48 protein-coding genes and 1 pseudogene (1 of these 49 cut by a window edge) are annotated in these 55,603 nt (G+C 58.4%); 22 read left to right on the top strand and 27 right to left on the bottom strand.

The window, feature by feature from the left end; translation table 11 throughout:
• Positions 1 to 152: 152 nt before the first annotated feature.
• Positions 153 to 398: a DUF1127 domain-containing protein gene (locus H8F23_RS22320; RefSeq protein ID WP_194935792.1), complete on the bottom strand. Its 246-nt coding sequence runs from the start codon at positions 396 to 398 to the stop codon at positions 153 to 155.
• 178 nt (positions 399 to 576) lie between these two features.
• Here H8F23_RS22320 and H8F23_RS22315 point away from each other — a divergent pair, with 178 nt between their 5' ends.
• Together H8F23_RS22315 and H8F23_RS22310 are read left to right on the top strand one after the other, a co-directional pair.
• Complete coding sequence (locus H8F23_RS22315) at positions 577 to 1,998, top strand: aminotransferase-like domain-containing protein (protein ID WP_194935791.1); 1,422 nt, start codon at positions 577 to 579, stop codon at positions 1,996 to 1,998.
• Between the two features lie 60 nt (positions 1,999 to 2,058).
• Positions 2,059 to 3,627: a phospholipase D family protein gene (locus H8F23_RS22310; RefSeq protein ID WP_194935790.1), complete on the top strand. Its 1,569-nt coding sequence runs from the start codon at positions 2,059 to 2,061 to the stop codon at positions 3,625 to 3,627.
• A gap of 88 nt (positions 3,628 to 3,715) precedes the next feature.
• Here the strand turns inward: H8F23_RS22310 and H8F23_RS22305 are convergent, their stop codons facing one another.
• Together H8F23_RS22305 and H8F23_RS22300 are read right to left on the bottom strand one after the other, a co-directional pair.
• A complete protein-coding gene (locus tag H8F23_RS22305; RefSeq protein WP_194935789.1) occupies positions 3,716 to 4,861 on the bottom strand; it encodes an MFS transporter in 1,146 nt (381 codons plus the stop codon).
• A 189-nt stretch (positions 4,862 to 5,050) separates the two neighbouring features.
• On the bottom strand, positions 5,051 to 6,544 hold the full coding sequence (locus H8F23_RS22300; RefSeq protein WP_016985821.1) for an aldehyde dehydrogenase: 1,494 nt from the start codon (positions 6,542 to 6,544) through the stop codon (positions 5,051 to 5,053).
• 239 nt (positions 6,545 to 6,783) lie between these two features.
• Here H8F23_RS22300 and H8F23_RS22295 point away from each other — a divergent pair, with 239 nt between their 5' ends.
• A complete protein-coding gene (locus tag H8F23_RS22295) occupies positions 6,784 to 7,146 on the top strand; it encodes a cupin domain-containing protein (protein ID WP_194935788.1) in 363 nt (120 codons plus the stop codon).
• A gap of 180 nt (positions 7,147 to 7,326) precedes the next feature.
• Here H8F23_RS22295 and rpmG read toward each other — a convergent pair whose 3' ends face one another.
• Both rpmG and rpmB read right to left on the bottom strand, forming a co-directional pair.
• The gene (gene rpmG / locus H8F23_RS22290; protein ID WP_003177274.1) at positions 7,327 to 7,482 is read right to left on the bottom strand and encodes a 50S ribosomal protein L33; all 156 of its coding nucleotides are present in this window, start codon (positions 7,480 to 7,482) and stop codon (positions 7,327 to 7,329) included.
• 11 nt (positions 7,483 to 7,493) lie between these two features.
• Positions 7,494 to 7,727 carry a 50S ribosomal protein L28 gene (gene rpmB, locus H8F23_RS22285; RefSeq protein ID WP_007920377.1) on the bottom strand — a complete coding sequence of 78 codons (234 nt, stop codon included), beginning with the start codon at positions 7,725 to 7,727 and terminating at the stop codon, positions 7,494 to 7,496.
• A 448-nt stretch (positions 7,728 to 8,175) separates the two neighbouring features.
• On the opposite strand from rpmB, the gene H8F23_RS22280 reads away from it, so the two are divergent.
• Positions 8,176 to 9,762 (top strand): ABC transporter substrate-binding protein, encoded by a 1,587-nt coding sequence (locus H8F23_RS22280; protein WP_194935787.1) that lies wholly within the window; start codon positions 8,176 to 8,178, stop codon positions 9,760 to 9,762.
• Between the two features lie 134 nt (positions 9,763 to 9,896).
• Here H8F23_RS22280 and radC read toward each other — a convergent pair whose 3' ends face one another.
• Positions 9,897 to 10,571: a RadC family protein gene (gene radC / locus H8F23_RS22275; protein ID WP_034152053.1), complete on the bottom strand. Its 675-nt coding sequence runs from the start codon at positions 10,569 to 10,571 to the stop codon at positions 9,897 to 9,899.
• 135 nt (positions 10,572 to 10,706) lie between these two features.
• Here radC and coaBC point away from each other — a divergent pair, with 135 nt between their 5' ends.
• From coaBC to argB, 4 genes and pseudogenes are all read left to right on the top strand, one after another.
• Complete coding sequence (gene coaBC, locus H8F23_RS22270) at positions 10,707 to 11,915, top strand: bifunctional phosphopantothenoylcysteine decarboxylase/phosphopantothenate--cysteine ligase CoaBC (RefSeq protein ID WP_007920365.1); 1,209 nt, start codon at positions 10,707 to 10,709, stop codon at positions 11,913 to 11,915.
• Positions 11,916 to 11,920: 5 nt separating this feature from the next.
• Positions 11,921 to 12,376, top strand: a complete 456-nt coding sequence (dut, locus tag H8F23_RS22265) for a dUTP diphosphatase (protein WP_038359240.1) — start codon at positions 11,921 to 11,923, stop codon at positions 12,374 to 12,376.
• Positions 12,377 to 12,696: 320 nt separating this feature from the next.
• Positions 12,697 to 14,073: pseudogene (locus tag H8F23_RS22260) on the top strand (phosphomannomutase/phosphoglucomutase); the annotation flags it as partial.
• Positions 14,074 to 14,090: 17 nt separating this feature from the next.
• A complete protein-coding gene (argB, locus tag H8F23_RS22255) occupies positions 14,091 to 14,996 on the top strand; it encodes an acetylglutamate kinase (RefSeq protein WP_003229488.1) in 906 nt (301 codons plus the stop codon).
• A gap of 197 nt (positions 14,997 to 15,193) precedes the next feature.
• Here argB and pyrE read toward each other — a convergent pair whose 3' ends face one another.
• The gene (pyrE, locus tag H8F23_RS22250) at positions 15,194 to 15,838 is read right to left on the bottom strand and encodes an orotate phosphoribosyltransferase (protein ID WP_008078597.1); all 645 of its coding nucleotides are present in this window, start codon (positions 15,836 to 15,838) and stop codon (positions 15,194 to 15,196) included.
• Between the two features lie 82 nt (positions 15,839 to 15,920).
• Between pyrE and H8F23_RS22245 the strand changes: the two genes are divergently transcribed.
• Positions 15,921 to 16,700: an exodeoxyribonuclease III gene (locus H8F23_RS22245; protein WP_007920349.1), complete on the top strand. Its 780-nt coding sequence runs from the start codon at positions 15,921 to 15,923 to the stop codon at positions 16,698 to 16,700.
• Positions 16,701 to 16,781: 81 nt separating this feature from the next.
• Here the strand turns inward: H8F23_RS22245 and gltS are convergent, their stop codons facing one another.
• From gltS to rph, 3 genes are all read right to left on the bottom strand, one after another.
• Positions 16,782 to 17,993 (bottom strand): sodium/glutamate symporter, encoded by a 1,212-nt coding sequence (gene gltS / locus H8F23_RS22240; RefSeq protein WP_194935785.1) that lies wholly within the window; start codon positions 17,991 to 17,993, stop codon positions 16,782 to 16,784.
• A gap of 357 nt (positions 17,994 to 18,350) precedes the next feature.
• Positions 18,351 to 18,719 carry a DUF4870 domain-containing protein gene (locus H8F23_RS22235; protein WP_007920344.1) on the bottom strand — a complete coding sequence of 123 codons (369 nt, stop codon included), beginning with the start codon at positions 18,717 to 18,719 and terminating at the stop codon, positions 18,351 to 18,353.
• Positions 18,720 to 18,747: 28 nt separating this feature from the next.
• Positions 18,748 to 19,470 carry a ribonuclease PH gene (rph, locus tag H8F23_RS22230; RefSeq protein ID WP_016985814.1) on the bottom strand — a complete coding sequence of 241 codons (723 nt, stop codon included), beginning with the start codon at positions 19,468 to 19,470 and terminating at the stop codon, positions 18,748 to 18,750.
• Between the two features lie 271 nt (positions 19,471 to 19,741).
• On the opposite strand from rph, the gene H8F23_RS22225 reads away from it, so the two are divergent.
• From H8F23_RS22225 to H8F23_RS22200, 6 genes are all read left to right on the top strand, one after another.
• A complete protein-coding gene (locus tag H8F23_RS22225) occupies positions 19,742 to 20,605 on the top strand; it encodes a YicC/YloC family endoribonuclease (protein ID WP_093429970.1) in 864 nt (287 codons plus the stop codon).
• Positions 20,606 to 20,617: 12 nt separating this feature from the next.
• Positions 20,618 to 21,238 carry a guanylate kinase gene (gene gmk / locus H8F23_RS22220; RefSeq protein WP_008078609.1) on the top strand — a complete coding sequence of 207 codons (621 nt, stop codon included), beginning with the start codon at positions 20,618 to 20,620 and terminating at the stop codon, positions 21,236 to 21,238.
• A gap of 167 nt (positions 21,239 to 21,405) precedes the next feature.
• Complete coding sequence (rpoZ, locus tag H8F23_RS22215) at positions 21,406 to 21,669, top strand: DNA-directed RNA polymerase subunit omega (RefSeq protein WP_008030604.1); 264 nt, start codon at positions 21,406 to 21,408, stop codon at positions 21,667 to 21,669.
• Between the two features lie 57 nt (positions 21,670 to 21,726).
• Positions 21,727 to 23,832 (top strand): bifunctional GTP diphosphokinase/guanosine-3',5'-bis pyrophosphate 3'-pyrophosphohydrolase, encoded by a 2,106-nt coding sequence (gene spoT / locus H8F23_RS22210; RefSeq protein WP_064589822.1) that lies wholly within the window; start codon positions 21,727 to 21,729, stop codon positions 23,830 to 23,832.
• A gap of 24 nt (positions 23,833 to 23,856) precedes the next feature.
• Positions 23,857 to 24,237 carry a RidA family protein gene (locus H8F23_RS22205; protein WP_003229509.1) on the top strand — a complete coding sequence of 127 codons (381 nt, stop codon included), beginning with the start codon at positions 23,857 to 23,859 and terminating at the stop codon, positions 24,235 to 24,237.
• Between the two features lie 69 nt (positions 24,238 to 24,306).
• Positions 24,307 to 25,047, top strand: a complete 741-nt coding sequence (locus H8F23_RS22200; RefSeq protein ID WP_099757516.1) for a putative periplasmic lipoprotein — start codon at positions 24,307 to 24,309, stop codon at positions 25,045 to 25,047.
• Positions 25,048 to 25,186: 139 nt separating this feature from the next.
• On the opposite strand, the gene H8F23_RS22195 is transcribed toward H8F23_RS22200, so the two are convergent.
• On the bottom strand, positions 25,187 to 26,044 hold the full coding sequence (locus tag H8F23_RS22195) for an SDR family oxidoreductase (RefSeq protein WP_194935784.1): 858 nt from the start codon (positions 26,042 to 26,044) through the stop codon (positions 25,187 to 25,189).
• Between the two features lie 188 nt (positions 26,045 to 26,232).
• Between H8F23_RS22195 and exbB the strand changes: the two genes are divergently transcribed.
• The 6 genes from exbB to H8F23_RS22165 all read left to right on the top strand — a co-directional run bounded on the left by exbB (position 26,233) and on the right by H8F23_RS22165 (position 33,048).
• Positions 26,233 to 27,192: a tonB-system energizer ExbB gene (gene exbB, locus H8F23_RS22190; protein ID WP_194935783.1), complete on the top strand. Its 960-nt coding sequence runs from the start codon at positions 26,233 to 26,235 to the stop codon at positions 27,190 to 27,192.
• 6 nt (positions 27,193 to 27,198) lie between these two features.
• Positions 27,199 to 27,627 (top strand): TonB system transport protein ExbD, encoded by a 429-nt coding sequence (exbD, locus tag H8F23_RS22185; protein ID WP_007920333.1) that lies wholly within the window; start codon positions 27,199 to 27,201, stop codon positions 27,625 to 27,627.
• Positions 27,624 to 28,370: a TonB family protein gene (locus H8F23_RS22180; protein ID WP_038359287.1), complete on the top strand. Its 747-nt coding sequence runs from the start codon at positions 27,624 to 27,626 to the stop codon at positions 28,368 to 28,370. Before exbD ends, H8F23_RS22180 begins: the two co-directional genes overlap by 4 nt.
• Positions 28,371 to 28,553: 183 nt before the next feature.
• On the top strand, positions 28,554 to 29,483 hold the full coding sequence (locus H8F23_RS22175) for a hydrogen peroxide-inducible genes activator (protein ID WP_007920331.1): 930 nt from the start codon (positions 28,554 to 28,556) through the stop codon (positions 29,481 to 29,483).
• Between the two features lie 9 nt (positions 29,484 to 29,492).
• Positions 29,493 to 31,568 (top strand): ATP-dependent DNA helicase RecG, encoded by a 2,076-nt coding sequence (gene recG, locus H8F23_RS22170; RefSeq protein WP_095049320.1) that lies wholly within the window; start codon positions 29,493 to 29,495, stop codon positions 31,566 to 31,568.
• Positions 31,569 to 31,647: 79 nt separating this feature from the next.
• Positions 31,648 to 33,048 carry an aminoacyl-tRNA deacylase and HDOD domain-containing protein gene (locus tag H8F23_RS22165; RefSeq protein ID WP_034152069.1) on the top strand — a complete coding sequence of 467 codons (1,401 nt, stop codon included), beginning with the start codon at positions 31,648 to 31,650 and terminating at the stop codon, positions 33,046 to 33,048.
• Positions 33,049 to 33,112: 64 nt separating this feature from the next.
• Here H8F23_RS22165 and H8F23_RS22160 read toward each other — a convergent pair whose 3' ends face one another.
• The 3 genes from H8F23_RS22160 to H8F23_RS22150 form a co-directional block, all read right to left on the bottom strand.
• The gene (locus tag H8F23_RS22160; RefSeq protein WP_194935782.1) at positions 33,113 to 35,728 is read right to left on the bottom strand and encodes a hypothetical protein; all 2,616 of its coding nucleotides are present in this window, start codon (positions 35,726 to 35,728) and stop codon (positions 33,113 to 33,115) included.
• Between the two features lie 272 nt (positions 35,729 to 36,000).
• A complete protein-coding gene (locus H8F23_RS22155; RefSeq protein ID WP_194935781.1) occupies positions 36,001 to 37,362 on the bottom strand; it encodes an NHL repeat-containing protein in 1,362 nt (453 codons plus the stop codon).
• A 171-nt stretch (positions 37,363 to 37,533) separates the two neighbouring features.
• Positions 37,534 to 37,917 (bottom strand): helicase, encoded by a 384-nt coding sequence (locus H8F23_RS22150; protein ID WP_039757355.1) that lies wholly within the window; start codon positions 37,915 to 37,917, stop codon positions 37,534 to 37,536.
• 365 nt (positions 37,918 to 38,282) lie between these two features.
• On the opposite strand from H8F23_RS22150, the gene H8F23_RS22145 reads away from it, so the two are divergent.
• Positions 38,283 to 38,645 carry a DUF6124 family protein gene (locus H8F23_RS22145; RefSeq protein ID WP_093429654.1) on the top strand — a complete coding sequence of 121 codons (363 nt, stop codon included), beginning with the start codon at positions 38,283 to 38,285 and terminating at the stop codon, positions 38,643 to 38,645.
• A gap of 115 nt (positions 38,646 to 38,760) precedes the next feature.
• On the opposite strand, the gene H8F23_RS22140 is transcribed toward H8F23_RS22145, so the two are convergent.
• The 13 genes from H8F23_RS22140 to H8F23_RS22080 form a co-directional block, all read right to left on the bottom strand.
• Entirely contained in the window at positions 38,761 to 38,922 is a 162-nt protein-coding gene (locus H8F23_RS22140; protein ID WP_194935780.1) for a hypothetical protein, read from the bottom strand.
• Positions 38,923 to 39,202: 280 nt separating this feature from the next.
• On the bottom strand, positions 39,203 to 39,634 hold the full coding sequence (locus H8F23_RS22135; protein WP_194935779.1) for a hypothetical protein: 432 nt from the start codon (positions 39,632 to 39,634) through the stop codon (positions 39,203 to 39,205).
• Positions 39,635 to 39,700: 66 nt separating this feature from the next.
• On the bottom strand, positions 39,701 to 40,780 hold the full coding sequence (locus tag H8F23_RS22130) for a tetratricopeptide repeat protein (protein WP_194935778.1): 1,080 nt from the start codon (positions 40,778 to 40,780) through the stop codon (positions 39,701 to 39,703).
• Positions 40,777 to 41,625 carry a tetratricopeptide repeat protein gene (locus tag H8F23_RS22125; protein ID WP_194935777.1) on the bottom strand — a complete coding sequence of 283 codons (849 nt, stop codon included), beginning with the start codon at positions 41,623 to 41,625 and terminating at the stop codon, positions 40,777 to 40,779. The genes H8F23_RS22130 and H8F23_RS22125 overlap by 4 nt, the downstream gene beginning before the upstream one ends.
• Before the next feature lie 18 nt (positions 41,626 to 41,643).
• Positions 41,644 to 42,015, bottom strand: a complete 372-nt coding sequence (locus H8F23_RS22120; RefSeq protein WP_194935776.1) for a hypothetical protein — start codon at positions 42,013 to 42,015, stop codon at positions 41,644 to 41,646.
• Positions 42,016 to 42,019: 4 nt separating this feature from the next.
• Positions 42,020 to 42,475 (bottom strand): hypothetical protein, encoded by a 456-nt coding sequence (locus tag H8F23_RS22115; RefSeq protein ID WP_194935795.1) that lies wholly within the window; start codon positions 42,473 to 42,475, stop codon positions 42,020 to 42,022.
• A gap of 88 nt (positions 42,476 to 42,563) precedes the next feature.
• Positions 42,564 to 43,268, bottom strand: a complete 705-nt coding sequence (locus H8F23_RS22110; RefSeq protein ID WP_228759327.1) for a hypothetical protein — start codon at positions 43,266 to 43,268, stop codon at positions 42,564 to 42,566.
• Positions 43,269 to 43,288: 20 nt separating this feature from the next.
• The gene (locus tag H8F23_RS22105) at positions 43,289 to 45,739 is read right to left on the bottom strand and encodes an alpha/beta hydrolase (RefSeq protein WP_194935774.1); all 2,451 of its coding nucleotides are present in this window, start codon (positions 45,737 to 45,739) and stop codon (positions 43,289 to 43,291) included.
• A 9-nt stretch (positions 45,740 to 45,748) separates the two neighbouring features.
• Positions 45,749 to 47,143, bottom strand: coding sequence for a TIGR01777 family oxidoreductase (locus H8F23_RS22100; protein WP_194935773.1), 1,395 nt, complete (start codon positions 47,141 to 47,143; stop codon positions 45,749 to 45,751).
• 138 nt (positions 47,144 to 47,281) lie between these two features.
• A complete protein-coding gene (locus H8F23_RS22095; protein ID WP_194935772.1) occupies positions 47,282 to 48,649 on the bottom strand; it encodes a lysozyme inhibitor LprI family protein in 1,368 nt (455 codons plus the stop codon).
• A 102-nt stretch (positions 48,650 to 48,751) separates the two neighbouring features.
• Positions 48,752 to 50,098, bottom strand: coding sequence for a T6SS immunity protein Tli4 family protein (locus H8F23_RS22090; RefSeq protein ID WP_194935771.1), 1,347 nt, complete (start codon positions 50,096 to 50,098; stop codon positions 48,752 to 48,754).
• Positions 50,098 to 53,484: a hypothetical protein gene (locus H8F23_RS22085; protein ID WP_194935770.1), complete on the bottom strand. Its 3,387-nt coding sequence runs from the start codon at positions 53,482 to 53,484 to the stop codon at positions 50,098 to 50,100. The genes H8F23_RS22090 and H8F23_RS22085 overlap by 1 nt, the downstream gene beginning before the upstream one ends.
• Positions 53,481 to 55,603 carry the 3' portion of a type VI secretion system Vgr family protein gene (locus tag H8F23_RS22080; protein ID WP_228759326.1) on the bottom strand. 358 nt of this gene lie beyond the right edge of the window, so the window shows 2,123 of its 2,481 coding nt (coding positions 359-2,481); the start codon falls outside the window, past its right edge; its stop codon occupies positions 53,481 to 53,483. Before H8F23_RS22080 ends, H8F23_RS22085 begins: the two co-directional genes overlap by 4 nt.

Here is a 55,603-nt window from a genome sequence, read left to right as displayed (position 1 = left end):
TGCGCAAATCGGGTGCTACTGAACATAGGCGAAAATCGAGTCTGAAAAACCTGATTATTGCTCAGGAAGCAGGCACAGCAAGGGGGAGCAAGCTCCCCCTTCAGTTTTTACCGGACACTAGTGACGCAGAGCGTGGGAACGATCAGTGATTATCAGATCCGCCAGAACGGCTTCAACCCCTCCTCCTGCGCTTGCTCACGCGTCAGCCCGATGTCCTTGAGCTGATCCGCCGTCAGCGCCAGCAACGCCTTGCGCGTGTGCAGACGATGCCACAACAGACTCCAGCGACTCAGGCCGGACGGCGCATTGCGCATGATCTCATTGCGCGCACTGTCCTTCTGCCCTGCCGCCAGTTCCTGACTGTGTAAAGTCAGCCGCACATCGCTCAAGCCGTTCATTTTCAATGCTCCTGTTTACTTGGGTAGCCAGAGATTCCATGATGCGCGGGCGAGCAAAACCGTTACAGATTCAAAGACACTGTATTAACTCCATACAGATTTGCCACTTTGGCGACTGAATTGTCGATTTTTGCGAAATCTGTACCGGTTTATCGAATCACCGCACCGAGGCAGCGCCATGACTCTTTATGTAAACCTCGCCGAATTGCTCGGCACGCGCATCGAAAACGGCTTCTATCGTCCCGGCGATCGGTTGCCGTCGGTGCGCGCCTTGAGCGTCGAACACGGGGTCAGTCTGAGCACGGTGCAACAGGCCTATCGCGTGCTCGAAGACAGCGGCCTGGCCACGCCGAAACCCAAGTCCGGCTACTTTGTGCCGGTCGGCCGCGAACTGCCGGAGCTGCCTGCCGTCGGCCGTCCGGCGCAGCGCCCGGTGGAGATTTCGCAGTGGGATCAAGTGCTGGAGTTGATTCGCGCGGTGCCGCGCAAGGATGTCGTGCAACTGGGTCGTGGCATGCCGGACATCAGCTCGCCGACGATGAAGCCTTTGCTGCGTGGGCTGGCGCGGATCAGCCGCCGCCAGGACATGCCCGGTCTGTATTACGACAACATCCACGGCACCCTCGAACTGCGCGAACAGATCGCTCGACTGATGCTCGACTCCGGCTGCCAGTTGAGCGCGAGCGATCTGGTGATCACCACCGGTTGCCACGAAGCGCTGTCTACCAGCATCCACGCGATCTGCGAACCGGGCGACATTGTCGCGGTGGACTCGCCAAGCTTTCATGGCGCCATGCAGACCCTCAAAGGCCTGGGCATGAAAGCCCTGGAAATTCCCACCGACCCGCTCACCGGGATCAGCCTCGAAGCGCTGGAACTGGCACTGGAACAATGGCCGATCAAGGTCATCCAGCTCACGCCCAACTGCAATAACCCGCTCGGCTACATCATGCCGGAGTCGCGCAAACGCGCCCTCCTCAACCTCGCGCAGCGCTTCGACGTAGCGATCATCGAGGACGACGTGTATGGCGAACTGTCCTACACCTACCCGCGCCCTCGCACGATCAAATCCTTCGACGAAGACGGCCGTGTGCTGTTGTGCAGTTCGTTTTCCAAGACCCTGGCGCCGGGGCTGCGCATTGGCTGGGTCGCGCCGGGTCGATACCTTGAGCGGGTGTTGCACATGAAATACATCAGCACCGGCTCGACCGCGCCGCAGCCGCAGATCGCTATCGCCGAATTTCTCAAGGCTGGCCATTTCGAACCGCATTTGCGGCGCATGCGCACGCAATACCAGCGCAGTCGCGACCTGATGATCGATTGGGTGACCCGCTATTTCCCGGCAGGCACCCGCGCTAGTCGGCCGCAAGGCAGCTTTATGCTGTGGGTCGAGTTGCCGGAAGGTTTCGACACCCTGAAACTCAATCGCGAGTTGCTTGACCAAGGCGTACAGATTGCCGTCGGCAGCATCTTTTCCGCCTCGGGCAAGTACCGCAATTGCCTGCGGATGAACTACGCTGCCAAACCGACAGCGCAGATCGAAGAGGCGGTGCGCAAGGTCGGCGAGGCCGCTGTCAGATTGCTGGCGGAAGCCGACTGACCTTTTTCCAGAGAACCGCGTCCATATGCCGACCCTTGCCGCCAACCGGAATGATCCTACGTGAGCTTCAGACAGCCCCTACTCGCTTTGCTGTTACTCGCCTCGTTCCTGAGCGGCTGTGCCAGTCTCGATGTCCCGCGCGAGCCAAGTCAGGCGTTGCCGGCATCCGATTCCAGCTTCGGTCGTTCGATTCAGGCGCAAGCGGCGCCCTATCAGGGCCGCTCAGGTTTTCGCCTGCTGTCCAACAGTAGCGAGGCGTTCACCGCCCGCGCCGAGCTGATTCGCAACGCCCAGACCAGTCTCGATCTGCAGTACTACATCGTTCACGACGGCATCAGCACGCGGATGCTGGTGGAGGAATTGCTCAAGGCGGCCGATCGTGGCGTGCGCGTGCGCATTCTGCTCGACGACACCACCAGCGACGGCCTGGACCAGATCATCGCCACCCTGGCGGCGCATCCGCAGATCCAGATCCGCCTGTTCAACCCGCTGCATCTGGGCCGCAGCACCGGTGTAACGCGCGCAGCCGGACGCCTGTTCAACCTGTCGCTGCAGCATCGACGCATGCATAACAAGCTGTGGCTGGCGGACAACAGTGTGGCCATCGTCGGCGGGCGCAATCTCGGTGACGAATATTTCGACGCCGAGCCAAACCTGAATTTCACCGACATCGACATGCTCAGTGTCGGGCCGGTGGCTGAGCAGCTCGGGCACAGTTTCGACCAATACTGGAACAGTGCCCTGAGCAAACCGATCGACGAATTTCTCTCCAGCCGACCGACCGCCAAGGACCTGCAGAACACCCGCACACGTCTGGAAGAATCGCTGGAGGAAACCCGCAAACAGAATCACGCGCTGTACCAGCAGTTGATGACATTCAAGACTGCGCCGCGCATGGATATCTGGCGCAAAGAGCTGATCTGGGCATGGAATCAGGCGCTGTGGGACGCGCCGAGCAAGGTGCTGGCCAAGGCTGAACCGGATCCGCAATTGCTGCTGACCACGCAGCTGGGCCCAGAGTTGAAAAACGTCAGCAAAGAACTGGTGATGATCTCGGCCTATTTCGTTCCGGGCCAGCCGGGACTGGTCTACCTGACCGGTCGCGCCGATGCCGGCGTCTCCGTGAGCCTTTTGACCAACTCGCTGGAAGCCACCGACGTGCCAGCGGTGCATGGCGGCTATGCACCGTATCGCAAAGCGTTGCTGGAACATGGTGTGAAACTGTATGAACTGCGCCGTCAGCCTGGAGATAACTACGGCAGCGGCCCGCATGTGTTTTACAGCAAGTCGTTTCGCGGTTCCGATTCGAGCCTGCACAGCAAAGCGATGATTTTTGATCGGCAGAAGTCGTTTATCGGCTCGTTCAACTTCGACCCGCGCTCGGTGTTGTGGAACACCGAGGTCGGGGTCTTGGTCGACAGCCCTGAGCTGGCCGAACATGTGCGTGAACTGGCCCTGCAAGGCATGGCGCCAGCGTTGAGTTATCAGGCGAAATTACAGGATGGCCAGATCGTCTGGGTCACCGAAGACAACGGCCAGATGCATACCCTGACCAAAGAGCCGGGGAGTTGGTGGCGGCGGTTCAACGCGTGGTTCAGCACCACGGTAGGGCTTGAGCGAATGCTTTAAAAAAGCAAAGGATCGCAGCCTTCGGCAGCTCCTACAGAACGAATGCATTTCAGCTGTAGGAGCTGCCGAAGGCTGCGATCTTTTGATCTTAGGCAGGCTCGGTTATGGGTCCGAATGCCCCTTGGCGCAAGAGCAGTATCACCAAACCAAACGCCCCAATCGCCATCAACAACGGCAACGCATGCCCATTGATCCACTGGCTGCCCGCCCCGGCCGCGAGCGGCCCGATCAGACATCCCACGCCCCACAGCTGCGCAATATGCGCATTGGCCCGCACCAGTGCATCGTCACGATAACGCTCGCCAATCAGGATCAGTGAAAGGGTAAACAGCCCGCCGGCGCTGGCACCGAACAGCACCCACAGCGGCCAGATCAACAGCGTGTCGATCAACATTGGAATCGCCAGGCTCGACAGCATCAGGATCACTGCGCATCCAGTGAACAGGGTGCGCCGCGACAGATAATCGGCCAGCGCACCAATCGGCAGCTGCAGCAGCGCATCGCCCACCACCACCGTGCTGACCATCGCCAGCGCGATCTCGGCAGTGAAGCCCTGTTGCAGGCAATACACCGGCAGTAACGTCAGGATCATCGCCTCGAATGCGGCGAACAACGACACCGCCCAGGCAATCGCCGGCAGCTCACGGGCGAAGCCCCACAACTCCTTGAACGTTACGCTGCTGGCTTCACTGCTCGGCGCACCGCTGCGGCCCAGCAAAAGCAATGGCGACAGCAACAACAAAGCGACACCGACCCAGAAACCGTAATCATGCTCGGTGCCCAGCGCGCCCAACAGCAACGGACCCGACAGTTGGCTCAACGCATAGCTGCTGCCATACAGCGCCACCAGTCGCCCGCGCCAGTTCTCGACCACCAGTTGATTGATCCAGCTCTCGCCGAGGATGAACACGATGGTCAGGATCACCCCGATCATCAGCCGTAGCACCAGCCAGATCGGGTAGCTCGGCAGCAACGCCAACAGACCGATCGACAGCGCCCCGGCCCACAGGCACAGGCGCATCAGGTTCGCCGTGCCGAAACGTGCGGCCAGATGGCTGGAAATCTTCGCGCCCAGCAGCACACCAATCGCTGGCATCGCCGCCATCACGCCGATGGCAAAGGAGCCGTAGCCCCAACCTTCGAGGCGCAACGACACCAACGGCATGCTGACCCCCAGGGCCAGGCCGACACTCAAGACAGATGCCAACACGGCGAAATACGTCGCCCACCGCATGTTCCACGCTCCTGTGGATTATTTTTTATGTGCACCACAAAACCACTGTGGGAGCGAGCTTGCTCGCGAATACGGTTTCACATTCAGCAGATTTGCTGACTGATACACCGCATTCGCGAGCAAGCTCGCTCCCACAGGGGATCTCTGTCTGGTTTGGGAGCCTGATTGAATCAGGCTCCCCTCAGCGGCTTACAGCTTGATCCACGTCGCTTTCAGCTCGGTGTACTTGTCGAACGCGTGCAGCGATTTGTCGCGACCGTTACCCGACTGCTTGAAGCCGCCGAACGGTGCGGTCATGTCGCCGCCGTCGTACTGGTTGACCCAGACACTGCCTGCGCGCAGTGCCTTGGCGGTCAGATGCGCCTTGGAGATGTCCTGGGTCCATACCGCAGCAGCCAGGCCATAAGGCGTGTCGTTGGCGATCTGGATCGCTTCTTCAGCCGTATCGAAAGCGATGACCGACAGCACCGGGCCGAAGATCTCTTCCTGAGCGATCTTCATCGCGTTGCTCACGCCATCGAAAATCGTTGGCTCAACATAGGTACCACCGGTTTCCTGGAGAATGCGCTTGCCGCCGGCGACCAGTTTGGCGCCATCGGTGTGACCGGATTCGATGTACGACAGCACCGTATTCATCTGCTGAGTGTCGACCAGCGCACCGACGTTGGTGGCCGGATCCAGCGGATTGCCCGGCTTCCAGGTTTTCAGCGCCTCGATCACCATCGGCAGGAATGTGTCCTTGATCGAACGCTCGACCAGCAGACGCGAACCGGCGGTGCAGACTTCGCCCTGGTTGAAGGCGATGGCGCTGGCGGCAGATTCGGCAGCGGCTTGCAAATCCGGCGCATCGGCAAAGACGATATTCGGGCTCTTGCCGCCGGCTTCCAGCCAGACACGTTTCATGTTCGATTCGCCGGAGTAGATCATCAGTTGCTTGGCGATTTTGGTCGAACCGGTGAACACCAGTGTGTCGACATCGTTGTGCAGAGCCAACGCCTTGCCGACGGTGTGACCGTAACCCGGCAGCACGTTGAGCACGCCTTTCGGAATACCGGCCTCAACAGCCAGCGCGGCGATGCGGATGGCGGTCAGCGGAGATTTTTCCGACGGCTTGAGGATCACCGAGTTACCGGTCGACAGCGCCGGGCCGAGTTTCCAGCAGGCCATCATCAGCGGGAAGTTCCACGGCACGATGGCACCGACCACACCGACTGGTTCGCGGGTTACCAGACCGAGTTGATCGTGCGGCGTCGCCGCCACTTCGTCGTAAATCTTGTCGATCGCTTCACCGCTCCAGCTCAGCGCTTGCGCCGCGCCCGGAACGTCGATGTACAGCGAATCACTGATCGGTTTGCCCATGTCGAGGGTTTCGAGCAGGGCCAGTTCTTCGGCGTGCTGCTTGAGCAGGCCGGCGAAACGGATCATGGTGGCTTTGCGCTTGGTCGGCGCCAGGCGCGACCAGACGCCGGAATTGAAGGTGGCGCGGGCGTTTTCTACGGCGCGCTGGGCGTCGGCGGCGTCACAGCTGGCAATCTTGCCGAGCAGACGGCCATCGACCGGGCTGATGCACTCGAAGGTCTCGCCGGAGACGGCGTCGGTGTATTCGCCATTGAGATAAGCGCGGCCTTCGATTTTCAGGTCGCGGGCGCGTTGTTCCCAGTCGGCACGAGTCAGGGTGGTCATTTCGAGTGTCCTCCGCTTGTTGAATACGAGCGCCGCGCGATCGTCGCCAGCGTCCTCAAGAATTCTGCCCGGCCAGCCGGTTTTTCGGCCAGAGGCACCCGCCACCCTAAACCAGCGGCCGGGGTTGTTTCAATATATTTGACATAAGGTGGCCATACGGCCTTGCGGTGTTGATTTTAATCAACATAGACTTTGGCCCTTTCCAGCCAATCGCGCCGTATTCACGGGGGATAACAACAATGAACATCCAGAACGTCGTCGACATCAGCCTGACCAGCAGCGAAGCCGAACGCTATCGCCCGGACCCGGCGAAAGTACTGAAGGGTGATCCTGAGCAAGCGGTGTTTCATCAATACGACAGCCCGTGTGGGCAGATGGGCGTTGGCGTGTGGGAAGGTGCGGTGGGTCAGTGGACGGTGAATTACACCGAGCATGAATACTGCGAGATTTTACAGGGCGTGTCGGTGCTGCGTGACGGCGAGGGCAATGCCAAGACGTTGCGCGTTGGCGACCGGTTTGTGATTCCGGCAGGGTTTCGGGGCACTTGGGAAGTGCTCGAAGCTTGCCGCAAGATCTATGTGATCTTTGAACAGGAGGCTTGAGGATTTTCGCTGGCTGATCCGGCCCTATCGCGAGCAGGCTCACTCCTACAATTGACCGCATTCCATTGTGGGAGCGAGCTTGCTCGCGAAGGCGTCAGGAAAGGCGACACAAAAATCGAGACCACAAAAAAGGCCCGTATCGTGAGATACGGGCCTTTTTTGTAAGTCGGGAAAAATCAATTACTTGATTTTGCCTTCCTTGTAGATCACGTGCTTGCGAACAACCGGATCATATTTCTTGATCTCGATTTTGTCCGGGGTAGTACGCTTGTTCTTGTCGGTAGTGTAGAAGTGACCAGTACCGGCGCTCGAGATCAAACGAATCAATTCACGCATGATTAGCTCCCTTAAATCTTGCCATCGCGGCGAAGTTCGGCGAGCACGACAGTGATGCCACGCTTGTCGATGATACGCATGCCTTTGGCAGATACGCGCAGACGCACAAAACGTTTCTCTTCTTCAACCCAGAAGCGGTGATGCTGCAGGTTCGGCAGGAAACGACGACGGGTTTTGTTGTTTGCGTGGGAAATGTTATTCCCAGTCACCGGACCCTTACCGGTAACTTGACATACTCTCGACATGCCTCAGCCCTCTAAAACCACATGCCCAACCCGGCATGGGTTGGCCGCTTAATCTCTCAGTCATTTGGCGCCAGGCGCCGCGTTTCTTTAGAGGTCTTACCGGCTACACCTACAGTGAAGGAACCGGGCCCCTAGAAAAGAGCGCTGCTTTATACCAGAAAGACTTCGGAGCAACAACATTCGGTGTGCAAACAATCCACAAAAAGGCGCTTTTTCAGCCTGCGAACGCCTTGGATAAAGGCTGGCATCGATTTTTACCACTCGTCGCAGAAAACCACCCTTGCGGGTGTTTCAGACTTTTGGCCGCGCCCCGCTGCCTGAAAAACGGCCATTACTGTGCCCCGAAAATGCAAAAAGGGGATAGTCATTTGTAATCCAGACCTCTAGGGTAGGCCTTTTCCAGACTGCACTTGCAGATGGGCCTTCGATCTGTAAAAGGAAACCGACCATGCGCCTCGCTGCCCTACCCCTGTTGCTCGCCCCGCTCCTGCTGAGCCCCCTGGCCCAGGCCGCCGCGCTGAGCGTCTGCACCGAGGCCAGCCCTGAAGGGTTCGACGTGGTTCAGTACAACTCGCTGACCACCACCAACGCCTCGGCCGACGTGCTGATGAACCGTCTCGTTGAATTCGACACCGCCAGCGGCAAAGTCGTGCCGAGCCTGGCCGCCAGCTGGGAAGTCAGCACCGATGGCCTGACGTACGTCTTCAAGCTACACCCACAGGTGAAGTTTCATACGACTGATTACTTCAAGCCGAGCCGTGAGCTGACTGCAGAAGACGTCAAATTCAGCTTCGACCGCATGCTTGACCCGGCCAACCCGTGGCACAAAGTCGCCCAGAGCGGCTTCCCCCATGCGCAATCGATGCAGTTGCCAGCGCTAATCAAGAAGATCGACGCGCTCGATCCGCTGACCGTGCGCTTCACCCTTGATCACCCGGACTCGACCTTCCTGGCGACCCTGAGCATGGGCTTCGCATCGATCTACTCCGCCGAATACGCCGACAAATTGATGAAGGCCAATGCCACGGACAAGCTCAACAGCCAGCCGATCGGTACCGGCCCGTTTGTGTTCAATCGCTTCCAGAAAGACGCGGCGATTCGCTACAAGGCCAACCCGGACTACTTCGGTGGCAAGCCTTCGGTAGACCCGTTGATCTTCGCCATCACCCCGGACGCCAACGTGCGCCTGCAAAAGCTACGACGCAACGAATGCCAGATCGCCCTGTCACCAAAACCGTTGGACGTACAGGCCGCGCTGAAAGAGCCGACACTAAAAGTCGAAAAGACTGACGCCTTCATGACCGCTTTCGTTGGCATCAACAGCCAGCATCCGCCGCTGGACAAGCCAGAGGTGCGTCAGGCCATCAACCTCGCGTTCGACAAAGCCAACTACATCAAGGCGGTGTTCGAAGACACCGCCGAAGCGGCCAATGGCCCTTACCCACCGAACACCTGGAGTTATGCGAAGAACCTGCCGGGTTACCCGCATGACGTGGCCAAAGCCAAGGCGCTGATGCTCAAGGCCGGTTTGAAAGACGGCTTCCAGACCACCATCTGGACGCGTCCTTCGGGCAGCCTGCTCAACCCGAACCCAAGCCTCGGAGCACAGTTGTTGCAATCGGATCTGGCGGAAATCGGTATTCAGGCGGAAATCCGCGTGATCGAGTGGGGCGAACTGATTCGCCGCGCCAAGGCGGGCGAGCATGACCTGCTGTTCATGGGCTGGGCCGGCGACAACGGCGACCCGGACAATTTCCTTACGCCGCAGTTTTCCTGCGCCGCGGTCAAATCGGGCACCAACTTCGCACGCTACTGCAACGCCGATCTGGACAAGCTGATCAGCGCCGGCAAGACCACCAGCGAACAAGGCGTACGTACCAAGCTCTATGAGCAGGCGCAGACGCAGATTCAGCAGCAGGCGTTGTGGCTGCCGCTGGCGCATCCGACGGCCTACGCACTGACGCGTAAGGACGTACAGGGTTACTCGGTAAGCCCGTTTGGCCGTCAGGACTACTCCAAGGTCAACCTGAAATAACCTGCCCGGCACATAACCTGTAGGAGTGAGCCTGCTCGCGATGGCGTCATTTCAGTCAACCCATTCGGTGACTGGAAAATTGCTATCGCGAGCAGGCTCACTCCTACAGGGGCTTAGCGTTTTCCCCCTGAGCGTTACATCCAGCCACACTCAGCCATCGACAATGGCTCACCATCGCCAACGATGAAATGATCGAGCACCCGCACATCAATCAGCTCCAGTGCCTTTTGCAGGCGCTTGGTCAGCAGCCGATCAGCCTGACTGGGGTCAGTGTTCCCCGATGGATGGTTGTGGCACAGGATCAACGCAGCGGCGTTATTGGCCAAACATCGCTTCACAACCTCGCGTGGATGCACGCTGGTGTTGTCGATTGAGCCGCGAAACAGTATCTCGAAATTCAGTACTTGATGTTTGGAGTCGAGAAACAGGCAACCAAACACCTCATGCGGTTCGTGACGCAGCATCGATTTCAGATAATCGCGAACGACCTGAGGGTTTTCCAGGGCTGGTTTCTGCCGTGATTTCTCAGCCAGATGCCGCCTGTTCATTTCCTGAGCCGCTTGCAGTTGCGCAAACTTCGCCGGCCCGAGCCCCAATTGTTTGCTGAATGCGTCCTGATCGGCCTCAAGCAGCAAACGCAGGCTGCCGAATTGAGTCAACAGATTGCGTGCCAGGTCCACAGCGCTTATTCCGGGCAATCCGGTGCGCAGAAAAATCGCCAGTAACTCAGCGTCTGAAAGGCTCGCTGCCCCGTGCTCCAACAACCTTTCCCGCGGACGTTCCGCCGCAGGCCAATCGCGAATACTCATAGCACTTCCCTGTCTGTGGGCGCCGCTGTTCCGTAGCGGTCGCTGTGATATCGTAGCCCATCTTTTTTGCGGGCGAATTCACCCTGGGGAGGGGGTTTCGCCACGTATGTCACCCACGAAATGAAAGGCAGACCTATGCAGCGGCTGTATCGGAAACGCATCGTGCTGGGCGTCGGCGGCGGCATCGCGGCCTACAAGAGCGCCGATCTGGTTCGTCGCCTGATCGATCAGGGCGCCGAAGTGCGCGTGGTCATGACCCATGGCGGCGCCGAGTTCATCACTCCGCTGACCATGCAAGCGCTGTCCGGCCACCCGGTCCACCTCGACTTGCTCGACCCGGCGGCCGAAGCCGCGATGGGCCACATCGAGCTGGCGAAATGGGCTGACCTGGTACTGATCGCCCCAGCCACCGCCGACCTGATAGCCCGCCTGGCACAAGGCATCGCCAACGATTTGCTGACCACTTTGGTGCTGGCCACCGATGCTGTCGTCGCCGTTGCTCCGGCAATGAATCAGGCGATGTGGCGCGATCCCGCAACCCAGGCCAACCTGCAACTCCTGGAAAGCCGTGGCCTGAAGACCTTCGGCCCGGCCTCGGGTAGCCAGGCCTGCGGCGACGTCGGCATGGGCCGCATGATGGAGGCCACCGACCTCGCACAATGCGCAGCGGACTGCTTCCAGCGCCAGGCGCTGACCGGCAAACACGTCGTCATCACCGCCGGCCCGACTCAGGAAAACATCGACCCGGTACGCTACATCACCAACCACAGCTCCGGGAAAATGGGCTTCGCCCTCGCTGAAGCCGCAGTTGAGGCCGGCGCCCGCGTCACGCTGATCAGCGGCCCGGTGCACCTGCCGACGCCGGATCGCGTCACGCGCATCGATGTGGTCAGCGCCCGCGATATGCTCGCGGCCTGTGAGTCGGCGATCCCGTGCGACGTGTTCATCGCCTCGGCGGCCGTTGCGGACTACCGCCCGGAAGTTGTCGCCCCGCAAAAACTCAAGAAAGATCCTACGAGCGGTGACGGCTTCGTCCTGCAAATGGTGCGTAACCCGGACATCCTGGCCACCATCGCGACCCGTCCCGACCGTCCGTTCAGTGTCGGTTTCGCCGCCGAGACCGAACACCTGCTCGACTACGCTGCACGCAAGCTCAAGGACAAGAATCTCGATCTGATCGTCGCCAACGACGTCGCCAATCCGAGTATCGGTTTCAATAGCGAAGAAAACGCCTGCAGCGTAATTGACCGTGCGCTGCACGCCACGGTTTTCGCCCAGACCAGCAAGAGCAAGATCGCTCGCCAACTGGTCACCTTTATCGCCGAACGTCTGAACCAGGTTTAATTTACATGCACGCTTTGCAAGCCAAGATCCTCGACCCACGCATCGGTACCGATTTCCCGCTGCCGCAATACGCCACCCCGGGCTCCGCCGGCCTCGACCTGCGCGCCATGCTGGATCAGGACATCGTGATCAAGCCGGGTGAAACCGTGCTGATCCCCACCGGTCTGTCGGTTTACATCGGCGACCCGAACCTCGCCGCGCTGATCCTGCCGCGCTCGGGCATGGGCCATAAGCACGGCATCGTGCTGGGCAACCTCGTGGGTCTGATTGACTCGGATTATCAGGGCCCGCTGATGGTGTCTTGCTGGAACCGTGGCCAGACCGACTTCACCATGACCGTCGGTGAACGTCTGGCGCAACTGGTGCTGGTCCCAGTGGTGCAGGCGCACTTCGAAATGGTTGAAGAGTTCGTCGAAACCGAACGTGGCACTGGCGGATTTGGCCACACCGGCACCAAGTAACTGGAGTCATCTTCTGTAAGAGCTGCCGCAGGCTGCGATCTTTTGATTTTTAAGTTCAAGATCAATAGATCGCAGCCTGCGGCAGCTCCTACAGGGGGAAATTTTCAGGCAGATCAGCTGAAAGGTTTGACACCGTAAATCAAGGTTTTGCCGGCCGAAAGCCACGCCAGCCGAGGCGTCATGGCCCTTTCACACCACGAACTCTCTGTGGAAAACGCCGTCATACCCTTCAGTTTGAGCCTGCCGTCGAACGATTCGTCGGTCTGTCCCGCCACTTTCGAGATGGAGCATTTCCGTAGATGAGCACCCCAGCCAAGATCGCCCCGAAGCTGCCCGACAGCATTTTCCGCGCCTATGACATTCGCGGCACCGTGCCGGAATTCCTCAATGCCGAAACCGCTTACTGGATCGGCCGCGCCATCGGTTCGCAGAGCCTGGCCCAAGGTGAGCCGAACGTTTCCGTCGGTCGCGACGGCCGCCTGTCCGGCCCGGAGCTGGTTGCAGAACTGATTCGCGGCATCGCCGAAAGCGGCTGCCACGTCAGCGATGTCGGCCTGGTGCCAACGCCGGCGCTGTACTACGCCGCCAACGTCCTGGCCGGCAAATCCGGGGTGATGCTCACGGGCAGCCACAACCCGTCGAACTACAACGGTTTCAAGATCGTCATCGCCGGCGACACCCTCGCCAACGAACAGATCCAGGCCCTGCACGAGCGCCTCAAGAGCAACAACTTGAGCAGCGGCACCGGCAGTGTCACTCAGATCGAGATCCTCGACCGCTACAACACCGAAATCGTCCAGGACATCAAACTGGCACGGCGCATGAAGGTCGTGGTCGACTGCGGCAACGGCGCGGCCGGTGTGATTGCCCCACAACTGATCGAAGCGCTGAATTGCGAAGTCATCCCGCTGTTCTGCGAGGTCGATGGCAACTTCCCCAACCACCACCCGGATCCGGGCAAGCCTGAGAACCTCGTCGACCTGATTGCCAAGGTCAAGGAAACCAACGCCGATATCGGCCTGGCTTTCGACGGCGACGGCGACCGCGTCGGTGTAGTGACCAACACCGGCAGCATCGTTTATCCCGATCGCCTGCTGATGCTGTTCGCCCGTGACGTGGTCGCGCGCAACCCGGACGCCGAGATCATTTTCGACGTCAAATGCACCCGCCGCCTGGTGCCGCTGATCAAGGAATACGGTGGTCGTCCGCTAATGTGGAAGACCGGTCATTCGTTGATCAAAAAGAAAATGAAACAATCCGGTGCGCTATTGGCCGGTGAAATGAGCGGGCACATCTTCTTCAAGGAGCGCTGGTTCGGTTTCGACGACGGTATCTACAGCGCCGCACGGCTGCTGGAGATCCTCAGCAAGGAAAAATCCACCGCGGAAGAGCTGTTTGCGACCTTCCCGAACGATATTTCTACGCCGGAAATCAATATCCATGTGACCGAAGAGAGCAAATTCAGCATCATTGATGCACTGCACGACGCACAGTGGGGCGCAGGCGCTGACCTGACCACCATCGACGGCGTGCGAGTCGATTACGCCAAAGGCTGGGGCCTGGTGCGCGCGTCCAACACCACACCGGTGCTGGTGCTGCGCTTCGAGGCCGATGACGAGGCAGAACTTGCGCGTATCAAGGACGTATTCCACGCCCAATTGAAACGCGTTGCACCTGATCTCCAACTACCGTTCTGATCCACCCGGAGCCCTGAATGACCCTCGAACGCGAAGCCGCCGCCCATACCGCCCAGGTCCTGTCCGAAGCGTTGCCTTACATCCGACGTTATGTCGGCAAGACCCTGGTGATCAAATACGGCGGCAACGCGATGGAAAGCGAGGAGCTGAAAACCGGCTTTGCGCGCGACATCGTCTTGATGAAAGCCGTGGGCATCAACCCGGTCGTGGTTCACGGTGGCGGCCCGCAGATCGGCGATCTGCTCAAGCGTCTGTCGATCGAAAGCCACTTCGTCGATGGCATGCGCGTCACCGACGCCGCGACCATGGACGTGGTGGAAATGGTCCTTGGCGGCCAGGTCAACAAAAGCATCGTCAACCTGATCAACCGTCACGGCGGCAGCGCCATCGGCCTGACCGGTAAAGACGCCGGGCTGATTCGTGCGAAGAAGCTCACCGTCACCCGCCAGACACCGGAGATGACTCAACCGGAAATCATCGACATCGGTCAGGTCGGCGAAGTGGTCGGGATCAACACCGAACTGCTGAACCTGCTGGTCAAAGGCAACTTCATCCCGGTGATCGCGCCGATCGGCGTGGGTGAGAACGGCGAGTCGTACAACATCAACGCGGATCTGGTGGCTGGTAAAGTCGCCGAGGCACTGAAAGCCGAGAAGCTGATGTTGCTGACCAATATTGCCGGCCTGATGGACAAGTCGGGCACCGTGCTGACCGGCCTGAGCACGCAGCAGGTCGACGACCTGATCGCCGACGGCACTATCTACGGCGGTATGCTGCCGAAGATCCGTTGTGCACTGGAAGCGGTTCAGGGCGGCGTGGGCAGCTCGCTGATCATCGACGGCCGCGTGCCGAACGCTATCCTGCTGGAAATCTTCACCGACACCGGTGTGGGCACGCTGATCAGCAATCGCAAGCGTCCGTAAACGCTGACGCAAGCAAAAAGACCCCGCTCAGCCTGACTGAGCGGGGTCTTTTTTTGCCTGCAATTCCGAATTCTGCCGCCAACTCTCTGTAGGAGCTGCCGCAGGCTGCGATCTTTTGACGTTGGCTTTTAAAAACCGGATCAAAAGATCGCAGCCTTCGGCAGCTCCTACAGGGGAAGTGCGACAGACCAGCGTTATTACACGCCGAATTGGGCGCGGTAGGCCTCCACAGCTGGCAGGTGTTGCTTGAGCTGCGGATCATCGGCAAGGAATTCCAGCACCTGATTCAGCGAAACAATGCTGATCACCGGGATACCGAAATCGCGCTCGACTTCCTGAATGGCCGACAACTCACCGTTGCCACGCTCCTGACGGTTCAGCGCAATCAGCACGCCAGCAGCCTTGGCACCGTCCTGGGACGCGATGATCTGCATCACTTCGCGGATTGCTGTACCGGCCGTGATTACGTCATCAATGATCAGCACGTCACCGGTCAGCGGCGCGCCGACCAGGCTGCCGCCTTCGCCGTGGGCCTTGGCTTCTTTGCGGTTGAAGCACCACGGCAGATCACGGTCGTGGTGCTCGGCCAATGCCACAGCGGTGGTTGCCGCCAACGGGATGCCTTTGTAGGCCGGGCCGAACAGAACGTCGAAGGGAATGCCGCTTTCAGCGATGGCTGCCGCGTAGAAACGCCCCAGCTGCGCCAGGGCCGAGCCCGAGTTGAACAGGCCGGCGTTGAAGAAGTAAGGACTGGTGCGCCCGGACTTCAGGGTGAACTCACCGAAGCGCAAAACGCCGCGATCGATGGCAAAACGAATGAAATCGCGCTGATACGCTTGCATGAAAAAAACCCCAAATACCACGGATTTAGCTAATTAGCTTGACGCCGTGTATCATACACGCACGCGATTTTTGGGGCCATTTATGCGGATCATCAGTGTGAACGTCAATGGTATTCAGGCTGCAGTCGAGCGTGGTTTGCTCAGTTGGCTGCAAGCACAGAATGCCGACGTCATCTGCCTGCAGGACACCCGTGCCTCCGCCTTTGAACTGGATGACCCAGCCTTCCAACTGGATGGCTACTTCCTTTATGCCTGCGATGCTGAAGTCCCTGCCCAAGGCGGCGTGGCTTTGTATTCGCGGTTGCAACCGAAGGCTGTCATCAGCGGTCTCGGTTTCGAGACGGCCGACCGCTACGGGCGCTACCTGCAAGCAGATTTCGACAAAGTCAGTATTGCCACCTTGCTGCTTCCTTCGGGGATGAACGGCGATGAGGACTTGAACCAGAAGTTCAAGCTCATGGACGACTTCGGCAAGTACCTGGACAAACAGCGGCGCAAACGTCGCGAGTACATTTATTGTGGCTCGCTGTACGTGGCGCAGCAGAAGCTCGACATCAAGAACTGGCGCGACAGCCAGCAATCTCCGGGTTTCCTGGCGCCAGAACGCGCCTGGATGGACGAGATTGTCGGCAACATGGGCTATGTCGATGCCCTGCGCGAAGTCAGCCGCGAAGGCGACCAGTACAGCTGGTGGCCGGACAACGAACAGGCCGAGATGCTCAATCTGGGCTGGCGTTTCGATTACCAGATCCTGACCCCGGGCTTGCGACGCTTTGTACGCAGCGCACGCCTGCCACGTCAGCCACGGTTCTCGCAGCACGCACCGCTGATCGTCGACTACGACTGGACGCTGACCATCTAAGCGCCTTTTCGAAGTAATAAAAAATGCCCGTATCGCAAGATACGGGCATTTTTTGTGCCTCACAGTGCAGCAGATTCGAACTCAGACTGCCGCGAAAAACGGTAAGGCCAGATACAGCTTGATCACGATGACATTGATAATGTCGATGAAGAACGCTCCAACCATCGGCACCACCAGAAACGCGATCTGCGAGGGGCCGTAGCGCTGCGTCACCGCCTGCATGTTGGCAATCGCAGTCGGCGTGGCACCCAGGCCAAAACCGCAGTGCCCTGCCGCCAGCACGGCCGCGTCGTAGTTGCGCCCCATCATCCGGAATGTCACGAAAATCGCGAACAACGCCATGACTAGCGCCTGTACAGCCAGAATGATGAAAATCGGCAACGCCAGTGCGGCCAGATCCCACAACTTGAGCGACATCAGAGCAATCGCCAGAAACAGCGACAAGCTGACATTGCCCAGCACCGACACTTCACGCTCGAACACCTGATACAGGCCCAGCGCCGAGAGCCCGTTGCGCAACACCACGCCAACAAACAGGACACAAACAAACGTCGGCAACTCGAATGCGGTGCCCTGCAGCAGGCCGTTCAACAGATTGCCCGCCAGCAAACTGACCGCGATCAGGGCGAGTGTTTCTATAAACGAAAACGGGGTAATCGAGCGTTCTTTGTTTGGTTGCTCGAAGCCTTTCGGCAACCGCGGCGGCGCATCCGGACTCTGACAACCGGGCACCTGCACTCGCTTGATGAGCAAGCGCGCGACTGGTCCGCCGATCAAACCACCCAGCACCAGGCCAAACGTCGCGGAAGCCATCGCCAGCTCCGACGCAGATGCCAGACCGTATTTCTCACTGAATACCGTTCCCCACGCGGCACCGGTGCCGTGACCGCCCGCCAGTGTGATCGATCCGGTCAACAGCCCCATCAATGGATCGAGCCCGAGCATTGTTGCCAGCCCGATCCCCATCGCATTCTGCACCACCAACAATCCGGTAACTGCCAACAGAAATATCCCGACAACGCGCCCGCCTTTCTTCAAGCTGGCAAAGTCTGCACTTAGACCAATGGTGGCAAAAAAGGCCAGCATCAAAGGTGTCTGCAGCGAAGTATCGAAACGAATTTCAATATTGAGCGTTCGCAGCAGCAACAAGATCAAGGCAACTACCAGGCCACCCGCGACAGGTTCGGGAATATTGTAACTGCGCATGAAACCAACACGCATAACGAGCCCGCGCCCTAGCAGAAGTACTAAGGAGGCGGCCACAAGTGTTCCGTAAAAATCGAGCTGAATCATTGGGATTATTCTTGGCTATATATTCAGAAGCGAGCTGTTTACCTGCACGCGCCTCATGAACCGGCTGATTGTCTCAACACTGATTACTCGGAAATTCAATAGCCTTCGATGGCTTGAATATATCTTAATATTTCAGGAGAAATATTATCCGAGCAACTTTAACAATCGTCGCCTTTGATTCCAAGGCCATGAATCCGAACTAAGCCGATGCAGTTGTGACTAAAAGTGTATATATAGAAAGAGTATCGACCGATCATCGCGATCAGATCATTCCTACCCATAATAGCGATTAATTTTGTTGCATTAATAAAATGCCCTGACAAGTCAGGGCATTTGTTTTAAAACCTTTCGAGCGCCTTATTTGATCAGCCGCCAGGTAAACGGATATCGGTAAGGAAAACCTTCATTGGCCTTCACACCGGCGATGATGGTCAGAACGAGCGCACCGATAGCCAGTATCCCCAACAGGAAGAACCCGATGATCAGCACCATCAACAGGAAACAAATCAACGAGGCGATGGCGACGGTGATCTGAAAATTCAGCGCCTCCTTGCCTTGAGCGTCGATGAACGGGTCCGTTTCGCGCTTCATCTGCCAGAGGATCAACGGCCCGATCAGATTGCCGAACGGGATCCAGATCCCCAGCAAGGCGGACAAGTGACAAAACATCGCCCATTGGCGAACCTCCTGGCTCGGTTTGGGCAGCAACTCTTGTTCGTCACTCATCGCGTCCTCCTTGCGGTTATGAACCTGCTCAGTCGGCCAGTGCAGCCTTTTGCAGTTCGAAGATTTCGTTCATGCCTTGCTTGGCCAGTTCCAGCATGGCGTTCAAGTCTTCAGGCTGGAACGGCGCGCCTTCAGCCGTGCCCTGCACCTCGATGAAGCCACCGGTGCTGGTCATCACCACGTTGAGGTCAGTCTCGGCGGCGGAATCTTCAAGATAGTCCAGATCCAGCACAGCCTCGCCCTGATACATGCCGACCGACACGGCACCGATCATCTGCTTGAGCGGATCTCCACCCTTCAGGCCGCCGCGCTTTTTGATTACTTTCAGCGCATCAACCAGTGCAACCATGGCGCCGGTGATCGAAGCCGTGCGCGTACCACCGTCAGCCTGGATCACGTCGCAGTCGACGTACAGAGTCACGTCGCCCAGCTTGGACATGTCCAGCGCAGCGCGCAGGGAACGGCCGATCAGGCGCTGGATTTCCAGGGTGCGACCGCCCTGCTTGCCACGGCTCGCTTCACGCTGGTTACGCTCGCCAGTGGCGCGCGGCAGCATGCCGTATTCAGCGGTCAACCAACCCTGGCCCTGGCCTTTGAGGAAGCGCGGCACACCGTTTTCGACGCTGACGGTGCAGATGACTTTGGTATCACCGAATTCGACCAGTACGGATCCCTCGGCGTGTTTGGTGTAGTTGCGGGTAATGCGGATCGAGCGGAGCTGATCGGCAGCGCGACCACTTGGACGTTTCATAGGGAATACCTGTACTGGGGACGGAAAACTGCCGAGCATTATAGAGCGCTGCACCGCGCGTGGGCACTCGTTAAAAATCCAGCCCGACGATCGAAGGCCCTGAAACACCCGTTACCGACGGGATGCAGCCCTTTGTCACACCGTGTGTTTGGGCGCATTCGCCGCACTGCGCTACAATCCTGCGCCTTTGCTGCCAGTCGGCTTAAATTCATACATATCGCGCCTGCGGAACACAGGTTTCGCGCCGATCTGCATTTGCGAGGTCACCGCCATGGTGCACAGCATGACCGCCTTCGCCCGCGTCGAAAAAGCCGGCGCACAGGGCACCCTGAGCTGGGAACTGCGCTCGGTGAACAGCCGCTATCTGGAACCCCACCTGCGCCTGCCGGAGTCGTTTCGCGACCTCGAAGGCGCGGTGCGTGAAGCGCTGCGTCAGGGCCTGTCGCGGGGCAAACTGGAATGCACCCTGCGTTTCACCGAAGAAAGCACCGGCAAAACCCTGCAAGTCGATCGAGAGCGCGCCGCGCAGTTGGTCGCTGCGGCTGAGACCGTGGCTGGCCTGATCAAGAACCCTGCCGCACTCAACCCGCTGGAAGTGCTGGCCTGGCCCGGCGTACTGGTGGGCGATGCGAGCGACCCGCAGGCGCTGAATGCCGACGCACTGGCGCTGTTCAATCAAGGCCTGAAAGAGTTGAAGGCCGGCCGCGAGCGCGAAGGCGCGGAGCTGGCACGCCTGATCAACGAGCGCCTGACCTCCATCGAAGAGGACGTCGTGACCCTGCGCGAACTGGTGCCGCAGATGCTCGCGACCCAGCGTCAGAAAGTTCTCGATCGCTTCGCTGACATGAAGGCCGAGCTGGATCCGCAGCGTCTCGAACAGGAAATGGTCATCCTCGCGCAAAAGAGCGATGTGGCCGAAGAACTGGATCGCCTGAGCACCCACATCATCGAAGTACGCCGGGTGCTCAAGTCCGGCGGTGCCGCCGGTCGGCGCCTGGACTTCCTGATGCAGGAACTCAACCGCGAAGCCAACACACTGGGCTCCAAGGCCTTCGACCCGCGCAGCACCCAAGCCGCCGTCAACCTCAAGGTGTTGATCGAGCAGATGCGCGAACAAGTGCAGAATATTGAGTAAGGCTACCCCGACATGACCCACAGCACCGGCACCCTGTACATCATTTCCGCGCCATCGGGCGCGGGCAAGAGCAGTCTGGTCAAGGCGTTGACCGATGCCATACCGGAAATTCGCGTTTCGGTTTCCCACACCACCCGCGCCATGCGTCCGGGTGAAGTGGACGGCGTGAACTATCACTTCGTGACCCGTGAAGAGTTCGTGAAGATGGGCGAGCATGGCGACTTCCTCGAACGCGCCGAAGTCTTCGGCAACTTCTACGGCACCTCGCAAAGCCGCCTGCAGCAGACGCTGGACGAAGGTCACGACCTGATTCTGGAAATCGACTGGCAAGGCGCCGAGCAAGTGCGCAAGCTGATGCCGCAAGCACGCTCGATCTTTATCCTGCCGCCGTCGCTTCAGGCCCTGCACCAGCGTCTGACCAATCGTGGCCAGGACAGCGACGAGATCATCGACGGGCGGATGCGCGAAGCCGTCAGCGAGATGAGTCACTATGTCGAATACGACTACCTGATCATCAACGACGATTTTGCTCACGCACTGGACGATCTGAAGGCGATTTTCCGCGCCAATCAACTCCAGCAGAAACGCCAGCAAGTACGTTTCGGCAAATTGCTGGCCGAATTGCTCGGATAATCAGCACTTCCCAAAACAGCTGCAAGCGCTTTACATTGGTGCTTGCAGCGCGTTGAAGGGCTTGGTCAAAAAATCAGCGCTTCCCTAATCGCTGGTGATTTTTTAAACTGTTGAGTCCGCTCGCCCAACCGGGCAGCGCGCATATTGCATTCGCTCCGAGGAATACCATGGCCCGCGTAACCGTTGAAGACTGCCTAGAACACGTGGAAAACCGCTTTGAGCTGGTCATGCTCTCTACCAAGCGTGCCCGTCAACTGGCCACCGGCGGCAAAGAGCCATTGGTCCAGTGGGAAAACGACAAGCCGACTGTTGTCGCACTGCGTGAAATCGCTGAAGGCCTGATGAGCTACGAGTTCATCGCCGAGCAGGAAATCGTCCAGGATGAGCCGCTGTTTGCAGCGTTCGAGGACGAGTCCAACGAGGCCGTCTAAGCCTATGCCTGGTCGACGTAGCACGGCGCGGGATCACAGCTTACGGCAGGAATTATCATGCCGAGCATAGACGCCCTCGCCGATCGCTTATCGACCTACCTCGGCAACGACCAGGTCAACCTGGTCCGCCGAGCGTATTTCTACGCCGAACAAGCCCATGACGGTCAACGCCGTCGCAGCGGCGAGGCGTACGTCACGCATCCTCTTGCCGTGGCCAATATTCTTGCCGACATGCACATGGACCATCAGAGCCTGATGGCGGCGATGCTGCATGACGTGATCGAAGACACCGGTATCGCCAAAGAAGCGCTGCAAGCGCAGTTCGGTGAAACCGTGGCCGAACTGGTCGACGGGGTCAGCAAACTGACCCAGATGAATTTCGAGACCAAGGCCGAAGCCCAAGCCGAAAACTTCCAGAAAATGGCCATGGCCATGGCGCGCGACATTCGCGTGATCCTGGTCAAACTCGCCGACCGCCTGCACAACATGCGCACGCTGGAAGTGCTGTCCGGCGAAAAGCGCCGACGCATCGCCAAGGAAACCCTGGAAATCTACGCGCCCATCGCCAACCGGCTGGGCATGCATGCCATTCGTATCGAATTTGAAGACCTTGGCTTCAAGGCCATGCACCCGATGCGTTCCGCGCGGATCTACCAAGCGGTCAAACGCGCCAGGGGCAACCGCAAGGAAATCGTCAACAAGATCGAAGAATCCCTCGGTCACTGCCTTGCCATCGACGGCATTCAGGGCGAAGTCAGCGGTCGGCAGAAACACCTCTACGGCATCTACAAGAAAATGCGCGGCAAGCGTCGGGCCTTCAACGAGATCATGGACGTCTACGCGTTCCGGATCATCGTCGACAAGGTCGATACCTGCTACCGTGTGCTGGGTGCTGTACATAATTTGTACAAACCGTTGCCTGGGCGCTTCAAGGATTACATCGCGATTCCCAAGGCCAACGGCTATCAGTCGCTGCACACCACGCTGTTCGGCATGCATGGCGTGCCGATCGAAATCCAGATCCGCACCCGCGAAATGGAAGAGATGGCCAACAACGGCATTGCTGCCCATTGGCTGTACAAATCCAGCGGTGACGAGCAGCCGAAAGGTACTCACGCCCGCGCCCGTCAGTGGGTCAAAGGCGTGCTGGAAATGCAGCAACGTGCCGGCAACTCGCTGGAATTCATCGAGAGTGTGAAGATCGACCTGTTCCCGGACGAGGTCTACGTGTTCACGCCCAAAGGCCGGATCATGGAGCTGCCGAAAGGCTCCACGGCGGTCGACTTTGCCTACGCGGTACACACCGACGTCGGCAACAGCTGCATTGCCTGCCGGATCAACCGTCGACTCGCGCCGCTGTCCGAACCGCTGCAAAGCGGCTCCACGGTCGAGATCGTCAGCGCACCCGGCGCCCGACCGAATCCGGCGTGGCTCAACTTCGTGGTCACGGGCAAGGCGCGCACGCACATCCGTCATGCGCTGAAACTGCAACGTCGCTCGGAGTCCATCAGCCTCGGCGAACGCTTGCTGAACAAAGTGCTCAACGGTTTCGACAGCGCGCTGGAAAAGATCCCGGCCGAACGCGTCAAAGCCATGCTCACCGAGTACCGCCTCGAACTGATCGAAGACCTGCTCGAAGACATTGGTCTGGGCAACCGCATGGCCTACGTGGTCGCCCGCCGCCTGCTTGGCGAAGGCGAACAGTTGCCAAGCCCTGAAGGCCCGCTGGCGATTCGTGGCACCGAAGGCTTGGTGCTGAGCTACGCCAAGTGCTGCACGCCGATCCCGGGCGACCCGATCGTCGGGCACCTGTCGGCGGGCAAAGGCATGGTCGTGCACCTGGACAACTGCCGCAACATCAGCGAAATCCGGCACAACCCGGAAAAATGCATCCAGCTCTCGTGGGCCAAGGATGTCACCGGCGAATTCAACGTCGAACTGCGTGTCGAGCTGGAACACCAGCGCGGCCTGATTGCCCTGCTGGCCAGCAGCGTCAACGCAGCCGACGGCAATATCGAGAAAATCAGCATGGACGAACGCGATGGTCGCATCAGCGTGGTCCAGTTGGTGGTCAGCGTCCACGACCGTGTGCACCTGGCCCGCGTGATCAAGAAGCTGCGCGCCTTGACCGGGGTGATCCGCATCACCCGCATGCGCGCATAACTCAACCATTACAAGGAGTCATACATGACCAAGACTGTTATCACCAGCGACAAGGCCCCGGCCGCCATCGGTACTTACTCCCAGGCGATCAAGGCAGGCAACACCGTTTACATGTCGGGCCAGATTCCTCTGGACCCAAAAACCATGGAACTGGTTGAAGGCTTCGAAGCCCAGACCGTCCAGGTGTTCGAGAACCTCAAAGCCGTGGCTGAAGCCGCTGGCGGTTCGTTCAAGGACATCGTCAAACTGAACATCTTCCTCACCGACCTGAGCCACTTCGCCAAGGTCAACGAGATCATGGGCAAGTACTTCGACCAGCCATACCCGGCTCGCGCCGCCATTGGCGTGGCTGCCCTGCCAAAGGGTTCGCAGGTTGAAATGGATGCCATTCTGGTCATCGAGTGATGCGCACGGCGCGGCCTTCAACTGCCGCGCCGACTGCTCAGCAAGAAAAGGTTTTGAAAGGATTCCACCATGCGCAAAGCGCTAGCTCTCCCGCTGCTCGCCATTTTCCTCGGCGGCTGCGCCAGCAACCCTGCCGACCGTGACATCAGCGGCACCTGGATCAACCAGGTGGCGATCGATGCCGCAGCCAAGGGCGGCCCCCTGCGCGAAGCGCTTCAGGCTTACGGCCCGAACCTTGAGTGGGACGTCAACACCAAGGCCGGTCAGGCCCGCTACACCAACGGTTTTGAGAACGTCGAAGGACGGCTGCTGGGTGAAAAATCCGGCGCCTGGAAAGTCGACTTCTATGGCAGCTCCGCCAGTGAGCTGAAACGCGACGGCGGGCAACTGCAGCAAGCCGCCAGCGAGAACGAACCCGAGCAGCTTTTCGACCGCGCACAAATCCCGGTGCCGGAAGGCGCACCAATCGGCGCCAGCTTCGAACGTGCGCTGTATTCCGCCTACATGGGCGGCAGCTGGACAATCGCCAGTGGTCAGGGCGAAGGCAGCACCGTGCAGTTCCAGGCTGACGGCCAGGTTTCCGGTTTGCCGGGCGCCGACCGTTATGCCTTGTGCCTGGCGGGCGATTGCGCGTCGATGAGTAGCACCAACGACAACATGTGGTTGCAGCTCAACGGTCAGGGCAATGCCTACATCTTTGCGCGCAAGGGCAAGGAGCTGGAGATTTTCCAGGCGGTGAACACCGCGCTTGCGGATGAAATGCCGCAATACACGCCGGGCGAGCGCAAGTGGTTGCTGGAGAAGCAGTAACCCGGACCTCAATTCGCAGAAATCGCCTGTAGGAGTGAGCCTGCTCGCGATAGCGGTGTAACAGTCAGCATAAGTGTTGAATGTTAGACCGCTATCGCGAGCAGGCTCACTCCTACAGTTGTTTTGGGGTGTCAGGAAGTCAGCACTTACCTTCGAGGATCGCGGCATAGCCCTCGCGGTAACTTGGGTACGCTGGCGTCCAGCCCAACGCTTTCGCCCGGGCATTGCTGCATCGCTTGCTGCCCGTGCGCCGAACGCTGGCGTCTTCCGCCCATTCGGTAACGCCCAGATACTCACGCAACCAGCCCACCACTTCGGCCAACGGTGCCGGTGCATCGTCCACGCCGATGTAGAAATCCTCCAGCTTCACGCCCTGCCGATCCTTCTCCAGCAGAAACGCCAGCAATCCCGCCGCGTCGTCAGCGTGAATCCGGTTGCCATACAGCGGCGGCTCCACCGCGACGCGATAACCGCGACGCACCTGAGTCAGCAGCCATTCGCGACCCGGGCCGTAAATCCCGGTCAGGCGCAGGATGCTCGCAGGGATGCCACTGTTTAGTGCCACCTGCTCTGCTTCGAGCATCAGTCGCCCGGAATAACCCGCAGCGACCGTCGCGGACGCCTCGTCAACCCACTCGCCATCCTGCTGACCGTAGACACTGCTGCTGGATACGAACAGCAGCCGCTCAGGCACTTGCCCGTAATCGTCCAGCCAGCTCAGGACATTTTGCAAACCCTGCACATAAGCCGCGCGATAACCGGCCTCATCGTGATCAGTCGCTGCAGCGCAATACACCAGATAGTCCACGGCACCCACCGGCCAGGTCGCCGGGCAGTCTTCGTTGAACAGGTCGCCGGCAACGCCGATCACCCCAGCAGGCAGCTTCGAAACATCCCGGCGCAGGCCGTGAACTTCCCAGCCAGCCGCCAGTAATTGCTTGGCCAGACGACTGCCGACATCACCACAACCGGCAATCAAAACAGAAGGCGCGGACATCAAAAAACTCCTATCGGAAAGACACAGACTAGCGCTGGCAAAGGACGGACGGCTAGCAATGAAGGAAAAAAAGATACTCTATTACTTTTGTTAACAAGAATTACTTGCAATAATGCACGTCACTTTTGTTCTCGGCCTCACGAGGCCTGGAAGAGCATCAACGTTTTTCTATCTCAGGTCCGGCCAGCATGACACGCAATCAAATCCCCGCTTCGCCAACCAATCGACCTCGCGCCTGGAGCGCGCTGGCGGCTCTGCTGCTCAGCCTGATGCTGACACCGACCGCCGCGTTCGCCGACGCACAAGCGCCAGCTGCCCCGGCCGCGACCGAACAGCACGCACCGGCTGCCAACGCGCCCGCCGCTGCTCCCGCTGCCACTGATCCAGTGCAAGCGGTAGACGCTGCCGACGTACCTGAAGTTCTCGAAGCCGACAACAGCCTGGGCATGGCCCACGACCTGTCGCCGTGGGGCATGTACCAGAACGCCGACATCATCGTGAAAATCGTGATGATCGGTCTGGCCATCGCTTCCATCATCACCTGGACCATCTGGATTGCCAAAGGCTTCGAGCTGATGGGCGCCAAGCGTCGTCTGCGTGGCGAAATCGCTGCCCTGAAGAAAGCCACCACCCTTAAAGAAGCCAGCGCCACGGCCGGCAAGGAAGGCACCCTCGCCAACCTGCTGGTGCACGACGCGCTCGAGGAGATGCGCCTGTCGGTCAACAGCCGCGAGAAAGAAGGCATCAAGGAACGCGTCAGCTTCCGTCTCGAGCGTCTGGTAGCAGCCTGCGGTCGCAACATGAGCAGCGGCACCGGCGTCCTCGCTACCATCGGTTCTACCGCGCCGTTCGTGGGCCTGTTCGGCACCGTGTGGGGGATCATGAACTCTTTCATCGGCATCGCCAAAACCCAGACCACCAACCTTGCCGTCGTGGCGCCAGGCATTGCCGAAGCGCTGCTGGCCACTGCACTGGGTCTGGTTGCGGCGATTCCAGCGGTAGTGATCTACAACGTCTTCGCCCGTTCCATCGCCGGTTACAAGGCGCAGGTTTCCGACGCGTCGGCAGAAGTTCTGCTGCTGGTCAGCCGCGACCTCGATCACCAGCCTGAGCGCAGCTCGCAACCGCACATGGTGAAAGTGGGGTAATCGGCCATGGGCCTGCATTTGAAAGAAGGCGCAGACGACGATCTGGCCGAGAACCACGAAATCAACGTTACGCCGTTCATCGACGTGATGCTGGTGCTGTTGATCATCTTCATGGTGGCCGCTCCGTTGGCCACCGTGGACATCAAAGTCGACCTGCCTGCCTCGACCGCCAAACCGGCGCCAAGGCCAGAGAAGCCGGTGTTCCTCAGCGTCAAAGCTGACCAGCGCCTGTACATCGGCGACGACGAAGTGAAAGCCGAAACCCTTGGCGCCGTGCTCGACGCCAAGACTCAGGGCAAGAAAGACACCACTATCTTCTTCCAGGCTGATAAAGGCGTGGATTACGGCGACCTGATGAGCGTGATGGACAAGCTGCGCTCCGCCGGTTACCTGAAGGTCGGCCTGGTCGGACTTGAGACGGCAGCCAAGAAATGATCACGACGCGCCATAAGCTGACGCGTTACAGCGGTAGCCTGGCCGTGGTGCTGGGCGTGCATGCGCTGGCCATCGCGCTGGCACTGAACTGGACCGCCCGCCCGCCCATCGAATTGCCCCCACAGGCAATGATGGTCGAGCTGGCTCCGGTTCCAGCCCCGCCACCGCCTGCTCCGCCGAAAGTCGTCACACCGCCGCAGCCACCGGCTCCGGTGGAAGAGTTGCCGATTCCGAAGCTGGCCGAAGCACCGAAAGCTGAAATCGCGGTGCAGAAGCCCAAGCCGAAGCCAAAGCCTAAACCGCCGAAGCCGGTCGAGAAGAAGCTGCCTGATCCACCCAAGGAAAAACCTTCCGAGGAGAAACCGGCCGACACCCAACCGACTCAGGCACCAACGGAGAAATCCGCCCAGCCTGCACCGGGTCCGTCGCCTGCTCAGATGGCTGCCAAAGCCAGTTGGCAAGGCACCCTGCTTGCGCATTTGGCAAAGTACAAAAAGTACCCGGCCAGTGCTCAGGCACGGGGCAAGGAAGGCTTGAACCGTCTGCGTTTCGTGGTGGATGCCGAAGGTAATGTGCTGTCGTTCGAACTGGTGGGCCGCTCCGGCAACGCCGATCTGGACCGGGCGACCTTGGAAATGATCCGCCGCGCACAACCGCTGCCCAAGCCACCGGCCGACATGCTGAACAACGGCTCGATCGAAATTGTTGCGCCGTTTGTTTACTCGCTGGAACGCCGCCGCTAAGTAGCAAGATCAAAAGATCGCAGCCTTCGGCAGCTCCTACATTGGAATGCATTTCCCTGTAGGAGCTGCCGAAGGCTGCGATCTTTTGCTTTTTGCAGTAGTCGCATTGAGCACTCAGTCTGATAACGTGCGTCTATCGATTGCAGCCGGTATGCTTGGCCCGCATCTTCATGGACGCTTGCTATGACCCTCACAGAATTACGCTACATCGTTACCCTCGCCCAAGAGCAGCATTTCGGCCACGCCGCCGAACGTTGCCACGTCAGCCAGCCGACCCTGTCGGTGGGCGTGAAGAAACTTGAAGACGAACTCGGTGTGCTGATTTTCGAGCGCAGCAAAAGCGCCGTGCGCCTGACCCCGGTCGGCGAAGGCATCGTCGCCCAGGCGCAGAAAGTCCTCGAGCAGGCGCAAGGTATCCGCGAACTGGCCCAGGCCGGCAAGAACCAGCTGACCGCGCCGCTGAAAGTCGGCGCGATCTACACCGTCGGCCCGTACCTGTTCCCGCACCTGATTCCGCAACTGCACCGGGTCGCCCCGCAGATGCCGTTGTACATCGAAGAAAACTTCACCCACGTGCTGCGCGACAAACTGCGCAACGGCGAGCTCGACGCGATCATCATCGCCCTGCCGTTCAACGAAGCTGACGTGCTGACCCTGCCGCTCTACGACGAGCCGTTCTACGTCTTGATGCCGGCGCAGCACCCGTGGACGCAAAAAGAAACCATCGACGCCGGCCTGCTCAACGACAAGAGTCTGCTGCTGCTCGGCGAAGGCCACTGCTTCCGCGACCAAGTGCTGGAAGCCTGCCCGACCCTGACCAAGGGCAACGATGGCGCCAAGCACACCACAGTTGAATCCAGCTCGCTGGAAACCATCCGCCACATGGTCGCGTCCGGTCTGGGCATCTCGATCCTGCCGCTGTCGGCCGTCGACAGCCATCACTACGCCCCCGGCGTGATCGAAGTGCGTCCGCTGTCGCCGCCGGTGCCGTTCCGCACCGTGGCCATTGCCTGGCGCGCGAGCTTCCCACGGCCAAAAGCCATCGAGATCCTCGCCGACTCCATTCGCCTGTGTTCGGTGGCCAAGCCAGCGGCACCGGTTACAGCCGGTTAAGCGAGCGTCATGACGGAGCTGTCGCAAGTGTCGGTGACGGCACTCAAGGGTGTCGGCGAAGCCATGGCCGAGAAACTGGCCAAGGTCGGCCTGGAAAATCTGCAGGACGTACTGTTTCACCTGCCGCTGCGCTATCAGGATCGCACCCGCGTGGTGCCGATCGGTGCGCTGCGACCGGGGCAGGACGCTGTGGTCGAAGGCACCGTCAGCGGCGCCGACGTGGTCATGGGCCGCCGGCGCAGCCTGGTCGTACGCCTGCAGGACGGCACTGGCGGCCTCAGCCTGCGCTTCTACCATTTCAGCAACGCACAGAAAGAAGGCCTCAAGCGCGGCACCCGCGTTCGCTGTTACGGCGAAGCCCGGCCCGGCGCGTCAGGCCTGGAAATCTACCACCCGGAATACCGCGCCATCACCGGTGACGAGCCGCCGCCAGTGGATGAAACCCTGACCCCGGTCTACCCGCTCACCGAAGGCCTGACCCAGGCGCGTCTGCGCCAGTTGTGTCTGCAGACGCTGACGATGCTCAAGCCAGACACCCTGCCCGACTGGCTGCCGACCGAACTGGCGCGCGACTATCAACTGGCGCCGTTGGCCGACGCGATCCGCTACCTGCACAACCCGCCCGCTGACGCCGACGTCGACGAACTCGCCCTCGGTCATCACTGGGCCCAGCATCGCCTCGCCTTCGAAGAGCTGCTGACCCATCAACTGTCGCAGCAACGTCTGCGCGAAAGCATGCGTTCGTTGCGCGCGCCGGCCATGCCGAAAGCGACCAAGCTGCCGCCGAAATACCTGGCCAACCTCGGCTTCAACCCGACCGGCGCCCAACAGCGCGTCGGCAATGAAATCGCCTACGACCTCAGTCAGCACGAACCGATGCTGCGGTTGATTCAGGGCGACGTCGGCGCGGGTAAAACCGTGGTCGCCGCCCTCGCCGCCCTGCAAGCGCTGGAGGCCGGTTACCAAGTCGCGCTGATGGCGCCAACCGAGATCCTCGCCGAACAGCACTTCATCACTTTCAAGCGCTGGCTCGAACCGCTGGGCATTGAAGTCGCGTGGCTGGCCGGCAAGCTCAAAGGCAAGAACCGCGTCGCCGCGCTGGAACAGATTGCCAGCGGCACACCGATGGTGGTCGGCACTCACGCGCTGTTCCAGGACGAAGTGCAGTTCAAGAACCTTGCGCTGGTGATCATCGACGAACAACACCGCTTCGGCGTGCAGCAGCGTCTGGCGCTGCGACAGAAAGGCGTCGGCGGGCGCATGTGCCCGCATCAACTGATCATGACCGCCACACCGATTCCACGGACGCTGGCGATGAGTGCCTACGCCGACCTCGACACCTCGATCCTCGACGAACTGCCGCCCGGGCGCACCCCGGTCAACACCGTGCTGGTCACCGACACCCGTCGTGTCGAGGTCATCGAACGCGTGCGCGGTGCCTGCGCCGAGGGCCGTCAGGCCTATTGGGTGTGCACGCTGATTGAAGAATCCGAAGAGCTGACCTGCCAGGCCGCCGAAACCACCTTCGAAGACCTCACTCTTGCCCTCGGCGAATTGAAAGTCGGGCTGATTCACGGGCGCATGAAGCCCGTCGAGAAGGCCGCCGTCATGGCCGAATTCAAGGCCGGCAACCTGCAATTGCTGGTCGCCACCACCGTGATCGAAGTCGGCGTCGACGTGCCCAATGCCAGCCTGATGATCATCGAAAACCCCGAGCGTCTGGGCCTCGCGCAACTGCACCAATTGCGTGGACGCGTTGGCCGGGGCAGCGCCGCCAGCCATTGCGTACTGCTTTACCATCCGCCGCTGTCGCAGATCGGTCGTCAGCGTCTGGGCATCATGCGCGAAACCAATGACGGTTTCGTCATCGCCGAAAAAGACCTAGAACTGCGCGGCCCCGGGGAAATGCTCGGCACTCGCCAGACCGGTCTGCTGCAATTCAAAGTCGCCGACCTGATGCGCGACGCCGACCTGCTGCCCGCCGTCCGCGACGCCGCGCAAGCCTTGCTGGAACGCTGGCCAACCCACGTCAGCCCATTACTTGATCGCTGGTTGCGGCACGGGCAGCAATACGGCCAAGTGTGAGCACCGTCGCAGTTTCTGACAGATCGTTCCGACCAAGCTGGTTATACTCCTGCCATTGTTTCAAAAACGGATACAGATCATGACCGAAGCCGCTCTCGCCCCCGAATCCCCGCACGCGCCGTCTGTCATTCGACTGCTGCTAGGCAAACTCGGGATCGCCTACGAAGAAGTGCTCGACCACCACGGCCTCAATGCTTCGCGCAAGGTACAAGCCGTGTTGCTGGACGATGCCGTCGGCGCGCTGATGGTGCTGTTTCCGCAGAGCCAATTGCTCGACCTCAATCGCCTCGCCGAACTGACTGGCCGCCGCCTCACCGCCGTCTCCACCGAGCGCCTGGAAAAGATGCTCGGCAAACACAGCCTGAGCTTGCTGCCGGGCCTGCCGGCGCTGACCAGTTCGCCGTGCCTCTACGAAGAAAGCCTGCTGCGCGAGCCGAAGTTGCTGATCAACTCCGGCGAGCCGGGCCTGCTGCTGGAAATCGCCAGCGAAGACTTCAAGACCATGCTGACCAAGGCCAGCGCCGCCAACTTCGGCGAAGCCCTGAGCAGCATCCGCCCGAACCTCGACCGCCCGGACGATGACCGCGAGGAAATCACCCAGGCCGTGCAAGCGTTCACCGCGCGGCGCATTCAGCAACGTCTGGAAGCGACCATCGAGATTCCGCCGCTGGCCGAAACCGCGCAAAAAATCATCAAGCTGCGCGTCGACCCCAATGCCACCATCGACGACATCACCGGCGTGGTCGAAACCGACCCGGCGCTGGCGGCACAAGTGGTGAGCTGGGCGGCGTCGCCGTACTACGCCTCGCCGGGCAAGATTCGTTCGGTGGAAGACGCGATCGTCCGCGTGCTCGGCTTCGATCTGGTGATCAACCTTGCGCTGGGCCTGGCCCTCGGCAAGACCCTGAGCCTGCCCAAAGACCACCCGCAACACACCACGCCGTACTGGCAGCAGTCGATCTACACCGCCGCCGTCATCGAAGGCCTGACCCGCGCCATGCCGCGCGCGCAACGCCCGGAAGCCGGCCTGACCTATCTGGCCGGTCTGCTGCACAACTTCGGTTACCTGCTGCTGGCCCACGTCTTTCCGCCGCACTTCTCGCTGATCTGCCGCCACCTGGAGGTCAACCCGCACCTGTGCCACAGCTACATCGAGCAACACCTGCTCGGTATCAGCCGCGAACAGATCGGCTCGTGGCTAATGCGCTACTGGGACATGCCGGATGAGCTGGCCACCGCCCTGCGCTTCCAGCACGACCCAAGCTACGACGGCGCCTACGCCGAATACCCGAACCTCGTCTGCCTGGCCGTGCGCTTGCTGCGCAGCCGCGGGATTGGCTCCGGCCCGGATGAAGATATTCCGGATGCGTTGCTTGAACGTGTGGGTCTGACTCGCGAAAAAGCCAACGACGTCGTCAGCAAAGTCCTTGAGGCTGAAGTGCTGCTGCGCGAACTGGCCTCGCAGTTCAGCCAGGCCTGAATGCAAAGCGGGCAAGCGACCTCCAGTTGGAGCGACGCTTGCCCGCGATGGGCCAACCTGCGGCTTAATCCGACTTGTCCAGGTAACGGATCACCCAGCCTTTATCGTACCCAGAGTCGGTGAAATACACTCCGCCCACCACGATGCGCCCATCGTCCATTACCGCCATGCCGTGGGGGTATTCGAAACCCGCGCTTTCATTGAAAACGGTAAATCCCGTACCAAAGAAAGAGGGGTCTGGAGAACCATCCGCCAGAAAGCGTGCGCTGACCGCGCTGAGATTCTCATCAAGCGCACCATTGCCACTGCTACCGCAAACGATGACTGAACCGTCCTTACGCGGCACGCAATGCAACCATCTGACGCCTTGGGACACAGGTGACGAAATCAGTGGTTCACCACCATTGAACACCCGATTGTAGGAGCCGCTGAGATTGAGCACCGCAATCAAGCCCTGATAGACGCCCTCCACCGCCGCACCGCCGGCCACAAAGATTTTGTCGTCGACTATTGCCGCAACGTCCAGGCTGATCCATTGATCGTGGGGCACGTCCACCGCGCCTTTGATTCCAAAACCTGTGTCGACCTTACCCGTAGCGTCGAAACGAGTAACGAAGGCGCCACGCTCACTCACCGCAAAGTAATTACCGCAAATCACCACGGCGCCGTCAGACTGTGTTGCCACCGCTTGCGCAAAGATGTCCAAAGGCGAAATATCTGCAAGCTCCACGAACGCAAAGCCCGTGCCGTTGAAGGTCGTATCGGGTAAGCCATTCGGCTCGAACCTCAGAACGATACCTTTTGTCCGGCCGGAAGCATCCTCAACGTTACTGACCACGACGATTTTTTCGCCCAGTTGTTGTTGAGCGACCATCCCTCCTGCGCCAGCCCCTGCGGCACCGCTGGCAGACGCTTGCACCACCCCGGTATATCCGCCGCCGCCCATCTTCGCGTAGGGAAGATAGAGCACACCTTGTTCCCCGAAAGACGTCTGCAGTTGCCCGTCCTCGCGCTGTCTGACCAGCACCAGGCCCGTGGAGTTATTCGCGCCCTCTTCCGTGTACTGAGCACGAACCAGCCAGCCGCCATCGCTCAGCGGTGTAAACCCGAGAATCCGGCTCATGTAAAAATTTTCTTTCAGCCTGATCTCGACGTAGCCGGAGCCTTGTCCACCGAAAGCTGAGTCGAGAGCACCGTCTTCAAGCAGACGAACGATCCGCGTAGGCGCACCGGGCGTTGAAAGGCGAACGGCAACCAGCAATTTGTTTTGCGGCAGCGCCAGCAGCGCCCTGACGTCATATCCCGAGAATCCGGGGAATGGAAATCTGAGGATGCCGCCATCGCCAAAAGCCGGATCGTTATTTAAAGACGGCGTGCCCGCCAGATAGCGCACGATACGGCCAGGGACTTTGGAAGGATCAGCGTAGACGGAGAGCTCGATGCACACCACGATCCGGCCGTCCGTCATAACGGTGACACCTCGCGCAAAGGCTGCCCCTGCGCTGTCTTCAAACAACGCATGACCCGTACCATTGAAAGCCGTATCCGGTTTTCCATCAGCAAGGAAGCGCGCCGTCACCATGGCTGTTTCGCCCTGACCAACAACAACGATCGAACCCCCCACCTGCGAGGTCTGCGTCCACGCCAACCCTTTTATTAACGTGGAAAACAGCGGCTTGCCCCCATTGAACACAAGGTTGGGCGCGCCGCTGGTCGTGAATGCAACGATCAACCCACCGTCGAGACCACCACGCCGGGCTCGGCCCGCGACGATAATCCTGCCATCGCCTTCACGTATCGAAATCGATTGCAGAAAACTCTCGCCTTCATCGTTGGGCATTAACACGGCCACACCGTTGTTGAATTGACTGTCCGGCGCGCCACTGGCGTCCAGACGCGCCAGAAAAACTCCACGACCTCCCGATCCGTCCCGGTATGAACCGCAGATCAGCACCTTGCCATCGGCTTGAATGGCGATGTCGTAGACGTTATTCGATGTGGCGACATCCACAACCACATAGCCCGAACTGTTGAATGATTGATCGAGTGAGCCATCCGCTAGCAGACGAATCACAACACCCGCTGGCAGTGGTGCATCATCAAAGAACACTAAATGGAGCAGGACGATTTTGCCATCCACCTGGCGGGCCGTTGATCGTGATGGGACGTGGGCAGCCTGTGAGGATCCGGTATTCGGGTGACGTGCCTCACGCGGCACGCTAGCGGGATGGGGGTTGCCGTAATGGGAGATAAATCGCATGCCGTTGGTGCCGAACGATTCGTTCAGTTCACCGGTACTTTTCAGACGGACCAGTGCAAGGCCAACGTCATTGGAGGTAGTCGAGGAATATTGAAGGTGTATCAGCCAACCATCATCCTCAAGCGCATCGAGACCGGATACATAGCTGATCCGAGCACCTTCCAGCGCTATTTCAACGAAACCTCTGCGCGCGGGACCAAAGGTTTCGTCCAGCGAACCGTCGTCATTCAGCATCGCAATGGCAACCGGGGCATTCGCTCCCGTTAAAGGTATCGCAACGAGTAATTTTGCATCGGGGAGCGCCAGGACCGCCGCCGCTTCGTCGCCCGCGATGCCGGGTATCGGTAAGGTCAGCACGCCATCCTGAGCAAATGTCGGATCGAGAGACTTAGGGATCGAAATACTGTGTGTCTGCGTCATGAGCTTGTTCCATCAAGTCGGTGAAGTCCCTTAACGCCGGAACTGGAACTTGAGTAGAGCATCGCGACTGTGCACGAAACACCTGATAGAAATGACAGTTCCGCTGTCTTTACGAGCCTGAGTAATGGCCTTACAAGACAAGCGCACCGTTATTCAATGCGTTTGCATGGATTGATTGGAATTGGCCTCACAGTTCAGTCAGGCATAAAAAACCCGCGCTCACGAGATCATTCTTATTCGTGAGAGCGGGCCATCAGAGCGTTGTTTATTGATCAGGCAATAAAGCGTGTTATCCATCCGCTTGTAGCAAAACTCAACCGGTCTTTCCAATACTCACCGCAGATGACGATTTTATTTTGCGCAGTGACGTGCAGATCCAAACTATTTTCCAGTTTCTCAGCCTGATCAAAAGTTACCCACCCACTACCATTGAACGTCGAATCGAGCTCGCCGGTAAGGCGATAACGTGCACAGACGGCGTGCATCTCATCAGTAGCAAACCCGCCACCACTGGTGCCAGCAACCATCAACTTGCTTTCATCCACGTCGCCAAAGGCGCAGCTCGACCAATTCTGGCCAATCTCAGGCACAACTTTGGTACACAACGGTTGGCCATTGTTAAAAAGGGGATGAGGTGAGCCATCCGCACTGAGTACGACAATCACCCCTTCCCCCTCGAGGAAGCCTTCACCGGCCTGGCCTCCTATCAACGCAATCATTCCGTCCTTTTTCCTCACGGCAATATCGCGAAAAATCGGCAGCCGATCAGAGGACACAATGGCTGTCTTGAACTTGTCGTCGCGCATTCCATCTTTTGTGAAGCGCACGGCATAGGTACCGAAGGTGCCTTCATCATGAAAGTCGCCATACACCACCAAGCTACCGTCCGCTTGCACAGCCACTCCACGGGCGGCGTTATCACCTGCCGGACTCAACTCAGCCAATTCAACAGTGGCCGAACCGATTTTGTTGAAGGTGTCGTCAAAAGTGCCATCAGGATTGAGTCGCATGACCAAGCCTTTGGTTTGCTCTGCCACATGATCAAAGCCAAAATAGACCAACGCTATTTTGCCGCCTGGCAACTCGATACCGGACGCTCCAGAACTGGCGGTGCTCTGAACAGCAGGCTTAATATTTCGAGATACATTTTTGCGTGCGCGTGCAGCCTTGGCCGCTCGACTTAGTGTTACGGGTACTAGACCGTACGGGAACGGGACCACACCGTCTTCACCAAATTTATCGTTGAGTCGACCGTCCGGCAGCAACTGGATGGCAACGAAACCGTTTTCATAACTCGGTGGCCCCATCGTGTAATCGACCGTAATCAGCAGCCCACCATTACTCAGCGAGCTTGCGCCCAATTTCCCTGATAAAAGTTTTTCCCCGGTCAAAATCCGCGCAAAACCTTGCTGGTTCTCGCCAAACCCGGTGCCAACGTCAAGCTGTCCCTTTTCAGTTAGCCTTGCGACTACGAAGCCAGGGAACACACCTGACTCATTCGCCACAACGAGCAGCCGACCGTCAGGCAAAGGGAGGACAACTTGCGGGGCAATGCTGACAAACTCAGGAAACGCCCAATCGAGTTTGCCGTCATTGGCGAATGTTGAATCAAGTTCGCCTGCTTGTACGGTCATGTTGAAAACGCTCCAATCCGGATAAGTCCCTTTACTGCTGGACGCCCCTATGAAGCCTCAACATCCAAACAAAAACACCTGTCACTTCTGACAGGTGTTCGTGGTGTTACGCGCCAATTGACCGACTTATCGAGCCAAACCGATTACCCACCGGGTTTAAAAATTGGCGCTTCACGCCTTAGGCTTGGCCTTCCTCGGCTTCAAATATTTCATCAAACCCTGAAACCACATCACCAGCGCCGGATTACCCTTGAGCTGGATCGACTTGTCCTGAATCCCCTGCATAAACGCCAACTGCTTGTTCTTCGCCTGCATCGTCGCAAAGCCATAACCGGCATCTTTAAACGCAATCGCAAACGCCGGCTCAGCCACCACGCCAGACTTGCTGGTGATGCGCTGATCCTTGACCACGAAATGCCGCGCCACTTTCCCATCCAGCGTCTGCAGCTGAAACACCAGATCCTTGTCACCCAACTGCTGCTGGAACGCAGGATTTGTCCGGCTGGCCTTACCCATCAACAAACCCATCATCCACAGAAGAAAACGAAATTTCATGCGCACAGCCTCAAAAGGAAAATGAACGGCCGGGGCAGTGTAAGGGATTCGGACGATAACGCCACTATCTGCCGCTGTTGGAAGAGGATGCAGACCATTTCCCGCACGATGACCACCAAGTCACGATTCCGCAGGCAACGTCCTACACCTGCTGAAACACATCCCAGTAGGAGCTGGCGAAGCCTGCGATCTTTTGACCTTCCGCCCCGCGAATCTATGGGAAATTTCCTGCAAAGTGTGGTGCTGTCCATGAACTAGGCGAGTTGGCTGGCTAACGATAGGCTCTGTGGGTCGCCGCAAAATCGGTGGCCGGATGTGCAAGTCCGAACTCGGGGAAATCAATTAACTGCTCAGGATTTACACCGATGACAGATGAAACATTCAGCGCGGAAGCAACCTCGCCCTACGAATCCCCCAATTCGAAGAAATTCCACGAAGCCGCCGAGCGCGCCCTCGACCACCATTTCAAACCAGCCGTCGATCCACACCCCAAACGCGAGAACGGCCTCTTCAAACTCTCCCCCGGCACCGACGCCGAAGCCCTCATGGCCAACGCCTCCGAAGACCTCCTGTCCATCAGCGTCATCGCCTGCGACCTCGCCGACGACCTCCACGGCTCCCGCCGCTCTGTTGCACTCGCCCTGAGCAGAATGGCGGACGGGGTGAGATTGATGGTGGAAGGGACGCTCGACCAGATTGAAGTGCGAAGCGTGGCGGCCAAGCCGTAGCGAGATTTGCGGATGAAAAAAAGGGGACGTTAAGTCCCCTTTCTGCAACTACCTGTAGAAATCCAGACACAAAAAAGCTGCCAATCACGGCAGCTTTTTTGAGAATCCGAAACCTTCAGCCAGCCAGTCGACCGACTGGCTCGAAGTCACTGCCATTGGACAGAGCAACATCCAGAAAGCGGCTGCGCTTACCAGAACGCTTGGCCAAAACTTCACGAGCTTCAGCCTGGAACCGGGCAGCCATCATAGGCTTGGGTTCATGTTTTGACTTTTTCATGGAAACCTCTCGGGTCTCGAAATTTGACTGGATCGCCCTGTCTGCCGGCGCCGCCCGCCCCCTTGATTCTTGGGCATGGATAATCAATGGCAGTTTTGAAGGTCGAGAGAGTAGCGATATTTGAAAGCTCTTGAATAGCCGCCGGAAACACCCCGACATTGATTATCTGATCGAAGCAAACCGCAGATTCTATCCCTGTCTCTGACTCACCACGCATCGGCGAGACGGGATTGACTACCAATAAAGGGACGTTAAGTCCCCTTTTTCAATATTCCCTGCTTCACCACTGGCAACCTGTTTCACGTTTCGAATCCACGTTGTAATCGTTTTCAAACGAATACTTCTTTGCAGATTTGTAATTCGTATACGTCATCGCATCAACCCGGCCACCCTGAGTGACCATCTGATACTCACCTGTCAGTGCGCCATCAACTACTTCAACCCAAGTTGTCGTGTACTGGTAGGGCCGGCCATACACGAGTTCTTCTTGTTCAGTACTGCGATGAACCAGCCCGATAGCCTTTTTCGACTTGCTGTACTTGACGCCAGCACCGCTCCATTTGGCGACAGAGTCGTAATAGGTTCGGAATTCAAAATTTATGGGTTTGCCTTCGTAGGAGCGGAAGCAAAAAACCTCGGTCGTGACCTCGCTATGAGCCGCCAGAGGAACGAAAACGAGCAACGCGGAAAACAATGCAGACGAAAATTTCAAACCGAATATTCCTTTAGCGGTTCATGGGTACAGAACACACAGTTACAGCAACTCAACGAGCTCTTGTCACGCCTCGGGCGCCACAGCGCTGCGCTCACCCACCCTCGCCGGGATTTTCGAAGCTTTTCCCGCTTCAGACATTCGCGATGCGTATTGCTTGTACGCCGCCACCGCCCGCTCTTTATCGTTCACGGCCCAATAACTGTCAGCGAGATTCAGGTAAGCAACCGTCCTGTTTGGGTGGTTGGCAATCACTGCATTGAGCAACTCAATCGACTCAGCGTAGTAACCCGCCTCGCCGAGCAGAAAACCGAGGTCGTTGGACCAGCCGGGACGCTGCGGGTAGTAGTACTTTGCGACGATATAGCTATCCGGGGGACAAGTGTCATGCGAGCCACCGCCCATCAACGCGTAGCTCATCGTATCCTTGAAGGAAGAGTCATCACCCTTTCGGTAGGCTGCCAGCGCCATATCCAGCAGATCAGCTGAATCGACAGTCATCAATTTCTTTCTAACGCCCTCAATACTGCCAGTACGAGCAACCTGCAGCTTCTGCAGCGCCTCACGCCCATCGAAAGAGGCCAGAGTGATTGATCCCAATGTCTGCACCGGCAACTGCACTACGCTGACAAGCGACCGGTCACAGGAGTCGTTGTTCGCCACTTCCAGCAGAGCTTTCAGCTCAAACTGCTTTGAACCTCTGTTGAAGGCGAACAACAGGTTGAAGTTGTAAACCGCGTTATCTTCTTCGCTGGTTACCAGCGCAATGTAATCCCCTGCCTCAACGAACGGTTGCTTGACCACAGCTTCCTCAGCCTGTGGATCAATGACGGTCATGACGCCAGGGCGACCTTTGAGTACATGGACGCTGAAGACACCCTGAAGCGCAGACGAGTACTGACTTTTGATCAGAGGCAGCGCCTTCGACGTATCGAGCAAGATGTCCTCATCACGTGCCTGCACCGGCGCAATCAACAACCGGTTGGAGGCCTCGTCCGCATCTCCTGCCAGAACAAATACGTTTTGCCGTGATGCATCACCCAGCAAGCTAGCCGGAATTTCCTTCAGGACTTGGGGCGCAGCAAGCGCGTATGAAGTGGATAGCAGCCCAAGGCTCAATACGATAAAGCGGACAAACGTATTCACTGTTTCAGTCCCTGAATTGCAGATCGCTCAACGACGCGCTGCGGAATCTTCTGCTCTTTACCGGCGGCACTCATCGCGTCGCGGTACTCGCGGTAATAACGCTGCGCTTCTTCTTGCCGATCAAGGCGCCACAGCGAATCAGCCATGTTCAGCATCAGCACTGTGCGTTTGCCGACAGCCTCAACGCCTCGATAAAACTTCAGCGCCAACTCATCGTTGCCGCCCTCGGCCAAGTAAAAACCGAGGTCGTTGTAAGCCTGAACACTTTGCGCCGGGGGATGACACGCCATGTAGGATTCCGGGCTTAAAAAGCCCAGGCTCCATTCGATGGACTCTGCTCGGGACTGCGCCGGCTCAATGCTCGAAGCATTTTTCAGCAGGTCCTTGGGTGACTTAGTCACCAAGACAGGATTGAGCACCCCGCCCTCTTCGGAAACCCATTGATTGCCTACCCATTTACCCTCACAAAACCGCTCGTAACTCTCAGCAAGCACGCAACCGGTTTCCATCGAGATCACATCGCAATGCCCTTGTGATGTCGCTATTTCCTCACCGTTCTCACCTATGACTACGCCGTACTCCACCGCAGTCGCCAGTAGAAATTTTTTGTCAGGGCTGAGCCATTCAGGATAAGCCTGGGCACCAATGCCGGCATGAAACAACGGGAACGTTTTTCCATTCGCGGTGAACCAGGCAGTGGTAGATTCCACGACGGGTGATGTCCATTTTTTTGCCTGGAACGTCACTGTGTTTCCGGCGCCTCCCACTATTGGCGGGTCAACGGCAAAGACATTTGTAGCGCTGAACAAGCTGCCGATCATCAACACCCACTTAAGGCTGGCCATAGCAAATCCTTTTCGCCGTTAGCCGGCCTTTTGTTTTGTCAGGCACTTTGCATATCCGTCCGCAAACTTGGCATCGAATGACAACGCCACCGGTTCATCCAGCTCGGCCGAGGTGTTGAGCAATTCGTGAGTAGCCGAGGTGTATTTGATCCAGCCAATCGTGCCGCTGCCGTCAGTGTCGAAGAACAGCTGAGCGCGCACTACTTCACCGTCGTCCTCGTCGATCAGCAAATTGACCTTGTCCTTGCCGACATAACGAAACGGAAAATCGCTGCTCCTGACAAGCTCAGTAAGGTAGCCGTAGCAACTCCCTTCGCTGGCAGTCGCGGGCAGTGAATGAGATAAAAGCGAAAGCGCAATCAGCACCGACCGAATGAAAAACCGGTTCATCCACTCACTCCTCATCCATCGGCGACGATTCAACGTCGGTCATGCTTAGCAGCCGAAACTCATTGTTCACAAACTCGTAGTAACGATCCCGGTTACCACTTTCCAACGCATTCCCCTGCGCATCTTCTTCGCCGTCGAGCGTGATGCCGGACACGATGATCATGCGGCTGTCGGGCTGATAGGCCATGCCGAAGGTGCTGCCGTCGTAAGCATTCGGCAGACCGCCAACGACTTCCCCAGTCTGAGCGTCCAGCACTTCGCCGCAAATGGCGCTACCGCCACAACCGAGCCTGTGCAGGATGTAATGGCCGGCGAAGTTGACCTTGCCTTTCAGGGCTTGCACCCGTGCCTGATCCATCATTGGGCTGCTGTTTTCTTGCGGCACCAGCTTATGGTTGGGGCCGGTAAAAACTGGCGTGATGGTGTAATCCTTGAAGGTTGGATCGGCAGCGAATGCCATGGATGCGGCAACCAATAACAGGCTGCCGAGAAGAACCGAAAATCCTTTCACGCTGTAACTCCATCGACGCAAGTCATTGTGGGTGTGTTCATTCGAAGGCAATGCCGCGCACCGCTTTCTTGATTTGCTCGAATCCTTCGTTGCTGATCGCCAACGGGGCGGATGAGCCCGATTCCGCCAAGCCGATCAGCACGTCCTTGCCCCTCAGCAGGCAAAAAGCGATGCGGGTAATGTGCCGTCGTGATTTGTCGTGGAAACCGAAGATGAACCCCGAAGAATTCTCCCCTCCCCATTGTTCGAAGGTGTAGGTATTCGCACGACCCGCCAGAGAGTTGGGCACCCAGCCCTGATCGGTACGAGTCGCCGGACACCTGCGGTCGTTGTCGTCACGCAGGACTTGCACCGCAAACGCATCGTCTACCGGGGGTTTCCAGTCGGTGAGAAGCGAAAAGTACTCCGAGTTTTCACACATCAAACCAAACCACGGCTGGCTCAGGTCGCCATGTTTCTCGAAGTGCCAGTCGGCACCACTCGACGTCTGCGCTTGCCACAAGCTGGGGGCGCTGGACGGTTTGGGCAGTTGTTTGGCTGCGATGAATACCGAATAGAAATCGTCGAACTTCAGCCATTGGTTCTGCAGCAGCGGCATGGAGAACCGACACGCCCCCATGTCGACAACTGTCTCGGTCGGGCCTTGCGCAACCGGCGACTGGCCGGGCTCGTTACCGACCAATACAGGACCTGCGGCAGTCACATATTCCACCTGTAAAAACGCGACCAGACCAAAGATCAATTCGCGGAGGCATCGTAGTTTCACTTTGCATCCTTCGAATTGATCAATTCCAACTCACCATCCCGATACACCACCTCACACCCCACCCACGCCGGATCAACCTGCGGCATCACCGCCGATGGCTTGCGCAACTCACGCAACAGAGTCGAGCCATGCGACAACCGCCCACCCATCCGCGCTATCACCGCCCGCGTGGTTTGGTAGTGCGCATGCCGCCCCGGATCAAGGGTGTCTTCGAGCAGGATGTCGACGCCGAGGATGCCCTGCACCTGCCCCGGATAAATCATGAACCCGGTCGCTTGCTCCGCACCTTCGCGACCGTCCTGCCAGAAGCTGCCATCGCGGGTGCGCACGTCGGGATGCGGCGCGAACCAATGCTCGCGATCTGCCAGTGGCATGGCGTGGTGCAGGCGGAAGAAGATGCGCATCAGGTTGTCGCGATACCACTCGCGCACTTGCAGGTAGTAACCACGCAGGCCCGGCAGGCCGGTCGAATGCGCTAGGCGGATCAGCCCTGACCATTGCGGGAATGGCTGCAGCGGCAGATCGCTCGACGCGGGCCGAGGCGTAGCAGGATCGGTTTCCCACGGCAATCGATGCGGACTGTTTTCAAGGTTGTCGTAAGCGGTCGGCGGGCGGCCCAGCCAATCGCCGCCACTACTGGCCAGCGTCGTAGCGATGCACAGATTGCCCTGCACCACGAACACGTAAAACCGGGTGAACCAGTCCGCGAGTTGCTGGCCATCGGCAGCTTGGACGATGAGTTCGGCCAGTTCCCGATCGAAGCGCTGCAAGCCGTTTTCAAGATTCAGCAAATGCCCGCGAGCCTTGCGTTGCATACGCAAAAACAGCGGCAACGAACGCAGCATTTTGAGCGGTTGCCACGGCAGATGCGGCGTCGCGCCACCAACTTCACCGGCGTAGTTAGCGGCGCTGATGCCCCAGTCGGCCAGCCGAGCGAGAAACAGATCATTGTTGATGTAGGACGCGCCGCCGAACACGGCAGTGAACGGTTCGTTGTCCTGCAGCACTCGTGCATCCCAACGCGCCATGATCGCCGGGATACTTACGGCGGCGCGGCGCTGGGCGTACTCAACCAGCACGCTCGGTTGTGGCGGCAGGATCTCGGCGATGTTGGCGGCCGTCAGGTGCCGGCGCCAGCCGTAGTCGCTGATTGGCCGGTATTGCAGCAGCCACAGTTGTGAGCCGTCCCAGGCCCATTCGACGTCGCCGGGCACGTAGTGGAACACGCGCAGCACGTCTTGCAGAAAGCGCCACAACAGGTCTTCGGTCAAGCCATGGGCCGGCGTGAACGTGCCGCTGCGCCACGCATCACCGAGCCGCGAAAGCGTTGCCCGCGAGGGGCTGACGTGACCGTCGGCCAGCGATTCGAGATGGCCTTCCACCCATTCCAGTTCTACCGAGAGATGCCGCACAAAAGCGATCCCGGACACTACCGGGGTGATGAAGCGTTGCACCACCACTTCCTCGACGCCTTCGGCCGTCAGTTCGGCAATGCGTTTCGGCACATTGGCGGTCGGTTCGCGCAGATAGGTGGTGCTCAAACCGGCATTCGCGGAGTCGGCCTGATCTTCACCGTAACTGGAGGAGCGCACCGCCCAGGTCACATCAGGTTGGGCGGCGAGAAATGCCGGCAGACGCGGATCGTCGCAATCGTTGAGCGTCAGTGCCGCCGGCACCGCTTGCCGCGCCAGTTCAGCAAGGCGCAAACGCCCGCCCTTGGTGTGCGCGACAAATCCTCGCTTGCCCGACTCCAGCCACTGCGCGAATTCGGCGGGCGAGTCGATCCACGGGTAATGACCCCAACCGGGTTTGAGGCTGATGGTCAGATCGGCGCGGGCAAGAATCGCCGACCACGCCGCCGCTTGCTCGATGCCGAGCACCGCGTCCTGATCGCCCCAGACCAGCTCGACCGGATCGGTGATCCACTCCAGCAGCGGCAACGCGGTATCGGCGCGAATCAGATCCCAATGCGGCACGAACGCACGGCAGCGCGCATAGCCGGCGCCCATGCGCTGGTACTGCGCGGGCGTCCAGATCTGGTTGGAAAACTTGCGCGCGAACAGCGTGGGTTTGTTCGACAGCAGCCAGTGGATGGTCTTGCGGATCGGCAGCGGCGACATCAGTGCCGGCAAGCGACGCTGCCACAAAAACGCACCGACCGGCGCCAACAAAACGCTGCGGGAAAAGTGTCCGGGCCGACGTTGCAACGCATGCAACACCAGCAAGGCATTGACCCCGACCGCCATGATCGCGCTGCCCTGCTCCGTCATCGCCAACAAGGTCTGCGCGTAGTCCGCCAGATCCTCGCAAGGCGGCTGCGGATTCGCGCCGAAGCCCGGCAACTCCAGCGGCACGACTTCGTAGCGCTGGAAGTGCGGCAGCGCGTCATCCCACCAATCGGCAGCGCTGCCGTTGCCGGCCAGCAGATACATCAAGGGTTTGCTCATGGACGATCCTCAGGTCAAATCGCGCAGAGCGGCATCGAGGGTGGGATAACGGAATGTGTAGCCGGCCTCGGTCAAACGCTGCGGCACCACGCGCTGACCGTCGAAAAACAACTGCGCCATCTCCCCCGCCATTGCACGCACTGGCGCGGCGGGAATGTGCAACCACACCGGACGCTTGAGGACCTTGCCAGCCTGCTCGGCGAACGCTGCCTGACTGACCGTCTCGGGCGCGACCATGTTGTAGGTGCCACGCAGAGTGTAGTCGTTGAAAGCCCGCGCGATCACCTGAAGCACATCGTCGCGATGCACCCAACTCATGATCTGCTGACCATCGCCCATGTGCCCGCCGAAACCCAGGCGGAACGGCAGCAGCAGCGGTGTCAAAGCACCGCCGGGGCCGAACACCACGCCGAGACGCAGCACCACCTGACGCACGCCAAACTCAGTGGCCGGTTGCGCGGCGGCTTCCCAACGCGCGCAGAGTTCGGCCATGAAACCGTCGCCCTTGCTGGCGTGTTCGTCGAGGCTTTCGCTGGCATCGCGCACGCCGTAGAAACCGATGGCCGAAGCTTGAATCCATAGCGCTGGTTTGTGCTTGGTGTTCTTCAGCCAGGTCATCAACGCTTCGGTGGTGCCGACTCGACTGGCGAGCAGTTGCGCCTGACGCTTGGGAGTCCAGCGTGGGCCGGCGACAGGGGCGCCGGCGAGATTTATCACTACGTCGAAGGTGTCGTCGTGGCTGAGTTCGCTAAGCGAATGCACGCAGCGGACGCGGCCGTTGAATAGATTGGCCGCGCTCAACGGATCGCGCGTCAGTACGCTGACCGAGTGGCCGGCGTCGAGTAATTGATTGACCAAGGCTTCACCGATAAACCCGGTGCCGCCGGTGATCAGCACGCGTTTGAAAGTGCTGTTGGCAAACGGGTTGGATTGGCTCGGCGCCTTTACCGAAGAAGCCTTTCGGCGGTCATGCCGATACAACCAGAACAGCGGCGGCAACAACACTAGCAACGCAAAACCGTCGAGCCACAGGTGCGACCAGACCTGTTGTTGCGCCGAGAGCCACATGTCCTGCGGCGCCCATAACAGGATGCCGGCGCTCAACCAGCCCCAGACTGCCGGGGCTTTCAAGCGATTGCCCAAGTGCACCAACGCGAGCATGTACAACGAATAACTTTGCAGCGTCGCGCCGAACAGCGCGAGCCACCAGACTTGTTGTTCGTGGCCGGCCGCAGGTACCGCATCGGCGCCCCAGAATGCGAGTTCGAGGGTGTGCAGATAGCCGTCGAGTAATCCGGAATGGCCCGCCCAGGTCAGGGTGAGGCCGGCGAGAATGTGCACGACTGCGGCGGCGTATAGCCAGAGCACTAACGCGGGGCGAAGGGAGTTCGAGGGGGCTGGCATTCCGTGTCCTGAGCGCATTCCTTGGGGGTGGGGAGTTTAAAGGAAAATCGCAGTCGTCAGATGCTCAAAAACTAAACGTTTTACCGGACGGATTCAGACCCAACGACTGCGAAAACGCATCAGACATGACCCGGCATTTCAGATGCAGTGACTGGCCTTGATCGGCGCCGTACCTGTCGATCCCAATCGCCCCACGTTGAAGATGCCCAACTGATTACCTTTGTCAGCCGCCATTTGATAACAGGCTAACGCCCGGGACATATCCTTCGTTCCAAACTCGCCACCCTCGAAGGTCGAGGCCAGATAATTCATCGCGTCTGTGGAACCCATGGTGATCGCCCGAATGACCTGCTCTTTCGCCTGCTCGGGATGGAGGCAAGGGCCGTTATAGTCGGTGGAGTTTCCGACACAAAAAAACGTGGCATAGGCCAACGCGCCACTCGGTATTTTCGAGGCCGCTTTGAACAGCGCCTCAACCTTAGGGGTTTCCAACTGAGACGCCATTTGCGAAAGGCTTAGGCTTGCCGCCGACAGGCTCGCCTGTGCATCACCCGATTCTGCAGCACACACAAAATTTTCCAGCGACGCTTCAATCAACTCCACAGTCAGCGGGTATTGCTCAAGAAACCCCAGCCCACCTAGCGCTTCGGCACGCTGATAACAGAAGTTCTCGGCGCGGCTCATTCCCGGGTTCTCTGTTGCGACAAGATCCTTCTCACTGATCGACCAATCCTCAATCCCCTCAAGCACCCAGCACGCCTGACGAGAGAAGTTGAAGATTTTCACATTGCTGTTACCCGCCCGTTTATCCACAACGTTGACGTGACTGTCGTCGACCTGTTCGATCTCGACTCCAGGTGTCTTGCCGGGTGTGATTGCAGCCATCAGCGGATAGGTGAACGTTGTTCCACTAACTCCCGAGGTCGAAGGCTCAAAGGTACTTCGATCCTTCCCAGCTACCGGTTTCAACACCAGCGACTTGACCGTCATTGCAGTCAGACGGCGCTGTGATTCGCTGTTGGCGGAAAACGCTGTCAGGAAAGGCGCGAACTCCTCCGAGGGGCAAGCGTCGCTGGTCGGTGCCGTCGAAGCGCTCTTATCGGATGCAAGCGCAGGGACAATCTTGTCCAGATACGCCGAGCGCTCGCGACTCATTCTAGCGATGCACGAGTTAACCGCGAACACATGCGCCGGCATCCCCGTCTCGATTTCGAATGCCTCCAAAGGGCAGTTCGCATCGCGCAATTTCAACCACGCACGTTGCGACTCTTTAACCTTCGCGGCGTACTCCGCGCCCAATGCCGGATCTGCTCGATAGTCAGACTCAAGTCGCGTCATTAGCTGCTTGTAGCTGAAATTCAACTGCGTATCGGCAGCCTTCTTCGCCGCCTCCGAGCAGGGCACCATTTCCAGACTTGAGGTGACATGGCTGCAGTCATCCTGCGCATAGGCCGCTGAAACTGGCAGTAGTAGCGCGGCTAGCAGGGTAAAAACAAAACGGTTCAATGTGTTCTTCCTTGAGTCATTCAGGTTTTGCGGGGGAGGCAGATTTACCCAAGTCTCCCTTACGGAAAAATCTGCGCTATTTGCGCCCCCCGGATTCTGCTTTCACTTACCGGTCAGTTTGTCCATGCCCGGTTGTAGGCGGAAGCTTTTCAGAATGCTGAGGAAGTCTTCCTTGCTCTGCTCAAAGGTTCTGACTTGTGTTGAAGCGTAATTCTCGGCCTTCAACACCATGCTCGGTTCATATCCCTTGTTGGCCAGACCTGCGGTCATGACGAATCGCTCTGTGGCCTCAGTTTCTTTGCCTTGCGGGTCCGTGGGCTTGTAATACTTGCCGCCCATGATTCCTGTGCGCGATCCGATTTGCACTTTTGAAGGGCCGAAGGTTTGAATGACGCCGGCACTTGGGAATGGGTTGCCCATGATCGGCGTGGTCAATACCGGGAGCAGATTAAGGGCTTTGCCGATGTCGTCACTCAAACTCAGGCTGTAAAGCAGGTTCGGATTGTCAGTGGGATGCCAGGCCATGGTGATCGAGTAGTGGGCTTTGCCATCATCGGCGATGAAGCCGAAGGGCAGGCAAAAGCCAGTCTCTTTGGGTATCTCAAATTCGGCGCGTGTGCGGAACCGTGCTAGCAGATCACGGGCGGCAGGAAGCAGTTTTTCGAACGAGCTTCTGTGTCTGGAATAGGCGCTCTGCTGGCCGAAGGCAAAACGATAGACGCGCTCGTCGCGCCATAGCAGGACGATAAGCTTGTGGGGGTGACGAGCGCCGTAGGCGTTTGGCATGCCGAATTCGAAAGAGGACTGTTCGGCATAGAGTTCGTCTGTTGGATAGCTGTCGAACTCTTTCTGGTAGGTTTCAAGTTCAAGTTCGAGTTTTTCAGTAGGTTTTTTTTGTTCTTTGAATTCAGTGATTAGGCCCGGTAACAAAACTCGCTCTATGGTTGCTCTACCCAACTTGTCAAATTTCTCCCTAAGCTCGTCTCTTTCATCCTCTAAGGATTTGTATTGATCAGGATCCGAGCGCGACAAGTCACCGGTCATGGCTACTGAAATTTCTTCTATTTTATTTTTTATAACTCGTTCTTTCGCCTCAACCACGCTTGGGCTATGTCTGTCGACCAGTTTTTTAAATGTTTCGAAAGTAGTTTTTGGACTGACATCTATAGTGACGAGGCTGTAAGCATCATTTGTTGGATCGCTGCCGTAATTAAGTTCTTTGTCCTCCAGTCTTATGTCCGGAGTGTAGGTGGCAAAATTGAGGCGGTCGGTATAGTCCCACTGGTCGTTCAGTAAGTGCCATGATGTATCTTGATTGATATCAAATAGCGAGCGCCCTAGGCATTCAGTGTTGGTGATTGTTGTGGTATTAGCGTTTTCTGCTTGCGCAGTTTGGGTTAAAAGAAAATAGCAGCTGAGTAAAATGTAGATTGGCTTAATAGGACGCATTATGAATTTTCCGTGACTCGGTTATTGTTTAAAGCTGCGACAGCTATATCTTCACCTTCCTTTTTGTTGGGTTGTATTTTAGCAAGTATGGTCTTGCTGAAACCGGAGTCATTATTTTCATTTTTTGTCCAGTTAACAGGAAATGCTGTTATAAATCCGAGGATTTCTCTTGGCATTCCGCTGGGTTTGTATTTTTTCCAGAATTCAGTTTCGAAAGGCATTGGCTTTTCTTTTTTACCCGTCGACATGCCTGTATCTGTTTTTAGATTTTTTTTCCAAGTCGGCCAGATTGATACATCGTCACCTGGGATAAAAGTAAAGGCTTCTCTGTATGCATCAGAGTTCTTTTGCGCTTGTTTCTGAATCGCCTTCCAGGTTTCCGGTGACGCAGGTTCATCTATCAAACTACCCAGCAGCGTAGCGGGCCGGACTTTGACGCCTTTATCTGTGGCGTCAAGCGCAAACAACTTGCGCCACAGCTTGCCTCGTAACGCCTTGATCTCAGGGCAGACGGGATGTTGTTTTTTTCCGTTCACTGGAGCAGGTGTCGAAACCGTGCCCGATACGATCACAGCCAACTCGGAGTCTCGATCACCCAACTGGCTGCGATCATTGATGTTTGCGCTGCCGAGTATCGCCACACGATCATCTGCAATAAGCAATTTACTGTGCACGTAAATCTGTTCCGTAACCGGCTGGTCGAGCAGTTCCCATGACCGAAGATTCAAGAGAGTCAGGTATTTCGACCATTTCATTTTTTCATAAACCTTGAGCGTGTCAGTTCCGTCTCCAGCGAGCTCTATACCGGCCTTCGCGACCGCTTCCGATCTGCCTCTATCCATCTGCTCCTTCATCGCCATCGCCCGCTGCACTCGTTTTATCAAGCTCTGCTGGCCCAGAGAAATGCTTTGCATCGTCAGGTGAACTTGAGTCATCAGATTGATCGCGTTGAGCGGTCCTTCGGGGTGCACGGGAAGAACCATGTAGACATGGAAGTTCTCGCCCATTTCGATCGCGCGTTCAATTCGATCGGCCAGCGCTTCGCACAGCGGGTTTATCAAGGCGGTTTGTGGCTTTTGCAGGAGGTTCAGGCCTTCGACGGTTGACTGGTTGGTCAACACCTGCATGATGCCTTGAGTCAATGCTTCGGCTTCTTTGTTTCGTATCATCTCTGCCAGTGCGAAATAATTGATCTTGTGCAATTTTTTCGGGTCTTTGTCGACTTCATCCAAGCGCAGTCGCGTTTTATAAGTTTCAAAGTCTGGCAGCCCGGAAATGTTCATCAAGCTTTGCGTTGGCCCTTTGATCAGGTCGGCCGAGGGCTTTGTGTCCTCGCCATACGCACTCTGAAAAAACTGATTCTCAATGTAAATGAAATGCTGCGCCCCCGAGATCGCTTGCAGCATGGCCTGCATGCAATTTGCCTGAACGCCTGTCGGGGCGGAGGCTGGGGCTTTGGCGCCTGACTTGCTGGCGCCCTGGCGTTCTTCGGTTTGCATGCGCAGCGGAGCGCTTCGCAGTACTTGCATGCTCATTTTGCCCTTTGGTGCGACACGTTCGGGTTGCGCGAGGTAGTGCGGTTTGAACGGGACGGGCTCAAGGTTCTTGTCAGCGAACTTCAGCAGGCCGGTCAGCACGCTTGGCATCTTCTGCACTTTGCCGTCGAAGCGCGCCTGCAGGCTGTTCCAGCGATCAATGAAATTGCGCGACAGGTCATAAACCGAGCTGCCTTCCAGGCGCATGTGCACGTCATGCCAAGGCATGCGCGGTTGTTTGATGCTGTCGAGCATCATGCCGCCGGGTGGCAGCAGGCGGGTCGCGGGGTCGGCCAGGTACGAATAGGGCTGGCCCGTTTGAGCATCGCTCAATCGGTCGAGAACCGAGTGCAGGTAGAGGACAAAAGGGGTGGAGATCTGTTCGAATTCCGTCATCGCCTTGGCGGTGATAATCGGCGTTGGCGTGTTGTTGAGCCAGGCATAAAACGCGCCCAGCCCTGTTTGCTGGATCCACAGGCTGGTGAGTTCGCTGCCTTCGTTCAATAGCTGCTCGCTGATTTGACCGCCGGACTTAATGACTTGGCCAGCCCAGGCGGACAAGTCTTGTTGAAACTTGTCCGCCTGCGGAGCAGCGCGCTCTACCCAGGTCTGCACTTCACCCTTGAGGCGGGTGACCTGAGTTTGCAACTTGGCGCGACCCGGCTGAGTGACCGCGGTCACCGCAGGAATTTTCTGTTGCGCGCGCACCAGCCAGTTCTCGACGCGCTGCTGAATGGCCGAGGCTTGCTCCGGTTTGTTCAGCGCCACACCAATGGCCTCGCTGATGGATTTGGCTTCCTGGCGCAGTTCAGTCAGGGCACTGTCGGTTTTTTGCAGCGTCTGGACTTCATGATCAATGGTGCCGACGGCGCCATCGAGCGAGGTTTTCCATTGGCGCAAGCTTTTCTTCCAGCCTTCCAGGTTGTCTCCGGTCAACTGTTGCTGGATGAACTCGGCAATGTAGATCACACCGCCGGTAGAGTACGCAGCACCCGCACCGAGCAAGCGCAGGCCGTCCTTGCCCTTTTCGGCGAACCATTCGCCGGCGTCTTTCTTGGCTTCCCGCAGCACGTTGAACATCTTGTTATCTTTTGCCCATGCCAGCTTGCGCTGGGCTTTGCTCAATACATCACCCTCCATCAAGGCTGCGCCGATCAACTCGACGGTGGTCATGTACGGGTATTGCTTGTGGGCTTCGATTTCCTTGATCGGCGGGATGCACGGGTTGTAAAACTCGTTGGCGGTTCGGCCTTCGGCGGCCAGACGAAAGTTGTTGTCATCGCGGCGCCCGTAGGCGAGGTCGATCCCACCGACGTAGGCGATTTCGTTGTCGATCACCACCATCTTCTGGTGATGGGAAAAGAACAGACCAAGGGTGCCCATGTCACTTTGCTGGATCGCCGGCAGGCACCAGACTTTTTTCTTCGCGAGACCGGCATTCAAAACAAACGCGGCCACCATGGTTTCCAGATCACCGGTATCAACGGCGGCCTTCGGCGACAGCCAAGGCATGAGGTAGATGTCCGGCGCCGCGCCTTTGTGCAACGCATGGTGCAAGCAGTCCCACAGCCGGGTTTCACCCTCCAGCCGCACTTCGTAGTTGATCTGCCAGCCGGAAATGAAGATGGATTTCTTAGCGTTTTTTATCGCATTGGCGACATCTTTGAAGTAGTCGCTACCGGTGGTGAAAAACTTCACTTCGTTGCCCGGGCGCTCAGGTGAGAACGCTTCGCCGTATTTGGCATTGCCTTTGATGAACCAGCCAGGAGCGGAAGTAGCGGTGTAGGCATCGCCTTCTTTTGAGTTCAGTTGGTTCAGTTGCTTGGGCTGAACGCCGTTCAAGTTGCTCATGCCTTAAATCCCTTTAATTTGTCGAAGAGTGCAATGCCGTCGGTCAGTGACAAGTTTTCGAAGGCGCTGAGTTTGTCTGTGCCGGCTTGTTCGTGACGGGCGTTGGAGTGGGGCTCGCTGCTGAAGTCCATACTTGCCAGTGCCAGCAGTTCACGCTGTTCTTCAGACCAGCCGGTGTCGGTATGTGCCTTGAGCGCAACGCATTGACCTGGATATACCAGCCAGAACATTTCCGGATTTTGTGGGTATTCGAGGGACAGCTTCTTCTGAACAGCATCGGTAAGGGTGACTTTGCCTTCGTCATCGGTTTCGCCTTTGGCGATGACGTCGCTTTCCGGCACGCGACCGATTTTTTTCCAGGTCGGCTCACTCATTTTGATGATGCGCCACGGTGTGTTCGCCAATGCAAAGGCGCCTTCCCCCGGGCGGTCAGCCAGACGAATGTCAAAGCGCAGGTTCTTCACCGGGGCGGGTGGGACTGGCGATCGTGTGTTGCCCTGAGCGCGATCCATCAGGCTGCCGGCCTTATCCTTGTCCGCCGCGACCGGCAGCACTGGCGGCTTGATGCCAATGCCGGAGCCGGATCCCGCCGAGCCACCCGCATTGATCTTGATCACTGGCCCAACAACCGTAACCCCACCGCCATCAAGCTTGATAAAGCTCCCACCCCCAAGAATGGTCAGCTCTGTCCCCGCCTCAATAACAATCTTGTCCCCAGCCTTGAGGTGAATCTCTTTCCCCACGCTGGTCAGCTGCGCCGTGCCCAACTTCACATGCTGGTTCTGCCCAACCGTCAGGTGATCATCCAGCTTCGCTTCAATCTTGCGATCAGAGATCGTGGTGCGGTGTTCTTCAGCCTTCAGCTCGGTGTAAGTGTTCTTCACCACCGTGTCGTGACGTTCATTGCCGACCCGAATTTTCTGGTCATGCTCAACGTTTTCATCCCAATCACGCTGGGCATGAATGTAGATCTGCTCCGCACCTTTCTTGTCTTCAATGCGCAGTTCGTTGTACCCACCGCCACCTGGGGAGCTAAGCGTTTTGAACACGCTGCGAGTCTTGTTCGCCGGCAGTGCATACGGCACCGGGTTTTCCTTGTGGTACAGGCAGCCGGTCACCAGCGGTTGGTCGGGGTCGCCTTCGAGGAAGGTGACGAGGACTTCCATGCCGATGCGCGGGATGCTAATGGCGCCGTAGCGGTCTCCGGCCCAGGAGCTGGAGACGCGCAGCCAGCAGCTGGTTTTGTCGTCGGCCTGGCCTTCGCGGTCCCAGTGGAACTGGACTTTGATGCGGCCGTACTGGTCGCAGTGGATTTCTTCGCCTTTGGGGCCGGTGACCATGGCGGTCTGGCTGCCGAGTACGCGCGGTTTCGGGTGTTCGAGGGCCGGGCGGTAGAACACGTCCCACGGGGTGGCGAGGAAGGTGTTGCGGTAGCCTTGGTGAAAGTCGTCTTTGTTGTCGGTGGTGTCGCTGGTCACGCCTTCTTCGAGGACTTGCGGCTGTTTGCCTTCGTGGAAGAGTTCGGTGAGCAGCCACAGGTCGTTCCACTCGCTACGCGGGTGGTCGGACATTTCCATGAAGTGGCCGCTGACCAGTTTGGTCTGGTCGCCGCGACCTTCGGCCTGGCGGTAGTCGGCGCGGTGGCGTTCGAGGACGCGCTGGCTGAGGAACTTGCCACGGGCGCGGTCGATGAAGCGGCCGGGGTAGTCGTAGTCTTCCAGATCAGGCTCGGTGCTCTCGCCGTCCGGTTTGTACGCCGCTTCCATTTGCAGGCGCGGTTTTTCGAAGTCGTAGTCACGGCGCGTGGTGCGGCTGGTGCGGGTTTCCAGGCGCAGTTTGAAGCCTTTGATCACCGGTTCTTCGGCGACCATGCCGCTGCCCTGCACATACGCGGTTGGCTGGCCGAGTTTCTGGAACACGGTCTGGTCGTCGCCGAACACCAGCAGGTGGCCTTTGTCGCTGTGCTGGAAGTGGTAGTGAATCCCTTCCTCTTCGCACAGGCGCTGGACGAAGTGCAGGTCGGTTTCGTCGTACTGCACGCAGTAGTCGCGGTCCGGGCACGGCTCGCTGAGCTGGAAGCTGTAGGCGTTGCCCTTGATGCCGTGTTCTTCGAGGATCA

The sequence above is a fragment of the Pseudomonas neuropathica genome (assembly GCF_015461835.1).
GTDB lineage: Bacteria > Pseudomonadota > Gammaproteobacteria > Pseudomonadales > Pseudomonadaceae > Aquipseudomonas > Aquipseudomonas neuropathica.
This window is presented reverse-complemented; position numbering and strand designations above follow the sequence as displayed.

Bases quoted from the DNA above. Each gene is read 5' to 3' on its own strand.
- H8F23_RS22320 (WP_194935792.1), bottom strand. From the start codon at position 398: ATGAACGGCTTGAGCGATGTGCGGCTGACTTTACACAGTCAGGAACTG.
- H8F23_RS22315 (WP_194935791.1), top strand. From the start codon at position 577: ATGACTCTTTATGTAAACCTCGCCGAATTGCTCGGCACGCGCATCGAA.
- H8F23_RS22305 (WP_194935789.1), bottom strand. From the start codon at position 4,861: ATGCGGTGGGCGACGTATTTCGCCGTGTTGGCATCTGTCTTGAGTGTC.
- H8F23_RS22300 (WP_016985821.1), bottom strand. From the start codon at position 6,544: ATGACCACCCTGACTCGTGCCGACTGGGAACAACGCGCCCGCGACCTG.
- H8F23_RS22295 (WP_194935788.1), top strand. From the start codon at position 6,784: ATGAACATCCAGAACGTCGTCGACATCAGCCTGACCAGCAGCGAAGCC.
- rpmG (WP_003177274.1), bottom strand. From the start codon at position 7,482: ATGCGTGAATTGATTCGTTTGATCTCGAGCGCCGGTACTGGTCACTTC.
- rpmB (WP_007920377.1), bottom strand. From the start codon at position 7,727: ATGTCGAGAGTATGTCAAGTTACCGGTAAGGGTCCGGTGACTGGGAAT.
- H8F23_RS22280 (WP_194935787.1), top strand. From the start codon at position 8,176: ATGCGCCTCGCTGCCCTACCCCTGTTGCTCGCCCCGCTCCTGCTGAGC.
- radC (WP_034152053.1), bottom strand. From the start codon at position 10,571: ATGAGTATTCGCGATTGGCCTGCGGCGGAACGTCCGCGGGAAAGGTTG.
- coaBC (WP_007920365.1), top strand. From the start codon at position 10,707: ATGCAGCGGCTGTATCGGAAACGCATCGTGCTGGGCGTCGGCGGCGGC.
- dut (WP_038359240.1), top strand. From the start codon at position 11,921: ATGCACGCTTTGCAAGCCAAGATCCTCGACCCACGCATCGGTACCGAT.
- argB (WP_003229488.1), top strand. From the start codon at position 14,091: ATGACCCTCGAACGCGAAGCCGCCGCCCATACCGCCCAGGTCCTGTCC.
- pyrE (WP_008078597.1), bottom strand. From the start codon at position 15,838: ATGCAAGCGTATCAGCGCGATTTCATTCGTTTTGCCATCGATCGCGGC.
- H8F23_RS22245 (WP_007920349.1), top strand. From the start codon at position 15,921: ATGCGGATCATCAGTGTGAACGTCAATGGTATTCAGGCTGCAGTCGAG.
- gltS (WP_194935785.1), bottom strand. From the start codon at position 17,993: ATGATTCAGCTCGATTTTTACGGAACACTTGTGGCCGCCTCCTTAGTA.
- H8F23_RS22235 (WP_007920344.1), bottom strand. From the start codon at position 18,719: ATGAGTGACGAACAAGAGTTGCTGCCCAAACCGAGCCAGGAGGTTCGC.
- rph (WP_016985814.1), bottom strand. From the start codon at position 19,470: ATGAAACGTCCAAGTGGTCGCGCTGCCGATCAGCTCCGCTCGATCCGC.
- H8F23_RS22225 (WP_093429970.1), top strand. From the start codon at position 19,742: ATGGTGCACAGCATGACCGCCTTCGCCCGCGTCGAAAAAGCCGGCGCA.
- gmk (WP_008078609.1), top strand. From the start codon at position 20,618: ATGACCCACAGCACCGGCACCCTGTACATCATTTCCGCGCCATCGGGC.
- rpoZ (WP_008030604.1), top strand. From the start codon at position 21,406: ATGGCCCGCGTAACCGTTGAAGACTGCCTAGAACACGTGGAAAACCGC.
- spoT (WP_064589822.1), top strand. From the start codon at position 21,727: ATGCCGAGCATAGACGCCCTCGCCGATCGCTTATCGACCTACCTCGGC.
- H8F23_RS22205 (WP_003229509.1), top strand. From the start codon at position 23,857: ATGACCAAGACTGTTATCACCAGCGACAAGGCCCCGGCCGCCATCGGT.
- H8F23_RS22200 (WP_099757516.1), top strand. From the start codon at position 24,307: ATGCGCAAAGCGCTAGCTCTCCCGCTGCTCGCCATTTTCCTCGGCGGC.
- H8F23_RS22195 (WP_194935784.1), bottom strand. From the start codon at position 26,044: ATGTCCGCGCCTTCTGTTTTGATTGCCGGTTGTGGTGATGTCGGCAGT.
- exbB (WP_194935783.1), top strand. From the start codon at position 26,233: ATGACACGCAATCAAATCCCCGCTTCGCCAACCAATCGACCTCGCGCC.
- exbD (WP_007920333.1), top strand. From the start codon at position 27,199: ATGGGCCTGCATTTGAAAGAAGGCGCAGACGACGATCTGGCCGAGAAC.
- H8F23_RS22180 (WP_038359287.1), top strand. From the start codon at position 27,624: ATGATCACGACGCGCCATAAGCTGACGCGTTACAGCGGTAGCCTGGCC.
- H8F23_RS22175 (WP_007920331.1), top strand. From the start codon at position 28,554: ATGACCCTCACAGAATTACGCTACATCGTTACCCTCGCCCAAGAGCAG.
- recG (WP_095049320.1), top strand. From the start codon at position 29,493: ATGACGGAGCTGTCGCAAGTGTCGGTGACGGCACTCAAGGGTGTCGGC.
- H8F23_RS22165 (WP_034152069.1), top strand. From the start codon at position 31,648: ATGACCGAAGCCGCTCTCGCCCCCGAATCCCCGCACGCGCCGTCTGTC.
- H8F23_RS22160 (WP_194935782.1), bottom strand. From the start codon at position 35,728: ATGACGCAGACACACAGTATTTCGATCCCTAAGTCTCTCGATCCGACA.
- H8F23_RS22155 (WP_194935781.1), bottom strand. From the start codon at position 37,362: ATGACCGTACAAGCAGGCGAACTTGATTCAACATTCGCCAATGACGGC.
- H8F23_RS22150 (WP_039757355.1), bottom strand. From the start codon at position 37,917: ATGAAATTTCGTTTTCTTCTGTGGATGATGGGTTTGTTGATGGGTAAG.
- H8F23_RS22145 (WP_093429654.1), top strand. From the start codon at position 38,283: ATGACAGATGAAACATTCAGCGCGGAAGCAACCTCGCCCTACGAATCC.
- H8F23_RS22140 (WP_194935780.1), bottom strand. From the start codon at position 38,922: ATGAAAAAGTCAAAACATGAACCCAAGCCTATGATGGCTGCCCGGTTC.
- H8F23_RS22125 (WP_194935777.1), bottom strand. From the start codon at position 41,625: ATGGCCAGCCTTAAGTGGGTGTTGATGATCGGCAGCTTGTTCAGCGCT.
- H8F23_RS22120 (WP_194935776.1), bottom strand. From the start codon at position 42,015: ATGAACCGGTTTTTCATTCGGTCGGTGCTGATTGCGCTTTCGCTTTTA.
- H8F23_RS22115 (WP_194935795.1), bottom strand. From the start codon at position 42,475: ATGGCATTCGCTGCCGATCCAACCTTCAAGGATTACACCATCACGCCA.
- H8F23_RS22105 (WP_194935774.1), bottom strand. From the start codon at position 45,739: ATGAGCAAACCCTTGATGTATCTGCTGGCCGGCAACGGCAGCGCTGCC.
- H8F23_RS22100 (WP_194935773.1), bottom strand. From the start codon at position 47,143: ATGCCAGCCCCCTCGAACTCCCTTCGCCCCGCGTTAGTGCTCTGGCTA.
- H8F23_RS22090 (WP_194935771.1), bottom strand. From the start codon at position 50,098: ATGCGTCCTATTAAGCCAATCTACATTTTACTCAGCTGCTATTTTCTT.
- H8F23_RS22085 (WP_194935770.1), bottom strand. From the start codon at position 53,484: ATGAGCAACTTGAACGGCGTTCAGCCCAAGCAACTGAACCAACTGAAC.